General features: G+C 61.4%; 47 protein-coding genes and 2 pseudogenes (1 of these 49 only partly in view). 21 read left to right on the forward strand and 28 right to left on the reverse strand.

Annotated elements, in window-relative coordinates:
* Nucleotides 1-184: 184 nt before the first annotated feature.
* Nucleotides 185-1,429, reverse strand: coding sequence for a putative porin (locus ACIOAU_RS02405; RefSeq protein ID WP_150571510.1), 1,245 nt, complete (start codon nt 1,427-1,429; stop codon nt 185-187).
* 240 nt (nt 1,430-1,669) lie between these two features.
* Here ACIOAU_RS02405 and ACIOAU_RS02410 point away from each other — a divergent pair, with 240 nt between their 5' ends.
* Complete coding sequence (locus tag ACIOAU_RS02410) at nt 1,670-2,797, forward strand: GNAT family N-acetyltransferase (protein WP_150571511.1); 1,128 nt, start codon at nt 1,670-1,672, stop codon at nt 2,795-2,797.
* 51 nt (nt 2,798-2,848) lie between these two features.
* On the opposite strand, the gene ACIOAU_RS02415 is transcribed toward ACIOAU_RS02410, so the two are convergent.
* The 4 genes from ACIOAU_RS02415 to ACIOAU_RS02430 form a co-directional block, all read right to left on the reverse strand.
* Nucleotides 2,849-4,681 (reverse strand): ABC transporter ATP-binding protein, encoded by a 1,833-nt coding sequence (locus ACIOAU_RS02415; protein ID WP_401180158.1) that lies wholly within the window; start codon nt 4,679-4,681, stop codon nt 2,849-2,851.
* 62 nt (nt 4,682-4,743) lie between these two features.
* Entirely contained in the window at nt 4,744-5,301 is a 558-nt protein-coding gene (locus tag ACIOAU_RS02420) for a peptidylprolyl isomerase (RefSeq protein WP_101317577.1), read from the reverse strand.
* Entirely contained in the window at nt 5,295-6,107 is an 813-nt protein-coding gene (locus ACIOAU_RS02425) for an alpha/beta fold hydrolase (protein WP_401179723.1), read from the reverse strand. Before ACIOAU_RS02425 ends, ACIOAU_RS02420 begins: the two co-directional genes overlap by 7 nt.
* A 13-nt stretch (nt 6,108-6,120) precedes the next feature.
* Nucleotides 6,121-7,044 carry a LysR family transcriptional regulator gene (locus ACIOAU_RS02430; protein WP_103436513.1) on the reverse strand — a complete coding sequence of 308 codons (924 nt, stop codon included), beginning with the start codon at nt 7,042-7,044 and terminating at the stop codon, nt 6,121-6,123.
* 48 nt (nt 7,045-7,092) lie between these two features.
* Between ACIOAU_RS02430 and ACIOAU_RS02435 the strand changes: the two genes are divergently transcribed.
* The 3 genes from ACIOAU_RS02435 (at nt 7,093) to ACIOAU_RS02445 (ending at nt 9,089) form a co-directional block, all read left to right on the forward strand.
* The gene (locus ACIOAU_RS02435) at nt 7,093-7,407 is read left to right on the forward strand and encodes a 3-phosphoglycerate kinase (protein WP_101317583.1); all 315 of its coding nucleotides are present in this window, start codon (nt 7,093-7,095) and stop codon (nt 7,405-7,407) included.
* A 109-nt stretch (nt 7,408-7,516) separates the two neighbouring features.
* Nucleotides 7,517-8,116 (forward strand): FMN-dependent NADH-azoreductase, encoded by a 600-nt coding sequence (locus ACIOAU_RS02440; protein ID WP_101317585.1) that lies wholly within the window; start codon nt 7,517-7,519, stop codon nt 8,114-8,116.
* A gap of 91 nt (nt 8,117-8,207) precedes the next feature.
* Nucleotides 8,208-9,089: a carboxylate/amino acid/amine transporter gene (locus ACIOAU_RS02445; RefSeq protein ID WP_401179728.1), complete on the forward strand. Its 882-nt coding sequence runs from the start codon at nt 8,208-8,210 to the stop codon at nt 9,087-9,089.
* On the opposite strand, the gene ACIOAU_RS02450 is transcribed toward ACIOAU_RS02445, so the two are convergent.
* Complete coding sequence (locus ACIOAU_RS02450; RefSeq protein ID WP_401179731.1) at nt 9,079-9,873, reverse strand: SDR family NAD(P)-dependent oxidoreductase; 795 nt, start codon at nt 9,871-9,873, stop codon at nt 9,079-9,081. The two genes, ACIOAU_RS02445 and ACIOAU_RS02450, sit on opposite strands and share 11 nt — an antisense overlap.
* A gap of 148 nt (nt 9,874-10,021) precedes the next feature.
* On the opposite strand from ACIOAU_RS02450, the gene ACIOAU_RS02455 reads away from it, so the two are divergent.
* Nucleotides 10,022-10,594 carry a TetR/AcrR family transcriptional regulator gene (locus tag ACIOAU_RS02455; RefSeq protein ID WP_401179734.1) on the forward strand — a complete coding sequence of 191 codons (573 nt, stop codon included), beginning with the start codon at nt 10,022-10,024 and terminating at the stop codon, nt 10,592-10,594.
* Between the two features lie 47 nt (nt 10,595-10,641).
* Here the strand turns inward: ACIOAU_RS02455 and ACIOAU_RS02460 are convergent, their stop codons facing one another.
* Nucleotides 10,642-11,436, reverse strand: coding sequence for a substrate-binding domain-containing protein (locus ACIOAU_RS02460; RefSeq protein WP_401179737.1), 795 nt, complete (start codon nt 11,434-11,436; stop codon nt 10,642-10,644).
* Between the two features lie 490 nt (nt 11,437-11,926).
* Here ACIOAU_RS02460 and ACIOAU_RS02465 point away from each other — a divergent pair, with 490 nt between their 5' ends.
* Nucleotides 11,927-13,228, forward strand: coding sequence for an MFS transporter (locus tag ACIOAU_RS02465; protein ID WP_401179740.1), 1,302 nt, complete (start codon nt 11,927-11,929; stop codon nt 13,226-13,228).
* Nucleotides 13,229-13,510: 282 nt separating this feature from the next.
* Entirely contained in the window at nt 13,511-13,954 is a 444-nt protein-coding gene (locus tag ACIOAU_RS02470) for a GFA family protein (protein ID WP_188035587.1), read from the forward strand.
* Between the two features lie 98 nt (nt 13,955-14,052).
* On the opposite strand, the gene ACIOAU_RS02475 is transcribed toward ACIOAU_RS02470, so the two are convergent.
* Complete coding sequence (locus tag ACIOAU_RS02475) at nt 14,053-15,708, reverse strand: ABC transporter substrate-binding protein (RefSeq protein WP_401179743.1); 1,656 nt, start codon at nt 15,706-15,708, stop codon at nt 14,053-14,055.
* 313 nt (nt 15,709-16,021) lie between these two features.
* Between ACIOAU_RS02475 and ACIOAU_RS02480 the strand changes: the two genes are divergently transcribed.
* The gene (locus tag ACIOAU_RS02480; RefSeq protein ID WP_150571571.1) at nt 16,022-16,525 is read left to right on the forward strand and encodes a DinB family protein; all 504 of its coding nucleotides are present in this window, start codon (nt 16,022-16,024) and stop codon (nt 16,523-16,525) included.
* 554 nt (nt 16,526-17,079) lie between these two features.
* On the opposite strand, the gene ACIOAU_RS02485 is transcribed toward ACIOAU_RS02480, so the two are convergent.
* The 5 genes and pseudogenes from ACIOAU_RS02485 to ACIOAU_RS02505 all read right to left on the reverse strand — a co-directional run bounded on the left by ACIOAU_RS02485 (nt 17,080) and on the right by ACIOAU_RS02505 (nt 21,403).
* Nucleotides 17,080-17,508 (reverse strand): N-acetyltransferase, encoded by a 429-nt coding sequence (locus ACIOAU_RS02485; RefSeq protein ID WP_150571569.1) that lies wholly within the window; start codon nt 17,506-17,508, stop codon nt 17,080-17,082.
* A 53-nt stretch (nt 17,509-17,561) separates the two neighbouring features.
* A pseudogene (gene tnpC / locus ACIOAU_RS02490) lies at nt 17,562-19,093 on the reverse strand (IS66 family transposase).
* A gap of 63 nt (nt 19,094-19,156) precedes the next feature.
* Nucleotides 19,157-19,324, reverse strand: coding sequence for a transposase (locus tag ACIOAU_RS02495; protein ID WP_224786397.1), 168 nt, complete (start codon nt 19,322-19,324; stop codon nt 19,157-19,159).
* Between the two features lie 4 nt (nt 19,325-19,328).
* Nucleotides 19,329-19,613: pseudogene (locus ACIOAU_RS02500) on the reverse strand (transposase); the annotation flags it as partial.
* A 488-nt stretch (nt 19,614-20,101) separates the two neighbouring features.
* Complete coding sequence (locus ACIOAU_RS02505; protein ID WP_401179747.1) at nt 20,102-21,403, reverse strand: mechanosensitive ion channel family protein; 1,302 nt, start codon at nt 21,401-21,403, stop codon at nt 20,102-20,104.
* 105 nt (nt 21,404-21,508) lie between these two features.
* On the opposite strand from ACIOAU_RS02505, the gene ACIOAU_RS02510 reads away from it, so the two are divergent.
* On the forward strand, nt 21,509-22,870 hold the full coding sequence (locus ACIOAU_RS02510; protein ID WP_101317619.1) for a DEAD/DEAH box helicase: 1,362 nt from the start codon (nt 21,509-21,511) through the stop codon (nt 22,868-22,870).
* Nucleotides 22,871-22,960: 90 nt separating this feature from the next.
* Here ACIOAU_RS02510 and ACIOAU_RS02515 read toward each other — a convergent pair whose 3' ends face one another.
* Entirely contained in the window at nt 22,961-23,233 is a 273-nt protein-coding gene (locus ACIOAU_RS02515) for a hypothetical protein (protein ID WP_101317621.1), read from the reverse strand.
* A gap of 141 nt (nt 23,234-23,374) precedes the next feature.
* On the opposite strand from ACIOAU_RS02515, the gene ACIOAU_RS02520 reads away from it, so the two are divergent.
* The 3 genes from ACIOAU_RS02520 (at nt 23,375) to ACIOAU_RS02530 (ending at nt 25,147) form a co-directional block, all read left to right on the forward strand.
* The gene (locus tag ACIOAU_RS02520; RefSeq protein ID WP_259075260.1) at nt 23,375-23,779 is read left to right on the forward strand and encodes a transcriptional regulator; all 405 of its coding nucleotides are present in this window, start codon (nt 23,375-23,377) and stop codon (nt 23,777-23,779) included.
* Nucleotides 23,780-23,875: 96 nt separating this feature from the next.
* Nucleotides 23,876-24,802 (forward strand): DMT family transporter, encoded by a 927-nt coding sequence (locus tag ACIOAU_RS02525; protein WP_101317625.1) that lies wholly within the window; start codon nt 23,876-23,878, stop codon nt 24,800-24,802.
* A gap of 216 nt (nt 24,803-25,018) precedes the next feature.
* Complete coding sequence (locus tag ACIOAU_RS02530; protein WP_256585700.1) at nt 25,019-25,147, forward strand: PA1414 family protein; 129 nt, start codon at nt 25,019-25,021, stop codon at nt 25,145-25,147.
* A gap of 64 nt (nt 25,148-25,211) precedes the next feature.
* Here ACIOAU_RS02530 and ACIOAU_RS02535 read toward each other — a convergent pair whose 3' ends face one another.
* Both ACIOAU_RS02535 and speB read right to left on the reverse strand, forming a co-directional pair.
* Complete coding sequence (locus tag ACIOAU_RS02535; protein ID WP_150572169.1) at nt 25,212-26,591, reverse strand: sodium:solute symporter; 1,380 nt, start codon at nt 26,589-26,591, stop codon at nt 25,212-25,214.
* A 144-nt stretch (nt 26,592-26,735) separates the two neighbouring features.
* Entirely contained in the window at nt 26,736-27,686 is a 951-nt protein-coding gene (gene speB, locus ACIOAU_RS02540; RefSeq protein WP_101317629.1) for an agmatinase, read from the reverse strand.
* A gap of 235 nt (nt 27,687-27,921) precedes the next feature.
* On the opposite strand from speB, the gene ACIOAU_RS02545 reads away from it, so the two are divergent.
* The 3 genes from ACIOAU_RS02545 to ACIOAU_RS02555 all read left to right on the forward strand — a co-directional run bounded on the left by ACIOAU_RS02545 (nt 27,922) and on the right by ACIOAU_RS02555 (nt 31,198).
* A complete protein-coding gene (locus tag ACIOAU_RS02545) occupies nt 27,922-28,815 on the forward strand; it encodes a LysR family transcriptional regulator (RefSeq protein WP_101317631.1) in 894 nt (297 codons plus the stop codon).
* Between the two features lie 136 nt (nt 28,816-28,951).
* The gene (locus ACIOAU_RS02550; RefSeq protein ID WP_150572170.1) at nt 28,952-30,517 is read left to right on the forward strand and encodes a PAS domain-containing methyl-accepting chemotaxis protein; all 1,566 of its coding nucleotides are present in this window, start codon (nt 28,952-28,954) and stop codon (nt 30,515-30,517) included.
* Between the two features lie 84 nt (nt 30,518-30,601).
* The gene (locus ACIOAU_RS02555; RefSeq protein ID WP_188035592.1) at nt 30,602-31,198 is read left to right on the forward strand and encodes a tRNA-uridine aminocarboxypropyltransferase; all 597 of its coding nucleotides are present in this window, start codon (nt 30,602-30,604) and stop codon (nt 31,196-31,198) included.
* 1 nt (nt 31,199) lies between these two features.
* On the opposite strand, the gene ACIOAU_RS02560 is transcribed toward ACIOAU_RS02555, so the two are convergent.
* From ACIOAU_RS02560 to ACIOAU_RS02570, 3 genes are all read right to left on the reverse strand, one after another.
* A complete protein-coding gene (locus ACIOAU_RS02560; RefSeq protein WP_220633262.1) occupies nt 31,200-32,546 on the reverse strand; it encodes an HlyD family type I secretion periplasmic adaptor subunit in 1,347 nt (448 codons plus the stop codon).
* A 21-nt stretch (nt 32,547-32,567) separates the two neighbouring features.
* Nucleotides 32,568-34,703, reverse strand: a complete 2,136-nt coding sequence (locus ACIOAU_RS02565; protein ID WP_401180161.1) for a type I secretion system permease/ATPase — start codon at nt 34,701-34,703, stop codon at nt 32,568-32,570.
* Between the two features lie 72 nt (nt 34,704-34,775).
* Complete coding sequence (locus ACIOAU_RS02570; protein ID WP_101317641.1) at nt 34,776-36,149, reverse strand: TolC family outer membrane protein; 1,374 nt, start codon at nt 36,147-36,149, stop codon at nt 34,776-34,778.
* Between the two features lie 479 nt (nt 36,150-36,628).
* Between ACIOAU_RS02570 and ACIOAU_RS02575 the strand changes: the two genes are divergently transcribed.
* Complete coding sequence (locus ACIOAU_RS02575) at nt 36,629-43,582, forward strand: retention module-containing protein (RefSeq protein ID WP_401179758.1); 6,954 nt, start codon at nt 36,629-36,631, stop codon at nt 43,580-43,582.
* A 227-nt stretch (nt 43,583-43,809) separates the two neighbouring features.
* Here ACIOAU_RS02575 and ACIOAU_RS02580 read toward each other — a convergent pair whose 3' ends face one another.
* Both ACIOAU_RS02580 and ACIOAU_RS02585 read right to left on the reverse strand, forming a co-directional pair.
* Nucleotides 43,810-44,172 carry a YbaN family protein gene (locus tag ACIOAU_RS02580; RefSeq protein ID WP_101317648.1) on the reverse strand — a complete coding sequence of 121 codons (363 nt, stop codon included), beginning with the start codon at nt 44,170-44,172 and terminating at the stop codon, nt 43,810-43,812.
* Nucleotides 44,173-44,180: 8 nt separating this feature from the next.
* Nucleotides 44,181-44,768 carry a YecA family protein gene (locus tag ACIOAU_RS02585; protein WP_101317650.1) on the reverse strand — a complete coding sequence of 196 codons (588 nt, stop codon included), beginning with the start codon at nt 44,766-44,768 and terminating at the stop codon, nt 44,181-44,183.
* Between the two features lie 246 nt (nt 44,769-45,014).
* On the opposite strand from ACIOAU_RS02585, the gene recQ reads away from it, so the two are divergent.
* Complete coding sequence (gene recQ / locus ACIOAU_RS02590) at nt 45,015-47,153, forward strand: DNA helicase RecQ (protein ID WP_401179763.1); 2,139 nt, start codon at nt 45,015-45,017, stop codon at nt 47,151-47,153.
* Nucleotides 47,154-47,301: 148 nt separating this feature from the next.
* The gene (locus tag ACIOAU_RS02595) at nt 47,302-47,739 is read left to right on the forward strand and encodes a MarR family transcriptional regulator (RefSeq protein WP_101317654.1); all 438 of its coding nucleotides are present in this window, start codon (nt 47,302-47,304) and stop codon (nt 47,737-47,739) included.
* 46 nt (nt 47,740-47,785) lie between these two features.
* Here the strand turns inward: ACIOAU_RS02595 and ACIOAU_RS02600 are convergent, their stop codons facing one another.
* Entirely contained in the window at nt 47,786-49,972 is a 2,187-nt protein-coding gene (locus ACIOAU_RS02600; protein ID WP_150572175.1) for a patatin-like phospholipase family protein, read from the reverse strand.
* Between the two features lie 67 nt (nt 49,973-50,039).
* On the opposite strand from ACIOAU_RS02600, the gene ACIOAU_RS02605 reads away from it, so the two are divergent.
* A complete protein-coding gene (locus tag ACIOAU_RS02605) occupies nt 50,040-50,321 on the forward strand; it encodes a SelT/SelW/SelH family protein (protein WP_103436586.1) in 282 nt (93 codons plus the stop codon).
* On the opposite strand, the gene ACIOAU_RS02610 is transcribed toward ACIOAU_RS02605, so the two are convergent.
* Nucleotides 50,322-51,224 (reverse strand): DMT family transporter, encoded by a 903-nt coding sequence (locus ACIOAU_RS02610; RefSeq protein ID WP_401179768.1) that lies wholly within the window; start codon nt 51,222-51,224, stop codon nt 50,322-50,324.
* A gap of 158 nt (nt 51,225-51,382) precedes the next feature.
* Nucleotides 51,383-51,694: a DUF962 domain-containing protein gene (locus tag ACIOAU_RS02615; RefSeq protein ID WP_101317662.1), complete on the reverse strand. Its 312-nt coding sequence runs from the start codon at nt 51,692-51,694 to the stop codon at nt 51,383-51,385.
* 154 nt (nt 51,695-51,848) lie between these two features.
* Here ACIOAU_RS02615 and ACIOAU_RS02620 point away from each other — a divergent pair, with 154 nt between their 5' ends.
* Nucleotides 51,849-52,904, forward strand: coding sequence for an AraC family transcriptional regulator (locus ACIOAU_RS02620; protein ID WP_101317664.1), 1,056 nt, complete (start codon nt 51,849-51,851; stop codon nt 52,902-52,904).
* Here the strand turns inward: ACIOAU_RS02620 and ACIOAU_RS02625 are convergent.
* Complete coding sequence (locus tag ACIOAU_RS02625) at nt 52,861-54,315, reverse strand: TrkH family potassium uptake protein (RefSeq protein ID WP_150569813.1); 1,455 nt, start codon at nt 54,313-54,315, stop codon at nt 52,861-52,863. The genes ACIOAU_RS02620 and ACIOAU_RS02625 overlap by 44 nt on opposite strands.
* Nucleotides 54,316-54,463: 148 nt before the next feature.
* On the opposite strand from ACIOAU_RS02625, the gene ACIOAU_RS02630 reads away from it, so the two are divergent.
* Entirely contained in the window at nt 54,464-55,018 is a 555-nt protein-coding gene (locus tag ACIOAU_RS02630; RefSeq protein WP_401179773.1) for an NAD(P)H nitroreductase, read from the forward strand.
* Between the two features lie 54 nt (nt 55,019-55,072).
* On the opposite strand, the gene ACIOAU_RS02635 is transcribed toward ACIOAU_RS02630, so the two are convergent.
* From ACIOAU_RS02635 to ACIOAU_RS02645, 3 genes are all read right to left on the reverse strand, one after another.
* Nucleotides 55,073-56,407, reverse strand: coding sequence for a sensor histidine kinase (locus ACIOAU_RS02635; RefSeq protein ID WP_401179776.1), 1,335 nt, complete (start codon nt 56,405-56,407; stop codon nt 55,073-55,075).
* A 66-nt stretch (nt 56,408-56,473) separates the two neighbouring features.
* Nucleotides 56,474-56,890 (reverse strand): Spy/CpxP family protein refolding chaperone, encoded by a 417-nt coding sequence (locus ACIOAU_RS02640; protein ID WP_101317672.1) that lies wholly within the window; start codon nt 56,888-56,890, stop codon nt 56,474-56,476.
* Between the two features lie 173 nt (nt 56,891-57,063).
* Nucleotides 57,064-57,523 carry the 3' portion of a response regulator transcription factor gene (locus ACIOAU_RS02645; protein WP_101317674.1) on the reverse strand. It continues 218 nt past the right edge of the window, so only the last 460 of its 678 coding nucleotides appear in the window; its start codon lies beyond the right edge, outside the window; its stop codon occupies nt 57,064-57,066.

Genomic DNA, 57,523 nt, shown 5'->3' on the forward strand with positions numbered 1-57,523 from the left:
GATCGTGCGCAGAGTTGGTGGGTATTCGCATTGGGATTGTGTTTGGCTGTAGCGGCCCCGGTGAGGGCTGCGCCCTCATTTCGCGACACAAGGCCGCTCCTACAAGAGACCGCGGTGTAGGAGCGGCCTTGCCGGGGCGCCGGACCGGTCGGAAAGGGCCGCAAAGCGGCCCCAGATTACTCGGTTAGAACTTGGCTTCCAGATCCACCTGCAGAGTGTCGACATCGGCATTGCTGTTCGGCAGTTGCGACAGGTCGGTCTTGGCCATCAGGTAAGCAGCGCCCACCGAGAAGTTCTTGTCGATTTCGTAACCGACCTTGAACTTGTGCCCACGCGAACCGGTGTAGCCGTTGCCGAAGTCAGAGTCGGTGAACAGGCTGACCACAGCGTTGCGTTGCACGTCGCGGTAGTTGTAATCCAGGCTCCAGGCGCCCAGCTTGGTCTTCAGACCCGCCAACCAGGCCTGATCTTCGCCATCGGTGCTGTCGGTGTTCTTCACGTACTGACCATAGGCCGAGAGTGGCAGCGCGAGGCCGGTCAGGTCGATCTGGCCAAAGCCTTCAACGAGGTTGAACTCGTTGGTGGTGTTGCCGAACGAGCGCAGGATGGTCGCTTCCTTGTCGTTATCGTAACCGTAGATGCTGGCGCCAACGGTGACCTTGAGCGTGTCTGCCGGAGCGAAGCGTGCACCCAACTGGCCGTGGTAGACCTGCGCATCATGCTTGTACTGCACACCGTCGCCGTCGACGTTGTCCTTGAGGGTGTACTGACCGGCGCTGGCAAACACTTCGGCGCCGCCCAGGTCGGTCTTGTAGGTAGCCGCCACGCCTTCGGGGTTGATGTCGCTGTCCCAGATGATGTCGCCCATGCTCACCCATGGCTGAGCCATTTTACCGCCGATCAAATGCAGGCCGGGCAGGGCAGTCGGGTGCCAGTCGAGGTAAGCCAGGTCGACCCACAGCGACTTCTTGTCGAAGTAGTTATCCAGGCTCTGGTTGGTCGAACGGCGGTCGGCGCTGCTGCCGGTGGCGATACGCACGCCTGCATCGACCTGTGGGTTGATCTCGCTGTAGAAGCCGACGCGAGCACGCACGCGCTGACGGTCCTGGTTGCCGCTGGAGGCGTTCGGGTCGTCGACATTGACGTCTTCGTAACGCAGGCGCACATCACCTTTGACCTGGGTCTTGGCCGCCCAGGCGACTTTCTGTTCGAAGGAGCTCATGCGTTCGGCCTGGGCTTTCTGCGTGGCTTTTTCCTTGGTTTCCTGAGACAGGTCGGCCTGCAGCTCGTTGTACTGTGCCTGGTTGATCGAACCATTGGCGCGGAGCATCTCGAGCAGCTTGGCGTCGACTGCAGCACTGGCTGGAGTACTCAGAGCCAGCATCAGACCGGTCAGGCTCACTCCAGTTAGTGTAGAAACAAGACGCATAAAGTTCTCCCGTGTTGAGCAATATGGGGAGGCTTGGACGCCCACCCCCGAGTTGGCAATTCTGCGCAAAGCGCCTGAATAGACAGGTCGCCGCGGTTTCGAAAACAGGCGCAAGTATTGCGGGGGGCAATGACAGAATAATGTCTATTTAGTGGCACTGCGGTTAAACAGTCCGCCTGGATTTGTCAGTGGCGCCATCCTTGCCGGATACTGGCGGCCACCTCGACGAGCGCTTATATCGTGATCAGCTTGTACAGCCTTGCCCACATCCGCGACCTGCCAGCCGCTAGCTGGGATGCACTGGTGCCCGCTGGCCAGCCGTTTTTGCGGCATGCCTTTCTCAGTGCCATGGAAGACAGCGGCAGTGTGGTACGGGCCACCGGCTGGGCCGCCGAGCACTTGGTGCTGGAGCGCGACGGCGAGGTGCGCGCGCTGTTGCCGGCCTATCGCAAGTGGCATTCGTTTGGCGAGTATGTGTTCGATCACGGCTGGGCGGATGCCTGTGCCCGGGCCGGTATCGCCTACTACCCCAAGCTGCTCGGCGCGGTGCCGTTCAGCCCGGTCAGTGGCCCACGCGTGCTGATGCAGGATTCAGCCGACGGCTTGCTGTTGTTGCAGGCGTTGCCTGAATACCTGAACAAGGGCGGGTTGTCCGGCGCGCATATCAACTTCACCGACACCGCGCTGGACCAGACCATCGCCGGCTTGCCGGGATGGCTGGAGCGCCTCGGTTGTCAGTTTCACTGGCGCAACCGCGGCTATCGAGATTTCCAGGACTTTCTCGACACGCTCAGCTCGCGCAAGCGCAAGCAGATGCGCAAGGAGCGTGAGCAGGTGGTTGGCCACGGTATCGACTTCCAGTGGTACCGCGGTGATCAGCTAAGTGAGCTGCAGTGGGACTTTGTCTACCTGTGCTACGCCAACACCTACACCATCCGCGGGCGGGCGCCGTATCTGACCCGTGAGTTCTTCAGCCTGCTGGCCGAGCGCATGCCCGAGGCCATCCGCGTGGTGATCGCGCGTCAGGCCGGCCGCGATGTGGCCATGGCCTTGAGCCTGGTCGGCGGCGACAGCCTGTTCGGGCGGTACTGGGGCTGCCTGGATGAGTTCGACCGGCTGCACTTCGAGACCTGTTTTTATCAGGGCATGGACTTCGCTATCGCTGAAGGGCTGCAACGTTTTGATGCTGGCGCGCAGGGCGAGCACAAGCTGATTCGCGGCTTCGAGCCAGTCATCACTCGCTCGTGGCATTACCTGCTGCATCCAGGCTTGCGGGAGGCGGTCGCGGAGTTTTTGCAGCAGGAGGGGGAGGGCGTCAGAGCTTACGCCGAAGAGGCGCGGGGCATGCTGCCTTATCGTCAGGAGTAAGGGTCAGCAAGGTGTACGCCGAGCCTGTGCAGGCCCGGCGCGACAAGGCTGTCAGTCGACCCCGACGAAGCCGCCCGTCTGGTGTTGCCACAAGCGTGCATACAAGCCCTGATGGGCAAGCAGTTCGGCGTGGGTGCCGGTCTCGACCACATGGCCCTGGTCAAGTACGACCAGTCGATCCATGCGCGCGATGGTCGACAGTCGGTGGGCAATGGCGATCACCGTCTTGCCCTGCATCAGCGTCTCCAGGCTCTCCTGAATAGCCGCTTCCACCTCTGAGTCGAGTGCCGAGGTGGCTTCGTCCATGATCAGGATCGGCGCGTTCTTCAGCAGTACTCGGGCAATCGCGATGCGCTGGCGCTGGCCACCCGAGAGCTTGACCCCGCGCTCGCCCACATGCGCATCGAAGCCAGTGCGGCCCTGCGAGTCGGACAACTGGCCGATGAAGTCATCGGCCCTGGCCCCGCGCACAGCGGCCCAGACTTCCTCGTCGGTCGCGTCGGGCCTGCCGTACAGCAGGTTGTCGCGGATCGAGCGGTGCAGTAAGGAGGTGTCCTGGGTGATCATGCCGATCTGTGCGCGCAGGCTGGCCTGGTTGACCTCGGCGATGTTCTGCCCGTCGATCAGGATGCGCCCGCTTTCAACGTCGTACAGACGCAGCAGCAGGTTGACCAGAGTCGACTTGCCGGCGCCGGACGGGCCGATCAGACCGATCTTCTCACCCGGACGAATATCCAGGTTCAGGCCATCGATGACCTTGCGACCCTTGCCATAGTTGAAGCCGACGTTGTCGAAGCGCACCGCGCCGCGCGTCACTTCAAGCGCTGGTGCCTGCGCCTGATCGGTGACCGTGACCGGCTGGGCAATGGTCTGCAGGCCGTCCTGAACCATGCCGATGTTCTCGAAGATGCCGTTGACCACCCACATGATCCAGCCCGACATGTTGATGATGCGGATCGCCAGGCCGGTCGCGAGGGCAATGGCACCCACGGTAATCAGCGAGTTGCTCCACAGCCACAGCGCCAGGCCGGTGGTGGTGACTACCAGCAAACCGTTGAGCGTGGTGATGACCACATCCATGCTGGTGATCACGCGCGAGGCCAGCTGGGTTTTCTCGGTCTGCTCGCTGATCGCTTCACGGGCATACTGCTGCTCGTAGTCGGTATGGGCAAACAGCTTGAGGGTAGTGATGTTGGTGTAGCCGTCGACGATCCGACCCATCAGCTTGGAGCGCGCATCCGAAGACACCACCGCTCGCGCCTTGACCCGTGGCACGAAGTAGCAAAGTGCGCCGATGTAGCAGGCGATCCACACCAGCAGCGGTACCATCAGGCGCCAGTCGGCCTCGGCGAACAGCACCAGCGCACTGATCGCGTAGATCAGCACGTGCCACAGCGCATCCACCGCCTGCACCGCCGAGTCGCGCAGCGAGTTGCCGGTCTGCATGATGCGCTGGGCGATGCGCCCGGCGAAGTCGTTCTGGAAGAAGTTCATGCTCTGCTTGAGCACGTAGTTGTGGTTTTGCCAGCGGATCATGCTGGTCATGCCCGGGCTGATGGTCTGGTGCACCAGCAGGTCATGCAGGCCGAAGAACAGCGGCCTGATCAGCAGCACCACCACCAGCATCCACAGCAGCTCGGCGCCGTGCAGGCTGAAGAAGTTCGGGTCCGGGGTGCCCTGGGCGAGGTCGATGATCCGGCTCAGGTAGCCGAACATCGCCACCTCGATCAGCGCTGCGACCAGGCCGACGATCAGCAGGGCAACGAAGCTCGGCCAGACCTGACGCAGGTAGTACAGGTAGAAGGCCCACACCGTACTTGGTGGAGCCTCGCTCGGAGCATCACGGAAGATATCGATGAGCTTTTCGAAACGGCGGTACAGCATGGGCATTGCAACTCCTGTTCTACCCGACCGCAGGCAGTATCACGTCCCTGTGAAACCAGCGGTCAGTCGATGCGTTTGGCGGACTTGATGAACACCGGGTCAGCCGGGACATCACGCATGCCTTTTTTCACGGTGGTCTGCGAATTGACGATCTGATCGACCACTTCCATACCCTTGGTGACCTTGCCGAACACTGCATAGCCAGCGTCACGGCCCGGGTCGAGGAAGGCGTTGTCATTCACGTTGATGAAGAACTGGCTGGTGGCCGAGTTAGGGTTGGACGTGCGCGCCATCGACAAAGTGCCGCGGGTGTTGCGCAGGCCATTGCTGGCTTCGTTCTTGATCGGGTCTTTGGTGTCTTTCTGCACCATCTGCTCGGTGAAGCCACCGCCCTGCACCATGAAGCCCGGAATGACCCGGTGGAAGATGGTGTTGTTGTAGAAGCCGCTGTCCACGTACTGCAGGAAGTTCTTGGTGCTGATCGGTGCTTTTTCGGCGTTCAGCTCGATTTCGACCGGACCGAAGCTGGTGTCGAGCAGCACGTGCGGGGTCTTGTCCGAAGCCAGGACGCTAGTGGCAAAAGCAACCGAACAGGCAGCGAGCAGAATTTTTTTCAGCATGGGCTCAAAGATCCTTGAGAGGTGGAAACGCTAGTGAGGAACTGCAGCAGGGTCTGGTTGAAGACCTCGGCTTGATCAAGCGGCGTAGCGTGCCGCGAATCTTCGATTACCGCCAGCCTGGCGTGCGGGATCCGTTCGACGTAACGCTGTTTTAGTTGTACCGGGGTGTAATCGTGGTCGGCGGCGATCACCAGTGTCGGACACTGGATCTGGCCGATGCGTTCCGCCACGCCCCAGTCGACGATGGCGTCGAAGCTCTTCAGGTAGGCGCGCTTGTCGTTGCGCGCCCAGCGCTGGATCATCTTCTCCCGCAGATCAGCCTGCTCGGGTTTGGGGAACAGGCGCGCGGCCAGGCCCTTGCCCACCGTCTCGACACTCAGGGCGCGGGCCAGGGCCCAGCGCTTGGCCCACCAGAGCCAATCGCTGCGGGTGCGCCGTTTGACCTCGGGGGCGCTGTTGACGATACACAGGCTGCGCAACCAGCGCGGGTGATCGACGGCGAACTGAAAGCCGATCATGCCCCCCATCGACAAGCCAACCAGATGCACCGGGCCGGTCTGCAGGTGTTCGAGCAGGGCCAGCAGGTCTTCGCTGAAGGTTGCGATCTGGTAGCCGTCGGTGGGTTTGTCCGAGCGGCCATGGCCGCGGCTGTCGAGCAGGATCACCCGGTAGTGCTGACTCAGCAGCGGCACCTGCAGCTCCCAGTCGAGGCTGCTCGAACCGAGGCCATGCAGCAGCACCAGCGGTTCGCCCTGACCGTATTGCTGGTAGTGCAGGGTGCAGCCTTCATGTTCGAAATAGGCCATGGGCGCGGGTTTCTCAGGCTTGTGGAGGGGCGGCGAAAGGCACGTCCAGTGGCGCGGTGTCGAAGCTGCGCAGCAGATCGATTAGGATCTGCGTGGCCGGGCCGAGGGCTTTCTCTTTGCTCGAGTAAAGGTAGAACAGTGGGTGGCGACTGCCACCTTGATCCAGTTGCAATGGCTTGAGCAGCCCCTCGCGCAGCTCGCGCTCGATCATGTGCCGCGGCAGCCAGGCAAAGCCCAGACCGCTGCCGACAAAGGTCGCGGCGGTGCCCAGGCTACCGACTGTCCAGCGCTGCTCGGCGCCGAGCCAGCCGACATCTTTCGGTTGAGCGCGGCCGGAGTCGCGGATCACCACCTGCAACTGGCTTTCCAGATCCTGGAAGGTGATCTCGCGGCCCAGTCGGTGCAGGCTGTGTTCCGGGTGGGCGACGGCGATGAACTCGACCGAACTCAGCTCGGTGCCCAGGTAACCGCCGATGCTGAAGCTGCTGATGGCAAGGTCGGCGATGCCTTCGTGGAGCACTTCTTCGACCCCGGACAACACCTCTTCGCGCAGGCGCACGCGGCAGCCGCGGCTTTGCGGCATGAACGCGCTCAGTGCGCGCACCAGGCGGGCGCTGGGGTACGCTGCATCGACTACCAGGCGCACCTCGGCTTCCCAGCCTTGTTCCATATGGTGGGCCAGGTCTTCCAGCTGACTGGCCTGCTTGACCAGGTGCCGCGAGCGGCGCAGCAGCACGTTGCCGGCTTCGGTCAGCACGGCCTTGCGCCCGTCGATGCGCAGCAGCGGCACGCCGAGTTGCTCCTGCATGCGCGCCACGGTGTAGCTGACCGACGATTGCGAACGGTGCAGGGCGTCGGCTGCCTGGGCAAACCCGCCGTGGTCGACCACTGCCTGCAGGGTTCGCCACTGATCAAGGGTTACGCGCGGCGCTTTCATCTTCGGCTCCTGTTGTCCTAAGCTGCGCTCTTTCAAGGAGAGCGCCCTGTGAAGAAATATTGTCTGGCTGTCTTGCTGTGCCTGCCATTGAGCGCAATGGCTTACCCGATCGATGTGACCAAGGACATCAGCGGGGTGAAGATCGACTACACCGCCTATGACACTGATCAGGACATCGGCAGCATTACCGTGAACAACTACGGCGAAGTGGCCGCGGCGTGCAAGGTCAGCTTTCGCAACGGCCCGGAAGCGCCTCGCGTGCGGCGCGTCGTGGTGCCGGCAAACAAAAGCGTGGACGTGACCGCGAAGTTCAACCGGCAGATCATCAAGCTGCGCATCGCGCTGAGCTGTCAGCCGCAATAAAACGGATAAATCGATAGATTGGCTCTACTTTTTACGCTTTTTTATCGATAGGTCAACCTCTAATCTCGCCTCCATTGAATCGCACCCCGTTTATGCCAATGGAGGCAGCATGTCCCACGTATTGATCATCGAAAGCAGCGCCCGCCAGCAAGATTCCGTGTCGCGCCAGCTGACCCGCGACTTCATCCAGCAGTGGCAAGCGGCGCATCCTGGCGACCAGATCAATCTGCGCGACGTTGCCGCCAACCCGCTGCCGCACCTTGACGCCGACCTGCTCGGCGGCTGGATGAAGCCTGCGGAGCAACGGTCCATGCCTGAGCAGGAGGCTTTCGAGCGCTCCAACCAGCTGACTGACGAACTGCTCGCCGCCGACGTGCTGGTGATGGCGGCGCCGATGTACAACTTCACCATTCCCAGCACCCTCAAGGCCTGGCTGGACCATGTGCTGCGCGCAGGTATCACTTTCAAGTACACCCCGACCGGACCGCAGGGCTTGCTGCAAGGCAAGCGCGCCATCGTTCTGACTGCCCGTGGCGGCATTCATGCCGGTGCCGGCAGCGATCATCAGGAACCGTACCTGCGTCAGGCCATGGCCTTCATCGGCATTCACGACGTGGAGTTCATCCACGCCGAAGGGCTGAACATGAGTGGTGATTTTCACGAGAAGGGCGTCAACCAGGCCAAGGCCAGGCTGGCCGCGCTGGCGTGAGTCACTGAGGCTTGATGTTGCCCGCTGCAGATCTGTTGCCCAGGGTGGCGCAACCGGCTAAGGTCGCCGCCTTGATTTGCGAGAGAGCACCATGGGCTACCTGATTATCGTCGCGCTGATCCAGGCGTTTTCCTTCAGCCTGATCGGCGAGTACCTGGCCGGCAACGTCGACAGCTACTTCGCCGTGCTGGCGCGGGTGCTATTGGCCGGGCTGGTGTTTCTGCCGCTGACCCGCTGGCGCCAGGTCGAACCGCGCTTTTTGCGCTCGATGCTGCTGATCGGTGCCCTGCAATACGGCGTCACCTACGTCTGCCTGTACCTGAGCTTCCGCGTGCTGACTGTGCCCGAGGTGCTGCTGTTCACCATCCTCACGCCGTTGCACGTGACCTTGATCGAAGACGCCCTGAACCGACGCTTCAACCCTTGGGCGCTGGTGGCTGCACTGGTGGCAGTGGCAGGTGCGGCGGTGATCCGCATGGACAGCATCAGTGGCGAATTCTTCATCGGCTTCCTGCTGCTGCAACTGGCCAACTTCACCTATGCCGCAGGTCAGGTGCTGTATCGCCACCTGATCGCCCGCAACCCTAGCGACTTACCTCACTACAGACGCTTCGGCTACTTCTACCTCGGTGCGCTGCTGGTGGTGCTGCCCGCGTTTCTGCTGTTCGGCAATGCCCAGCGCCTGCCGAGCACCGATGTGCAGTGGCTGGTGCTGTTGTTCCTGGGGCTGGTGCCGACGGCGCTGGGGCTGTACTGGTGGAACAAGGGCGCCTGCCTGGTTTCTGGCGCAACGCTTGCGGTGATGAACAACCTGCATGTGCCAGTGGGCTTGCTGCTCAACCTGCTGATCTGGAACCAGCACGAGCCGCTTGGGCGCTTGCTGATAGGTGGCTTGATCATTCTGGCCTCGGTCTGGCTCAGCCGGCTGGGCAGCAATCACGCTGCGCCAGCCGTTGGCGGGGTCAGGCGATAGCCTGACCTTGATAGCGCTCGGCGACGACGGACTGGCGAATCTCTGCCAGCAAGCCTTGCCGGGCAAGCTGCAGCGCATCCCAGCGTGCAGCGTCCTGCAGGGGCGGGATGGTCACCGGCTCGCGGCGGTCGAAGCCGACCAGGGCAGCGTCGACCAGCTCGCCCACGGCCATCACCTCAGTCAGGGTATTGATGTCGATACCGGCACGATCCCAGATTTCCGTGCGTGTCGCCGCAGGCAGAACCGCCTGGACATAGACGCCCTTGGGCGCCAGTTCAAGGCTCAGCCCCTGTGACAGGAACAACACGAACGCCTTGGTCGCGCCGTACACGCTCATGCCGAATTCCGGCGCCAGGCCCACCACAGAACCGATATTGATGATTGCGCCGCTGCCGGCCTGCGCCAGCCGTGGCGCGATCGCGCTGGCCAGTCGAACCAGGGCGGTGGTGTTCAACGCGACCAGGTTGGCCACGCTGTCCGTTGATTGCTCGATAAAGCTGCCGGATTGCGCGGCGCCGGCGTTGTTGACGAGCAGGGTGATGCTGCTGTCATCGCGCAAGCGGGCTTCGACGGTCGCCAGGTCGCTGCTTTGCGTCAAGTCAGCCTGAATCACATCGATGGCCACGGCATATTGCTGGCTCAGCGTTGCGGCGAGGGCATCCAGGCGGGTCTTGTCACGGGCTACCAACACCAGATCATGGCCGCGCTGGGCGAAGCGCTCGGCGTAGGTTGCGCCGATGCCAGAAGAAGCGCCGGTGATCAGTACGGTTTCAGCATTGTTCATGGACGAGTACTCAAGGTGAGTGGCTGTTGGAACAGTCAGATGGGGAAGCGGTTTATGATGTCGATCGCAATCAAAACTGTCAACGGTTTTGATTATGGTCGACATCAGAGTATGCTGGGCCATCGTTACGAAGTCCCCGAGGCGCCCCATGAAGATCACCAAGACGCAATCACTCGCTAATCGCGCGCATATCGTCGAGACGGCTTCGCAGCTGTTTCGTGAACGCGGCTACGACGGTGTGGGTGTGGCCGAGCTGATGGCCACTGCCGGGTTCACGCAAGGGGGGTTCTACAAGCACTTTGGCTCAAAGGCCGACCTGATGGCCGAAGCGGCAGCGCTCAGCCTGGAGAGGTCTGCCGCCGGTGCGTGCACTATTGGCCTGGAGGAGTTCGTCAATCGCTACGTCTCCCGCGCCCACCGAGATGGCAGAGACACAGGTTGCACCGTTGCAGCCTTGGGTGGCGATGCTGCTCGTCAGTCCGATGAGGTCAAGGCGACCTTCGCCAGCGGCATCGAAAAGACCCTTGCAGCCCTTGAAGAGAAGTACCGGGCGGGGGCAGGGGCGACGCCCGAGCAGGCGCGCGCGAAGGTCGTGAGCCTGTTTACTCATGCCGTGGGTGCCGTCATGTTGTCGCGGGCGTGCCCGGATGACTCAGCGCTGGCAGATGAAATACTGCAAGCGTGCCGGGCCGAGCTGCTGGATGCGCTGGCTGCCGACTGAGCAAGGCTTGCGCGGCTGCGCAAACCTTGCGGTCATTTTCTCGGTGATCAGCTGGCGTGGTGCGGCAGCGGTGACAAGCCACTGCTCTTGATCGCCGCATCTGCCTGAGGCGAAGCGAGGTATTCAAGCAGTGCCTTGGCCGCTGCCTGATGCTGGCTTTTGCTGACCATGGCGCCGGAATACATGGTCATCTTCTGTGCCTCGGCCGGGATCAAGCCAACGATGTTGATGCCCGGTACCGGCTTGAGTTCGCTGAGCTGCTGAAAGCCGATCTGCGCCTGCCCGCGAGCGATCACTGCACCGACCGGTTCGGCCGGGATCATGTGGGCTTTGGCATCGAACTCCGACCCCAGCTGCATACGTGGGAACAACGTCCTGGACAGATAAACACCGCTGGCGCTGTCCGAATAGGCGACCGATTTGCTCTCCACCAGCACCTTGCGCAGGTTCTGCATCGTGCTGATGTCCGGCTTCGGCTCGCCTCGACGCACGGCCATGGCAATGAACGATTTGCCCAGGTCGACGCGGCTGGCCTTGTCTGCCTGGCCGTCAGCGACCAGCGTGTCCAGCGCCGAGCCGACCATCAGGACCACGTCAGCATCCTCACCCTTGGCCAGCCTGTTGGGGATCGCCTGCGGGGTGTCGCCCATCGACGGCGCCGCCAGAACATTCAGTTTGACCCCGAACTTTTTCTGGTAAGCCGGCGCCACTTCGCGAATCGCACCCATGATGCCGCCCGAGCTGAGCACGGTAAGGGTGTTCGCGTCGCCAGGTACGGCTTCAGTTGCCGAGCACGTGAAGGTGGCCAGCAACAGTGCCGCGCAGGACATCGTTCGAAGCATGGGAATGTTCTCCGGAGCAAAAGAATCCAGATTACTGAGGCGCAGCCCCCGGTTCAGTTAACGGGCCGTGAAGGATGTTTCATGTTCTGAGCAAGCGGCGTGAACGACTATTGCCTATGTCGGTACAGCAGGGCAGACGCTGCGGCATCGGGCACTGGCTTGCGAGGTGATAAATCGCGGGCAAAAGAAAGCCCGCTGCTAGGCGGGCAAGTTCAATCACACGTAGGGATAGCTAGAGATTGCGCCCCTTGCCGTGAAAATTAAGTGAAAGTGAAGTCAACACGCCGTCAGATTTCACACACCAGTCCGATGCCAGCTGTAGCGTTCAAATGGCTGCAGATTCAGCCTCTGAAGTAGGGTTTGGATATAGCGATTGATAACAAAGACGCATCAATCCATGAAAATTAAACACTAACTGTTTCAAAATGTGTCCCGCATACTCTAGTTTAGAGCGTAACAAGCATTTCAAGAATATCGCTGGAGATCCGTCATGCATGCTTCATCCCCCGCTGCGGGCACTGCCCGTTCCCGCGCCGCAGCCGTGTTCCGCGTCACCTCGGGTAATTTTCTCGAGCAGTTCGACTTCTTCCTGTTCGGCTTCTACGCCACTCAGATTGCGACCGCATTCTTTCCTGCGGCGAGTGAATTCGCTTCCCTGATGATGACCTTTGCGGTGTTCGGCGCGGGCTTCCTCATGCGCCCGCTGGGCGCCATTGTGCTCGGTGCCTACATCGATGACGTGGGCCGGCGCAAAGGTTTGATCGTGACCCTGTCGATCATGGCCAGCGGTACGCTGTTGATCGTGCTGGTGCCCGGATACGCCAGCATTGGCCTGTGGGCACCGGCCCTGGTCTTGCTCGGACGGCTGCTGCAGGGCTTCTCGGCTGGCGCCGAATTGGGCGGGGTGTCGGTCTACCTGTCGGAAATGGCCACGCCTGGGCGCAAGGGCTTCTACACCAGCTGGCAGTCCGGCAGCCAGCAAGTGGCGATCATCGTTGCCGCAGCACTGGGCTACGGCTTGAACCAGTGGTTGGCGCCTGAGCAGATCAGTGAATGGGGCTGGCGCGTACCGTTTGCCGTGGGTTGCATGATCATCCCGTTCATCTTCCTGCTGCGGCGCAGCCTGCAGGAAACCGAAGAGTTCGCCAATCGCGCCCATCGTCCGACCATGAAGCAGGTGGTGGCAACACTGGCCAGCAACTGGGGTGTTGTCATCGGCGGCATGTTGATGGTGGCAATGACCACCAGCGCGTTCTACCTGATCACCGTGTATGCACCGACCTTCGGCAAGACCGTACTCAACCTGACCACCACCGACGCCTTGCTGGTGACGCTGCTGGTCGGCGTATCGAACTTCTTCTGGTTGCCCATCGGCGGCATGCTCAGCGACCGCTTCGGGCGCAAGCCGATGATGATAGCGATGACCGTGCTGACGCTGTTCACCGCTTACCCGGCGCTGTCGTACCTGGCTCAGGCAGCGAGCTTCTCGCACATGCTTGAAGTGCTGCTGTGGTTCTCGTTCCTCTATGCGCTCTACAACGGTGCAATGATCCCGGCGCTGACCGAGATCATGCCGGTCGAGGTGAAAGTGGCCGGGTTCTCGCTGGCTTACAGCCTGGCCACGGCGTTGTTTGGCGGCTTCACCCCAGCCATGTCGACCTGGCTGATCCACCTCACCGGTGACAAGGCTGCGCCGGCGTACTGGGTAACCTTCGCTGCTGGCTGCGCGTTGTGTACCACGCTGGTGTTGTACCGCCGGGTCAAGACCGCTCAGCCACACGCGGCGGTTTGATCGGGTTGTGATGACGCCTGGCGGCTCAGCTGCCAGGCATCAGCCCGCGCGTGGCGCTGCAGGTTACCGGGTGGCGGCAGGGTGCCTATGATACGCCGAACTGACGGCGCCTGGCCTGACGAGAATCGCTGGCAAAAGAAAGCCCGCTGCTAGGCGGGCTAAGGTCTATCACGTAGGGATGGGTATAGACTGCCAAGTCGCTCGTGAAAACTAAGTGAAAGGCTGGTCAACGGCGTGTCAGACCTGCGCCCCTTTTGCCTCGGATGCCTCTGGAGAATCGCCATGGCTGATGCAAGCAACGATGATCGTCCCGTGTACCAGGCCGCCTGCCATTGCGGCACTGTGCAGTTTTCAGTGCGCTTGACCGATGGTGTGCGTACTGCGCGCCGGTGCAACTGCTCGCTCTGCCGTATGCGCGGTGCCGTTGCGGTATCAGCCAACCTGGACGATATCACCGTCACCCAAGGGCAAGAGGCGCTCACGCTTTATCAGTTCCACACGCGTGAAGCCAAGCACTACTTCTGCTCCAAGTGTGGCATCTACACCTTCCATCAGCGCCGTTCTGCGCCTGATCAGTACGGGGTCAATGTGGCCTGTATTGAAGGCATGAGCCCGTTTGATTTCCCTGAGGTGACTGTCAGTGATGGCCGCACTCACCCTAAAGACCGCTTAGATGGGGGCTCGCGAGTGGCAGGCTGGCTGCGCTACGAGAGCAATCCTGAGTGATTATCCAGCTTGTCTACTCGGCTTCCGAAACTGGCGGATGATCGATGCGATCAGCGTGGACAGCTCGCTGCCCTGCTCGGGCTGCGTCTGCAGCAGCTTCAAGCCTGCGCAGCGATACTGGCTTTGCTTTGGAACATGGCGGTGTCAGCCTTGAAAATCAAATCGTCGAGGTCTTCACCATCTTCCGGATACCACGCCACCCCTAGGCTGGCGCTAACCTTGATTTGGCTGTTTGCCCATGGAATGGGCAAGGCGACGGCTTCGCAGATTTCCCCGGTGACGCGCTGGATATCGTTTCGGTGATGCGCGCCGTCGAGCAGCACGACAAATTCATCACCGCCCATGCGCGCCGCTATTTCAAACTCGCAAATATTGGATTTTATTGCCGAGGCTGCGTGGATCAGCATGGCATCGCCCGCCTGGTGGCCATAACGATCATTGATCTGCTTGAAGTGATTCAAGTCGATATAGCACAAGGCCAGATGCTCTCCACGCTTTCTTGCGTCGAGCAGCCTCTGACTAGCGAAGGGAATAAAACTATTTCGATTTGGTAAGCCAGTCAGGCTGTCATAGAAAGCCAGCTTGTGTACTTCCTCTTGGGCGAGTTTGCGCAACTTTATCTCGTTGCGTAGATGGCGCTGGGCATTCAACAGAATCAGAGCGAACATCAGGACAAGCGCAGAGCCGATGCTGACCAGAACAATGGTCTTGCGCAGTCGCTCGACGAGTTGCGGCGGGTTGGGGTCGTAGATGAAGTTTTCCAATCCGGCAATACTGTCGACCATGCCCAGTTCGAGGAAAGTCTCAGCCATACGTTGCCAGCGCCCTGGGTTCATATGACCGATCTCGATCAGGTCAGATACCACCAGCGGACGCATGGCCTCAGCTTCGAATTGCAAGTGCGCGCGACTTTTCTCCACCGAATACTGATTGAGCAGCAGGTCTATGATTTGCTCTGGGTTATCCATCGCGTAGCGCCAGCCGCGCAGCGTGGCGCGGCGGAAGGCCTCGACGCGCTGCGGATGCTCGTCAATCTCGGCCTGGCTGGTGAACAGGATGTCGCTGTAGAAGTCGATCCCGTAAGTAACGGGCGAGATGATGTTGTATGCCACGCCCCGTTCTTGCAGGTAGAAGGGCTCGTTGGTCAGGTATGAGTTGAACGCCGTCACTTTACCGCTGGCCAGATCCCCAATTTGAAAACTGCTGGGTATCAGCTGTAGTTTTTCGAGGGATATACCTTCGCTACGGAACATCGCCAGAAAATCGGCATCTGTCTGCGCATTCATCAGCATCAACGGCTTGCCGATCAGGTCGTGCACAGTGCGAACGCCTTGGTCTGTACGAGCCACGAGCACGGAAGGTGAGTGCTGAAAAATCACCGCCAGAGCTACCAAGGGCTTTCCATGCAGGCGTGCGTAGAGCAATTCACTATTGGCTTCGCCGTACTGGGCACGCCCAGAGAGCACTTCTTCGACCGGTGTGACATTGGGGCCGCCTTCGTGCAAGCGCACGTCCAGCCCTTCTTCCTGGTAATAGCCCTGAGCGATGGCGGCGTAGTAGCCCGCGAACTGGAACTGATGTTTCCAACGTAGCTGTACATCAATCACTTGCGCAGCACTATTCTCTTGAGTGACAGGGCTCGCCCACGCAGCCTGAGCCGAGAGCAGCACAAAACACAGCAGTCGACGCAGCCGAACCAGCAGAACTCTCTCCGGCCGGTCGAGCGCGTTAGAACAGCAACGGAGGCTGGGCATCGTGAAGGTCCGTTAATCGCGCTCGTGGTTGAGCGTGCAAGGCGTTGCAGGGCATGGGTCGGCATTGTGACATCGCGCATGCAGGGCCAGCAATCGCCAGCCACGATAACCAAAGCGGCCGTTATCCTCGCTTCGGCGTGGCTGGAGCGTGCTTCCGTACAACAGGCAACTACTGGCCAAAAGGGGTCGGTCGGGCCCGACAGCTTTCGACCCCAAGCGGCTGTTCGCCCAGGCCGGCTAAGGGTTAATAGCTGCCACCTACACACCACTGCTACCCTTTCGCTGAATTTGGATCGACGCGTAAGGAGGGAAAATGTTGAAGGATGCCTACCGCTATAAAGTGTGGGCCGATGAGCGCACCTTGGCCGCTTTGGCAGACTTTGAAGGAAAGGGCCAGGCCACGCCAGCGTTCGAATTCATGCGCCAACAGCTCAACCATATGGTCATAGTCGAGGAATTGTTCAAAGCTCGCCTGCTGGGCGAGCAAGCGCCGCATCCTGCAACTAATACCGCGGTCATTCCTGATCTGCACGCCCTCACACAGCGCCTGACCGCATGCGATGCGTGGGCCACCGATTACCTGGCGCGCATTACCCCGACGGAGCTTTGCAGCACTGTAAGTTTTGTGTTTTCGGATGGGCAGCATGGGGCGTTGACGCGCCAGGAAATCCTCTTCCACCTCATCAACCACGGCACCTATCACCGGGGCGCGATTGGCCATGCGCTTGATCTGGTCGGAGGCAAACGTCCGGCTGATACCTACACCGTGTTCATTCATGGCGCCGAACCGCAGCGTCGCCAGTCGGCATCTGGATAGACGCGACATCTAGTGTTTCGAGATCTTCTGCTGGTGTCAGCGAAAGCCAGAGGGGAGCATGACTCGCGGCAACCGACGCCGAGTTTGAGCTGATCAACTACTACTTTCAGTCGTCCAGCGAAGGAGAAGGTCTCGAGATCGAAACACACTGAATCTGACCGCTTCGGCATTAAATCCAATGTCCGCAATCTACCCATAGCGGCCATTCGCGGAAGACAGTTACCGACCAGAGGCGGACGCTCAAGACTGGTTCCTTTCGGCCAATTGCTGCCATTCGGCCCCGTTTTGGGGGCAGACGAGAATGTTAAAAATGAATCGCCCCGAGTTTCATAGATGCCTTCGAGCCTCAGGGATGTAAGCGTGCGGCGAACTCACCTTGAGTAAGTCAGGCCGATACTTGCCGGCACTGATGCTGCAGCAACTGCTCCCTCTCGCTGGCCGGCTGCGTTGGCAGCCGCGTCAGCAATCCTTTGAGCCAGTAGGCATATAGATCATGCCCAGTGATGTGAGCCAAATGGATCAGACTATCGATCCTCGCCGCCCAACCGAGTTGTTCAGTTGTAACTCCAGCGCATTGTAAGCTCCTGCTGCCCCGTAACTGGATCATGCGACTCAGCAACAGTTGAAAAACCGCAAGCCTGATAAAATGCTATTGCTCGTTCGTTGGCACTATAGACATTCAGTTCAAGAGCCGTACGTAAGCGCTTGGCCTCTTGCAGTAGCTGTCGCCCCAACCCACGCCCTTGGGCGTGAGAACTGACAAACAACGCTTCTAGACGATTCTCATGCAACGACATAAAACCAAGTACCCGACCGTCGCCTTCAATTACAAAATTTTCGGCTTGTGGTAGGTAATGGTCGCGCATGGCACCTAATTGCTCCCGCCAGAACGCTTCAGGAATAAAATCATGTGCCTTGATTGAAGCGTCCAGCCACAGATCGAGGACATGGTTAATGTCGCAAGGTTGATAACGCCGGATCATACTGAATTCCTATTTAATGTTGTATTAGTGTCTGAGCAGCGTACATTGCGCAGCTAAAATGGCGCCCACTTGTGCGGCAGCAACTGCTCTATCTTGCTGTCCCGCTGTGTCGGCAGCCCCGTCAGCACATCTTTGAGATAGGCATACGGATCATGCCCATTCATGCGCGCCGATTGGATCAGGCTCATGATTGCAGCCGCCCGTTTGCCACTGCGCAACGACCCGGCAAACAGCCAGTTCGAGCGTCCGAGTGCCCATGGCCGTATCTGGTTCTCGACCTGGTTATTGTCGATGGGCACGGCCCCATCTTCCAGGTAGCGCGTCAGCGCTACCCAGCGTTTCAGTCTGTAGTCGAGGGCTTTGGCCGTGGCTGATCCATTGGGCACCAGGTCGCGCTGGGCCAACATCCAGTCATGCAGTGCTTTGCTGATCGGTACCGCCCTCTCCTGACGTATTCGCCAACGGTCTTCGTTGCTCATGTCCCGAGCCTGGCGTTCAACCTCGTACAAACCGCCAATTGAGTGCAGCGCCTGTTCGGCCAGCTGGCTTTTGTTAGCGACATGCAGGTCGAAGAACTTGCGGCGAGCATGAGCCATGCAGCCGATTTCAGTGATGCCTTGTTCAAAACCAGCTTTGTAGCCAGCGAAGTCATCGCAGACCAACTTGCCGCTCCAGGGGCCCAGGAAGTTACGCGCATGTTCGCCGGCACGGCTTGGGCTGAAGTCATACACCACTGCTTTCAGTGCCGAGAACGGCGTGCTGCTGTAGGCCCAGACGTAGGCCCGATGGGTTTTCTTCTCGCCTGGCGCAAGCATTTGAACCGGTGTTTCGTCAGCGTGAATCACGCCCTGCTTCAGCACCGCTTTACGCAGAGCATCGACCAGTGGCTGGAGTCGCACACCGGTTTGTCCGACCCACTGGGCCAAGGTCGAGCGAGCGATTGCCAGCCCGGCGCGACCAAAGATTTTCTCCTGCCGGTAGAGCGGCAAGTGATCGGCGAACTTGGCCACCATCACGTGGGCCAACAGGCCTGCGGTTGGAATACCTTTGTCGATGACCTGCGCGGGCACTGGCGCCTGAGTCAGAGTTTCGCACTGACGGGAGGCCCACTTGCCACGCACATGTTGCTCGACCGTGATCACGCCTGGCGTGTAATCCAGCTTTTCGCTGACATCTTCGCCGATGCGCTGAAGTTGGCAGCCACAGGCGCAATGGGTGTTTTCTGGCTCGTGATGAATCACGGTGCGCGGAAACTGCGGCGGCAATGGAGCACGTTTGGCGATTGCCGTGGCTCGGCCTGCGAAGCGGGGAGAAGCTGTTTTAGCTCGGCCTCAATAGCTTCAAGGTCTGTGTCGAGCAAGTCATCCAGCAAGCTGCCTTGCGCTGGGCTAATTTGCTCGCTGCGCTTGGCAAATTTGTGACGTTTGAGCAGGGCGATTTCGAACTTGAACTGTTCGATGAGGAATTCATCGTTCTGGATCTTCCTGCTCATCGCCTCGACTTGGGACTGCAACTGCAACGCCTGTGCCGCCAAGGCACGAAGCTGTTCCGGGGTCATCTGGTCGAGGTTGGGCGAGAAAGTCATGCCGCCGATTGTGCCAGAGCAGGCCCGAAACGACGACAAGCAGGCCGGTCAAATGGCAGGCGATTACAGCATGCTGATCACGCCACCCGCGCCGACTCGCTGCCACGGCAAACCCAGTACCAACGCCTGGAGTTGTTCGCTGTCGAGTTCGACCTCGCAGCCGTGGCGAATACCGGGCCAGTGAAACTTGCCTTGATAGGCGCCGCGCGGCAAGCCAGACGCCCACGCCATCGTGCACCAACACTTTCATCCGGTTAGCCCGGCGGTTGGCGAACAGGTAAGCGCAGTGCGGCTTCGCCGCACCGAACACCGCGATCACCCGAGCTGCGGCTTTTAGCGGAACGAATGCCGGTAGTGAAGTCGCTGCGGGCTGGTCTCGATAGAGCGGCATCCATTTGCGGATGACATTGGCATTGATGGCGTGGCTGATTGCGACACTGGACACGGTTGCGCTAGGTTGCAGGCATTCCTGAACGACCTGGGCTTTGAATGGTTTCGGATAAGAGCTTCGTTTGCGCATGGAAATCCTGGCGATAAGGGTGATCGCGTCCGCTTAAAAATACGCGGACACCATCGCCCTTAATGCTGGAGTTCGGAAGGTGAGTTCGCTGGACGCTTACTCAGGGATACCAGCCCAGTCCCAGTGGGACTGTCCGCTTTCGGCCGATTTCTGCCCTCCTTGAAGGGCAGCTATGGGTCGAAAGCGGTCATCCTCGACCCTCTGGTTTAGACACTTCACAGCCAGTCGTGTAAGGCTGCAATTACTTCTGCTCCATATGCGGATCCATACCTTCCACCAGCGCCGTTCTGCGCCATATTAGTACGGGGTCAATGCGGCTTGTATCGAACGCTCTGACCAAAAATCGCAGGCAAAAGAAAGCCCGCTGCTAGGCGGGCCAAGGTCTATCACGTAGGGATGGCTATAGATTGCCAAGCCGCTCGTGAAAACTAAGTGAAATGTAGGTCAACGCAGCGTCAGACCTGCGATTTAGCGAAAGTCATCGCGCCTTACGCCTCACTCATCGCTTCCAACCGCCGCGGCGCCGGCTCAGGCGCCGCACGCCCGGCCAGGCCAATCCGCATGTCATTACCACTCGGCTGCTGATAAACACTCAGGCCGAACTCCGGCAGCACCGCCAGCAGATAGTCGAACACATCGCCCTGAATCCGCTCGTACTCGGCCCACGCGGTCGTGCGGGTAAAGCAGTAGATTTCCAGCGGCACGCCTTCGGCGGTGGGCTGCATCTGGCGGACCATGCAGGTCATGTTCGGGTGCACGTCGGGGTGGGCTTTCAGGTAGGCCAGGGCAAACGCGCGGAAGGTGCCGATGTTGGTCAGCTTGCGGCGGTTGGCCGAGAGGTCGGCGACCAGGCCCTGGGCTTCGTTCCAGTCCTGCAGCTCTTTGCGCTTGCTTGCCAGGTAGTCGCCCAGCAGGCGTACGCCGGCCAGGCGCTGCTCTTCTTCGAGGGTGAGGAAGCGTACGCCGGCGGCGTCGATGAACACGCTGCGTTTGATCCGGCGGCCGCCGGATTGCTGCATGCCGCGGTAGTTGCGGAACGACTCGCTCATCAGGCGCCAGGTGGGGATGGAGACGATGGTCTTGTCGAAGTTCTGCACCTTGACCGTGTGCAGGGTGATGTCGACCACGTCACCGTCGGCGCCGACCTGAGGCATTTCGATCCAGTCGCCGACATGCAGCATGTCGTTGCTGGTCAGCTGCACGCTGGCGACGAACGACAGCAGGGTGTCCTTGTAGACCAACAGGAGCACCGCCGACATGGCGCCCAGACCCGACAGCAGCAGCAATGGCGAGCGGTCAATCAGGGTGGCGATGATGACGATGATGCTGAATACCCACAGCACCATCTTGGCCAGCTGCACGTAGCCTTTGATCGAGCGGGTGCGGGCGTGTTCGGTGCGCGCATAGATGTCGAGCAGGGCATCGAGCAGGCATGCCAGCGCCAAGGTCATGAACAGCAGGGTGAAGGCCAGCGCGACGTTGCCCAGGAAGTGCTGGGCGGTGGCGCCGAGCTCCGGCACCAGCTTCAGGCCGAACTGGATGATCAGCGACGGCGTGGTTTGCGCGAGGCGATGAAATACCTTGTTGTGGCGCAGGTCGTCGAACCACCTGAGGGCTTGTTGGCGGGCCAGCAGGCGGCTGGCATGCAGCACCAGAAACCGCGCCAGGCGGCCGAGAATCAGCGATACCAGCAGCAGTACACCCAGGCCAATGGCGGCGTGCAAGGTTGGGTGTTGGTCGAGAGTGCCCCAGAGATCAAGGGCGTTGAACCAGAGTCGTTGAATGTCCATAGGCTAAAAAAGCGGTCTGTATTGCGGAACGAGGGTCAATTAGAGCGCGGATCGGGGCAAAGTTGCCAAAAGAAATTCGGTTCTGGCGGCGGAAAACGGTACCCTATGCAACTTGAATTTACGCACTTGCCCGAGGTTACCCCCGTGTTTTCCCAATTCGCCCTGCATGAACGCATCCTTAAAGCCGTGGCCGAGCTGAAATTTGTCGAGCCGACTCCGGTACAGGCGGCGGCCATCCCCTTGGCGTTGCAAGGGCGAGACCTGCGGGTAACGGCACAAACCGGTAGCGGCAAGACCGCTGCGTTCGTCCTGCCGATGCTCAACCGCCTGGCTGACCTGGGCGGCCCGCGCGTCGAGATCCGTGCGCTGATCCTGCTGCCGACCCGTGAGCTGGCTCAGCAGACCCTCAAGCAGGTCGAGCTGTTCTCTCAGTTCACCTACATCAAGTCGGGTTTGGTCACCGGCGGTGAAGACTTCAAGGAACAAGCGGCCATGCTGCGCAAGGTGCCGGACGTGCTGATCGGCACCCCAGGGCGCCTGCTCGAGCAGCTCAACGCCGGCAACCTCGACCTGTCGCATGTGCAGGTGCTGGTACTGGACGAAGCCGACCGCATGCTCGACATGGGTTTTGCCGAAGACATGGAGCGTCTGTGCAAAGAGTGCGAGAACCGCGAGCAGACCCTGCTGTTCTCTGCCACCACCGGCGGCGCCGCGCTGCGCGATATCATCGGCAAGATCCTCAAGGATCCAGAGCACCTGATGCTCAACAGCGTCTCGCAGCTGGCTGAGGGCACCCGTCAGCAGATCATCATGGCTGACCATGACCAGCACAAAGAGAAGATCATCCACTGGCTGCTGGACAACGAAACCTTCCAGAAGGCGATCATCTTCACCAACACCCGCGTAGCTGCCGACCGTGTCTATGGTCACCTGGTGGCCAAGGACATCAAAGCGTTCGTGTTGCACGGTGACAAGGACCAGAAAGACCGCAAACTGGCCATCGAGCGCTTCAAGCAAGGCGGCTCCAAGGTGCTGGTAGCAACCGACGTAGCGGCCCGTGGCCTGGACATCGATGGCCTCGATCTGGTGATCAACTTCGACATGCCGCGCAGCGGTGACGAGTACGTACACCGTATCGGCCGTACCGGCCGTGCGGGTGGGGAAGGTCTGGCGATCTCGCTGATAACCCACAACGACTGGAACTTGATGTCGAGCATCGAGCGCTACCTCAAGCAGCAGTTCCAGCGCCGCCTGATCAAGGAAGTCAAAGGCACCTACAACGGGCCGAAGAAGGTCAAGGCGTCCGGCAAGGCCGTCGGCGTCAAGAAGAAAAAAGTCGACAAGAAGACTGGCGAGAAGAAGGCTGCTGCCAAGCGCAAGCCAACTGCCAAGCCGCGTCCTAACGCGCCATTGGCCAGCGTCGATGGCATGGCTCCGCTGAAAAAGCGCGCGCCCAAGCCAGAGTAAGTCTCTCCGGGGTCGCGTTCGCGGCCCCTGATCTGCGCCCGCCCTTCAGCGGCGGGCTGCAGTTGATCTAGCCGCAGGCGTTGCGCCTGATCACTCCGCTTTCTTCTCCGCAGTTTTCAGCTCCTGCAGACGGTGCTCGATCAGCTGGCACTTGTCCGGCACATCCTTGCTTTCAGTCGCCAGGTCCATGCCCTGCAACTCGTCGTTGATTTCCTTGGCCTTTTGCGGGTTTTGCTCAGTCAGTTGGCTGACCACCTTGGCCAGCTCTTCGCGTTTGGCGGTGGCTTCTTCCGGCGTGCAGGCCCAGCTTGGCAGGGCGATGCACAGACCGACGGCAATGGCACAGCTGCTTAGGATTTTCACGGGTTGACCTCCTTGTTGGCGTTATCCGGTTGAGGGGCCAGCGGCTGGAAAGTTCATGTGGTCAGGCCTTCTGAACGCTTGCCAACACCCGCATGTCCCACCCTGTGTACCTCTTTCCGTCCACAGCAAGGAGCCATCGCCATGAGCCACTACGACTGGGATTTGATCGAACGCCTGTTGCACGAAGTGCAAAACGGCGCTGAACAAAGCTTCACGCCTCGCCCTTACGCCGAACAACACGCCGCCGCGCTGGCTGCCAAAGGCCAGCCCGTGGGTGACCTGGACCAGCTGAAAACCCGCGCCTGCGAATACGAAAAGCTGCTGCTCGATCGCGGCTACATTGCCAGCCGCCCGGAAGAAGAGGGCGGGAACGGTGAAAATTTCGTGCTCACCGAGCGTGGTTCGCGCCTGCTCAGCATGATCGACAGCAGCATCCCCGGCTTCGAGCATCCGCGTCAGGTGTTGGATGAGCAAGCCGATGCGCTGGATCAGGCGACCTTCGATCACGTGTCGTCGAAGGCGCAAATCGCTGGCGGTGCAATTTAGGCTGGCCGGGCCGGGCTTCGGCGTCCGATAATCGCAGTCTGATCCACTTATCTGCCGAGCCTTGCCCATGCCTGCAAATCACACCGAGGCCCGCCTATGAGCGCGGCCCGCAAGAACCCTGATGCCTTTGCCCTGCAATTGATGCTCGGTTTGTGCCTGATCTGGGGCAGTCAGCAGGTCATGATCAAATGGGCCGCTGCGGATATCGCGCCAGTGATGCAGGCGGCGTTTCGCTCTGGCATCGCTGCGCTGCTGGTCGGCCTGCTGATCTGCTGGAGGGGCGGCTGGGGGCAGGTGGGTAGCACTTGGCGTGCGGGGTTGCTGGCGGGCGCTTTGTTTGGCCTGGAATTCATGTTCATTGCCGAGGGGCTCAAGCTGACTTCGGCGGCGCATATGTCGGTGTTCCTGTATACCGCGCCGATTTTTACCGCCTTGGGTTTGCACTTCATGCTGCCCAGCGAGCGCCTCAGGTTGCTGCAGTGGCTGGGCATCCTGCTGTCGTTCGCGGGTATTGCGTTAGCGTTTGCGGGAGGCGTGCAGCTGGATCAGATTGATGGGCGAACGCTGCTGGGTGATGCCTTCGGTGTGCTGGCTGGCTTGGCCTGGGGAGCTACTACTGTGGTCGTGCGCGGCTCGCGGTTGTCTGAAGCGCCGGCGACCCTGACCTTGTTCTATCAGTTGATGGTGGGTTTTGTCGGATTGCTGATGATTGCTCTGCTCACTGGGCAGATCGGCATGGTCACGCTTACGCCGCTGGCGATGGGCAGTGTGCTTTTCCAGGGCGTGGTGGTGTCGTTTGTCAGTTACCTGACCTGGTTCTGGTTGTTGCGGAAGTACCTGGCTTCGAACCTTGCGGTGTTCTCTTTCATTACTCCGCTGTTTGGCGTGACCTTTGGCGTGCTATTGCTGGGTGAGCCGTTGAGCGTGAATTTTGTGCTCGGTGCGTTGATGGTTTTAGCCGGAGTAGTGTTGGTCAGCGCTGAGCCTTGGGTGCGTCGGCAGTTGCGCAAGGTGGTTGGTTGAGGCGGTCAATGTCGCAGCAACCCCCCTCCAAACGCCGCTTGCAACAGTGAGAAACAGTTGACCGGCGGTCGGAACAGCCCGCCGCTGCTTGATCCCTGTCAAAATCGGCCTTATGTATAGGATTAGACGCATGCGTAATGCAGGACATAGGACTATGATCTGTATGAAACATCGAATGATCGATTTGCCGTGAGGCTGACCCGTGAAGGGGGCACTATGAAAACACCACTGTTCAACTGGCTCCATGACCTGGCTGTCGCCTTGGGTCTGATACCGCCACCGCTGCAACCGGTGCCGATCCCCACCGACGAAGAGCAGCGCAAACGCCAGCCTCGTCGCCGTTGAAATGAAAAGGCCGCCGCATTTGACTATGCAGCGGCCTTTGTCTTTTCAGCGCAGTGCTGTCTAATCAGGCCAGATTTGCGCTAGCCACCGGCCGCCGCGACAGCAGGCTGACCAGCACAAAGCTCACCAGGCCAACCGCCAGGCTGTAGTAGATCGGCGTATTGGCATCCAGGCCATCCTTGACCATGAACAACAGCGCGGTGGCAAAGCCCAGCGACATGCTGGCGATGGCTCCTGCGGTAGTTGCGCGCTTCCAGAAAATCGCCCCCATCAGCGGGATCAGCATGCCGCCCACCAACAGGTTGTAGGCCAGGGTCAGAGCGCTGATTACATCATTCACTGCCAGGGCGATGGCCAACACCACCAGACCGGTGAGTAGGGTGAACAGGCGGCTGGTGGCCAGGCTCGATTGCTTGCCACCGCGCAGCTTGGGCAGCAGGTCTTCGGTGACCGTGGTCGAGGCCGCCAGCAGGCCGGCACTCGCGGTCGACATCATCGCCGCCAACGCAGCAGCCATCAGCAGGCCGCGAATGCCGTCAGGCAGGGTGGTCTTGATCATGGCGGCGAAGGCGTTGTTGGGGTTGGCCAGGTCCGGCAGCAGCACATGCGCCGCCATGCCGATCAGGGCGCAGGCCAGGCCGTACAACACGCAGTAGATACCCGCAGTGGTACCGGCGCGCTGGCAGACTTTTTCATCCCGCGCGGTGAACACCCGCTGCCAGATATCCTGGCCTATGAGAATGCCGAAGAAGTAAATCAGGAAGTAGGTGAGGATGGTGTCCCAGCCGATGGTGGTCCAGTTGAAGCTGGACGCCGGCAGTTGCGCCACCAGTTGATCCCAACCGCCGACCTTGTACAGGCACACCGGCAGCAGGATGAACATCAGGCCGACGGTCTTGATCACGAACTGGACGATGTCGGTCAGGGTCAGCGACCACATGCCGCCAATGGTCGAGTAGATCACCACCACGCCACCGCCGAGCAGCACCGACAGCCAGAACGGCAGGTCGAGCAGCACTTGCAGCACGGTGCCCATGGCCAGGGTTGAGGTCACTCCGATCATCAAGGCATAGGCCAGCATGATCAGCGCGCTGGCCTGGCGCGCCATCGGGTTGTAACGCCGCTCCAGCACCTGGGTCACGGTGAAGATGCGCAGGCGCAGCAGCGGTTTGGCCAGGAACAGGTTCAGCGCAATGATGCCCAGACCCAGTGCGGCGCACAGCCAGAAGCCGGAGATGCCGTGTACATAGCCCAGGCGGACGGTGCCGACGGTCGATGCGCCGCCGAGGACGGTGGTGGCCATGGTGCCCATGTACAAGGTCGGGCCGAGGTTGCGCCCGGCCACCAGGTAGTCTTCATGGGTTTTCGCGCGGCGCATGCCGTACCAGCCCAGAGCGAGCATGCCGGCGGCATAGATCAATACAACGATGATGTCCAAGGCCATTGGGGGTCTCCCGATTATCATTATTATGGCGAGATCAAGTGCCCGGGCAGCCTCACGGTGCCCGGCGGTATCAGCAAGTACGGGTGGGCCTGTCACTGGCCCATGCAAGCAGCGCGACTGCAATCGAGCGCGCTGTCGACATCCTTAGCGGCGCGCTACTCCTGGCAGTACGCAAAGCATTTCAAACAGCAGGTTGGCGCCCAGCAGCGAGGTGTTGCCGGTGGTGTCGTAAGGTGGGGAGACCTCGACCAGGTCACAGCCGATCAGGTCCAGGCCCTGACAGCCGCGGATGATTTCGATGGCCTGAATGGTGGTCAGGCCGCCAATTTCCGGAGTGCCGGTGCCGGGCGCCCAGGCCGGGTCGATGCCATCGATGTCGAAGGACAGATATACCGGGCCACCCGCGACCTTCTCACGCACTTCAGCCATCAACGGCTCCAGCGACTTGTGCCAGCACTCTTCGGCCTGCACTACGCGAAAGCCCTGGCGGCGGCTCCAGTTGAAGTCATCGGCCGTGTAGCCTTGGGCGCGCAGGCCAATCTGCACGACCCGGTCGCAATCGAGCAGGCCTTCTTCGACGGCGCGGCGGAAGGTGGTGCCGTGGGCGATCTTCTCGCCGAACATGTGGTCGTTGACGTCGGCGTGGGCATCGATGTGCACCAGGCCGATCTTGCCGTGTTTTTTGTGCAGCGCGCGCAGAATCGGCAGGGTGATGGTGTGGTCACCACCCAAGGTCAGCGGGATCACGTTGTGTTCGACGATGGTGTCGTAGGCTTCTTCGATGATGCGCACGGCATCCAGCAGATTGAAGGTGTTGATCGCCACATCGCCGATATCGGCAACCGACAGCGAGTCGAAGGGCGCGGCGCCGGTGGCCATGTTGTAGGGGCGGATCATGACTGATTCGGCGCGGATCTGGCGCGGGCCGAAGCGGGTGCCGGAGCGCAGCGAGGTGCCGATGTCCAGCGGCACGCCGACAAACGCGGCGTCCAGGCCTTCAGGGCTTTGCAGGTGGGGCAAGCGGAGCATGGTGGCGATGCCGCCGAAACGCGGCATTTCGTTGCCGCCCAGTGGTTGGTGCAGAGTCTTGTCCACAGTGGGCCTCATCAGTCGATCGATTGTTATGGTTGTTCGAACCTGGGCCAACATGCTGCAACTGAGCGCAGCGGGCGGCGAGCAGGGTCATTGCGGGCAGTCTGCGCAAGCTGGTGGCCGAGAAGAATCGCTACCGACAAATACTTAGTTCAGGAATCTCTGAACTAAAGGCCGCCGCCAAGGTAGACTCCGCCCATTGCAACTTGCTCATTGCCACTGCGGACCGATCACCACCATGGCCTCGTCACTGCCCGACCCGAAACTGCTGCGGATCTTTGTCAGCGTGGTACGCCACCAAGGCTTTGCAAATGCCCAACGTGAGCTGAACCTGTCGACGTCGGCCATCAGCACCTACATGAGCCAGCTGGAGGCGGGGTTAGGCATCGTGCTCTGCCACCGTGGCCGCGGTGGCTTCAGCCTGACCAGCAAGGGCGAGCTGTTCCACCAGGAGACGCTGCGCCTGCTGGCCGAGCTTGATGGTTTTGAACAGTACGCCGCGGCGCTCAAAGGTGAATTGCGCGGCACGCTCAACCTTGGCGTGCTCGACTCGACCGTAGGCGATCGCGCCTTGCCGCTGGCAGAGGCGATTGGCGCCTACAGCCAGGAGCATCCGGCCGTGCACCTGCACTTGTCGGTGTCCAGTCCATACGAGCTGCAGCTGGGGGTGCAGGACAACCGCCTGGACCTGGCCATCGGTGCGTTTTCTTCGCGCATGAGCGGTCTGGTCTATCAACCGCTGTATCGCGAGCAGCATTGGCTCTACTGCAGCAACCGCCATTCGTTGTTCGCCGAAAGGCGGATTCCAGAGCCCGTCATTACCCAGCAGCGCATGGTTGGGCGAGGCTACTGGAGCCAAGCCGAGCTGGCCCGGCACGGCTTCAAGCATAGCGCGGCAACGGTGGAAAGCATGGAGGCGCAGCTGATCCTGATCCTGTCCGGCGCCTATATCGGTTATTTGCCCGAGCACTATGCACAGGCGTGGGTCGACAAGGGCGATTTGCGCGTATTATCGCCCGCCACATTTGGTTACCAAGCCCCGTTCTCCCTGATCATCCGTCGCGGCCGTAGCCGCGAACCATTGATTCAGACATTCCGTGATTTGCTCAAAAGTCAGCTGAACGTCAGCTGATAAACGCCTGGATGAATGCACTCCGTCAGGAACGGTAAATTTCCTACAAAAGTGCCTGCTGACAGGCTATCGCTCTGCTAAATATTGATTGGCCCCTGATGAATTTCCATCGTTTGCACACGCAAGGATTGCCTTGATGCGCCTGAACTTGCCCGTTACCGAGCATGAAAGAACCTTCCCCAACGAACAGCGGCTTATTTCCACTACCGACCTCAATAGCCGCATTACCTATTGCAACGACGCATTCGTGGCCATCAGCGGTTTTACCTACGATGAACTGGTCGGACAAACCCACAACCTGGTGCGCCATCCAGATATGCCGGCGCCGGTATTTGCGCTGATGTGGGACACCATCAAACAGGGCAAACCGTGGATGGGCGTGGTCAAGAACCGCGCCAAGAACGGTGACTTCTATTGGGTCAGCGCGTATGTCACGGCGGTGTACGAAAACGGCCGCATCAGTGGTTATGAGTCGGTCCGCTCGGTGCCCAGCCGTGAACAGATCAGCCGTGCGGAACGGCTATACGCCCGCCTGCGCAGTGGCCAGCGCGCAGTGTCGTGGTCGACGCGGGTGCTGCACGGGGTTGGCCAGAGCTGGCCAATACTGGCCGCTGCTGCGCTGTCTACTGCAGGCTATCTCTGGCTCGCGCCGCAGGCTGCGATCGCCGTGCTGCTGGCCAGCTTGCTGGGTGCCGGCTATGCGCTGAACCGCCTGCACGCTCGCGCTCTGCAGCGCACCCTGGACGAACACCCGAAAGCCTTCACCGACCCGTTGGTGGCCCTGACCTACAGCGATAACCGCGGCCTGCATGGCCAGCTGGACCTGGCCATCATCAGCGAAGAGGCGCGCTTGCAGACGGCGCTGACCCGCCTGGTCGATGCAGGTGTCGGGGTCAAGGCACGCGCAGCGCAGTCTGCTGGATTGTCCGATGCCCAGGCGCAGATGCTTGACCGCCAGCGCAGCGAAACCGAGCAATCGGCCACCGCCATTGCGCAGATGGCTGCGACTATCCAGGAGGTTTCGCAAAACGTGCAGAGCACTGCCCATGCTGCCGGTGACGCTGACCAACTGGCCCAGCACGGCAGCCAGCTGGCTCAGCAAAGCCTCCAGGCGATGGGCAGCATGAGCGAGGCAGTCAATGACATCGGCCAGGCCGTGCACGCCTTGGCTCAGCAGACGCAGTCGATTGGCAGCGTGGTCGATGTGATCACGTCGATTGCCGAACAGACCAACCTGCTGGCGCTTAACGCGGCTATCGAAGCTGCCCGCGCGGGCGAGCAGGGCCGTGGCTTTGCCGTGGTCGCCGACGAGGTGCGCTCACTGGCCCAGCGTACGCGCACCTCGACCGACGAGATTCACCAGATCATCAGCAGCCTGCGTGCGGGCGCCGAGCGTGCGGTGTCGTCGGCTAGCCGTGGTGAACAGATCTCCCGCGACAGCGTGCACAGTGTCGAAGCGGTGCGTGAGGCGCTGAGCGGCATTGCCCAGGCGGTCAGTCGTATTACCGGCATGAGCCAGCAGATGGCGACTGCTTCGGAACAGCAAAGCCACGTCGCCGAAGATATCAACCAGCAGATCACGCGCATTTCCCACCTGTGCGACGAGAGTGCCGGACAGGCCAGGCAGGGCGCTGAGATCAGCCAGGACCTGGAGCAGATGGCCGAGTACCTGCACAGCCTGGCCGAACGTTTCAACCGCTGACCACCTCCCGAACCCACATGGACGTGGGCGCTGTATGTTCTTCTCGAGTGGCTATGGCACACTGGCGCCCTCCAGGAGAACCCGATGTCCAGACCCCGCTGCGAACGCTGCAAGCGCGCGCAAGACCATTGCTTATGCCCGCTGATCCCCCGCCTCGACAGCCGTACCCGGGTCGTCCTGTTGCAGCACCCCAGTGAAACCGCGCATGCGCTGAATACTGCTCGCCTGGCCGCGCTCGGCCTGGTCAATGCACAGCTGTGGGTGGGGGAAGTGTTTGCCCAGCTGCCGGAGTTGCTGGCAACGCCGGGGTATCGGCCGGTGCTGTTGTTTCCCGGTGACGAGGCGCAGGCACTGACCGCGTATGCGTCACCTGATGAGCAGCCGTTGCTATTGATCGTGCCGGATGGCACCTGGCGCAAGGCGCGCAAGCTGTTGTACCTGAATCCGCTGCTGGCAGCGCTGCCACGGGTGACCCTGGCGCAGGTGACAGCCTCGCGCTATCGCCTGCGCAAGGCGCCGGCGGAGGGCGCCCTGGCCACGATCGAAGCCGTGGTGCAGGCGCTCAACGCGCTGGAGCAGCCGCGGTGTTTCGACGAGCTGCTGCGCCCGTTCGACGCTTTGATCGAAGGCCAGATCCGCGCCATGGGTCGCGACACCTTCGAGCGCAACCACGGTTGCTGAATCAACGTTCGCGCATGGCCTCGGTGCGGGCCTTGAGCACCGGTTTGAGCAAGTAGTCGAGCACGCTTTTCTGCCCGGTGATGATATCCACCGTGGCGACCATCCCTGGAATGATCAGCAATGGCTTGTTGTCGCCGCCCAGGTGATTCTTGTCGGTGCGCACCTGGATCAGGTAGAACGCGTTGCCCTTGTCATCGGTCACGGTATCGGCGCCAATCAGCTCCAGCTTGGCCTTCAGCCCACCATAGATGGTGTAGTCATAGGCGCTGAACTTGACCATCGCGGTCTGCCCCGGGTGCAGGAAGGCGACGTCCTGCGGGCGCACCTTGGCTTCGATCAGCAGGTTGTCCTCGATTGGCACGATCTCGACCAGGTCGCTGCCCGGCTGGACCACGCCGCCGATGGTGTTGACCTTGAGCTGCTTGATGATGCCACGCACCGGTGACACCACCGTGGTGCGCTTGACCCGGTCGTCGATGGCGATGCTGGTGGCGCTGATCTTGGACAGGTCAGTGCGCTTGTCGTTGAGTTCCTTGGCCGCCTCCGAGCGGAAGGTGGCATCGGCTTCCTGGATCTTGCTCTTGATTTCTGCCACTGCCGCATCTGCCCGCGGAATGGCCAGGCTGGTGGCGTTGAGCTGACCGCGGGCTTCGACCGTGCGCTGCTTCAAACGCAAAATTTCCACCGGCGAAATCGCTCCGGTGCCCACCAATGGCGAAGACATGTTCAGTTCTTGCTGGAGCAAGCCCAACGCCGAACGGTACTGATCGACCTTGGAGCGGAACTCGGCCAGTTCCTGGGTCTTCTGCCGCAGTTGTTCGTTGAGCGTCTGCTTCTCGCTGGTCAGCCGCCGTTGCCGGGACTGATACAGCGCCAGCTCGTCCTCGGCCACCTGTGGCGCCTTGCTGCGAATCTCTTCCGGTACGGTGAACGGACGCCCTTCAGCCTCCGCCGAGAGCCGTTCGACCTGCGCCGTCAGTGCGTAGCGGTCGACCTCGCTTTCGCCCTTGTTGGACAGAAAGCGGGTGTCGTCAAGGCGCAGCAGGGTTGCGCCCTTGGCGACCATCTGGCCTTCACGCACGAAAATCTCGGTGACGATGCCGCCCTCAAGGTTCTGTACCACCTGGACCTTGCCCGAGGGGATCGCCTTGCCCTCACCGACAGTCACCTCATCGAGCACCGCCAGGCTCGCCCAGGCCAGCGCAACCAGCAGCAGCGCCGCCGCCAGCCACACCGTCAGGCGCGATAGGCGCGGCGAGTCCTGCAGCGTGGCGCCGGCCAGTTCGGGCATGTAGTCGCGCTCGGCAGTGTTGCCGGCACCTTGGAAATAACTGCGCAAGAAGGCCATCGGACTACTCCTCAAAAGCGTCTACAGCGCGGCGCCAATGCGCCCTTTGCGCAGCGCATCGATGACTGCATCCTTCGGCCCGTCGGCAACGATCTTGCCGTTGTCCAGCACCAGCAGGCGGTCGACCAGGCTCAGCATCGAGGTCCGATGCGTGACCAGCAGTACGGTTTTGCCCGGCACCCAGTCGAGCAGGCGCTGGCGCAGTTGCTCTTCGCTGCTGTTGTCCATGTGGCTGGTGGGCTCGTCGAGGATCAGGATCGGTGGCTCCAGCAGCAGCGCCCTGGCCAGCAGCACGGCCTGGCGCTGGCCGCCCGAGAGCAACTGGCCGCGTTCACCCACCGGGCGGTCGAAACCCTGCGGATGCTGGCGCGCCAGTTCGGTCACGCCGGTCAGTTCGGCCACCTCGAGCATGCGTGCGTCGCTGACGTGGCGGGCACCCAGGGTGAGGTTGTCGCGCAGGCTGCCAGCCAGCAGCGGCAGATCGTGGGCGACGTAGCCGATCTGGCTGCGCAGGTCGGCGATGTCCAGCTGGCGCAGGTCGAGGTTGTCCAGCAACACCTGGCCTTCATCAGGATGATAGAAGCCCATCAGCAACCGACCCAAGGTGCTTTTGCCCGAACCGCTGCGGCCGACGATACCGATGCGCTCGCCGGGCTGCAGGGTCAGGTTGACGTCATTCAGCGCCGCAGCCGTCTGGCCAGGGTAGCGGAAGCTGACATTGCTGACGGCCACGCCGCCCTTGAGGCTGGTGTGCTCCAGCGCCTGTTGCTCGGCCTGGCGCTCTTGCGGCAAGGCCATCAGCGCATCGGTGCTGCGCATGGTCAGCTGCGCTTGCTGATAGCGGGTGATCAGCCCCGCTATCTGACCCAGTGGGGCCAGGACCCGGCTGCCGAGCATGTAGGTAGCCACCAGTGCGCCGACACTGAGGTTGCCGGCGATGATGCTGTAGACCCCGGCAACGATCGTTGCCATGCCGCAGAACTGTTGGATGAACAGCGTACCGTTGCTGGCCAGCGAAGACAGGTTACGTGCGTGCGCATCGAGCCGGGCAATCGCGCCGTTGGTCTGCTCCCAATGGTACTGGCGCTCACTTTCAGCGCCGTTGGCCTTGAGCGTTTCCAGCCCACCCAGAGTTTCGATCAACAGGGCCTGGCGCACTGCTCCCAGGCTCAGGCTTTTTTCCACGGTGTCGCGCAGGCGGATCTGGATGATCAAGGCAAAACCAACTGCCAGCGGGAAGGCAATCAGCGGGATCACCACCAGCCAGCCGCCCAGCAGGCCAACCACCACCAGCATCAACGCCACGAATGGCAGGTCGATAATGCTGGTCAAGGTCACCGCCGTGAGAAACTCGCGCAGCCCCTGGAAGTCATGAATGCTCTGGGCGAAGCCGCCGATGGTGGCCGGGCGCGCCTTCATCGACATGCCGGTGATGCGTTCGAACAGGGTTGCCGAAAGGATCAGGTCGGTCTTCTTGCCGGCCTGGTCCAGCAGGTGCGCGCGGACCATGCGCAGAACCATTTCAAAGGCGGTGCCGATGAACAACCCGGCCACCAGCACCCACAAAGTCGAGACTGCCTGGTTGGGCACTACCCGGTCGTAGGTCTGCATGACGAACAGCGGCACCATCAGGCCCAGCAGGTTGATCAGCAGGCTGGCCAGCAAGGCATCGCTGTACAGCCAGCGGGAATGGCGCAAGGTGTCGCGAAACCAGGCATCGACCCTCGGCATCAGCGGGGTGCGCAGGTTTTCCAGAGTGTGCCGCGGGCGGGCAAACAGGGCATGGCCGGCGTAGGCCTGTTCCAGCGCCTCGCGCTCGACCCATTGCTCGCCGCCTTCGGCCTCGGACGGCAGGATCAACGCGCGGCCGTCTTCGCCAAAGCGCTGTAGAACAGCACAGCGGCCGTCTTTGAGCAGCAGCAATACAGGAAGGTTGAGTGTGGAAATTGCGCCCAGCTCACGCTTGAGAATCCGCGCTTGCAGGCCTGCGCGGGCTGCGGCTCTGGGCAATAACTCGGGCCCCAGCCGCTGGCTGGCCAACGGTAGGCCGCTGCACAAGCTGGCACGGCTGGCGGGGCAGCCGTGCAGTTTGCACAGAATCAACAGGCCATCGAGCAACGGATCGTCAACGTCCAGCCGGGGCTGGGCATTTTGCATACTGGTCACGATGGCCTACTCCTGCCGCAATGGAGGGTGTACGGCTACATCCGAAACGTTGCTCGATAACGGTCAACGCATTTCGGGCAACTTCGCTTCGCTGCGTACTTCAGTCTTGGCGATGGCTTCTGCCGGCAGCGCAATGCGCTGTTTGCTGAGCAATTCACCCATGGTCGAAAGTACGCGGTACATCGAGTATTCCTCGGTGTAACGCACTTCGGTGTAACGGCGGTTGGCGTTGTACAGCTCGTTCTCACTGTCGAGTACGTCGAGCAGGGTACGCTGACCAAGACCGAACTGATCCTGATAGGCGGCACGCACGCGCTGGGTGGTTTCAGCGTATTCGCGCGCGGTCGGCGTCTGCTTGCGCGCGTTGTTCATGGCGTTCCACGACAGGCTCAGGTTCTCGTTGAGTTCGCGCAGGGCGTTGTTGCGGATGTCCAGCGCCTGGTTGATCTTGTGCGAGTCCGACTGCAGGCGAGCTTTGTCGCTGCCGCCGCGGAACAGGTTGTAGTTCAGCTCGACGCCTGCCTGCCAATCGTTGTTGCTGTGGCCGCGCTCGCCGCCCAGGTTGTTGTTGGCGCCGGTGGCCAAGATGGCGTCCAGACGCGGGTAGAAGGTCGACTTGGCGACTTCGTACTGCTTCTCGGCGGCATTCACATCGGCCTGAGCCGAACGCAGGTACGGGTTGTTTTCCTGCATGCCGCGGCGTGCGTCTTCCAGCGTGCTCGGCATTTCCACCTTGATGGTCGAAGGGGTTTCCAGCTCGTCCGGCATCAGCCCGACCACGCTGTAGAAGTTGGCTTCGGCGTCAGCCAGATCGACTTCGGCGGTGTCCAGGTTGTTTTCAGCCAGGGCACGACGTGCGCGCGACTGATCGAGGTCAGCACTGCTGCCGACACCGCGCTCGGTGCGCAGGCCGATCTGGTCGTTGACGCGCAGGTGCGCTTGCATGTTGTTCTTGGCCAGGGTCACCAGTTCGCGACGCTTGAGCACTTCGAGGTAGACCTCGATGGTACGCAGGGCGACGTCCTGGGCGATTGCCTGAGTGTAGTAGGCACGCGAGTTGGAAACCGCTTCGGTACGGCCGACTTCGTTGGAAGTGTTGAAACCGTCGAACAGCATCTGGCGCAGACGCAGCTCGGACTGGGTGTAGTTCATGGTTTCTTTGTTGTGGTTGCGCGTGCCGTCAGCGTTCAGACCACGGGTGTTGAGGTTGTCGGAGCGCTGGCGACCGTAACCTGCAACCAGATCGACGCTTGGGTAGAACCCGCCACGGGCGAATTTCACATCTTCGTCGGCAGACAACCGGCTGTTGCGATAGGAACTGATTTGCGGGTGATGATCCACGGCGTTCTGAACGGCTTCGGTGATCGACATCGCCTGAATGTTGGCACTCGCCATGGCCAACAGGATTGCACTGGTGATGGGGGTAAGAACGCGCATGGGGTACATCTCCATTGTCTCTAAAAGTGTCCAGCATTCGCCAAAAAAATGACGATTATTATGAGGTAGACCGTTTCAAGTTTGTAACAACAGAGCTAAGAACATTTAACGCGCGAGCTAAGAAGATTTGTTCATAAGGTCTATGCGAAAAAAAACTTATGCGGTCTAAAGAATCCGCGACATTGTTCTACTCAACGGGCCTATAAATCAAGCTGTAGTCAGCGGTTTTAGGTCATTGCAACAAGTTCCAGAACTTTTGCAGCTAAGAACTCAGTGAAAACGGGCCGTGTCGGAATTTGGCGACAATTAATTGTCACTCTGTAGTAGCAAAATTCCATCATCTCTATCGGCTTGGCCTGCGCAGTGTAGAGCTGTTTGCTGACTTTTGGCGTTTGATTGACGCCTTTATTCGGCCTGGCGCCACTGTGTTTTTGCTGCATTCAAGCTGCAGGATCCGTTCGGCAGGGGAGACGTAGGGCATGGCTAAATTTATCGGAGTGGTCAGCAAGGTGGTCGGCCAGGTTTTCGCGGTCGACAGCGACGGCAGCCGCCGCCTGTTGGTCGAAGGCGACCGACTCTATGCTGGCGAACAGCTCGAAACCGGTAACGCCGGAGCCATTGCGGTGCGCCTGGACAACGGCGCAGAGCTGACCCTGGGCCGCGACAGCAGCCTGCAGATGTCGCCAGAGCTGCTGGCTAATCAGGCCGCCCATGTGCAGACCGACGACGTCGCCCCCAGCCAGGCGCAGTTGACCGATGTCGAGCGCTTGCAACAAGCCATCGCTGCGGGTGCCGACCCTAGTGAAGAGGCCGAGGCTACCGCGGCTGGGCCCAATCAAGGTGCCCCAGGCGCTTTGGGCGGCGGCCACAGCTTTGTCATGCTGACTGAAGTTGCCGATCGCGTAGACCCTACGGTTGGCTTCCCGACTGCGGGCTTCAACGGTGTACCGCTGTTGGTCAATGGCTACATTGGTGACCTCGATCCGACCAGTTCCGACGATGTGCTGCCGCCCGCGTCCCCACCTCCGGTGAATCCGCCAGACAACCCGGTCACCCTGCAAGGTCTTGATGTCAGCCCCGGCGAACTGATCCTCGACGAGGCCAACCTGCCCGACGGCTCCAACAGCAACCCGGCGGCGCTGACCCAGCAAGGCTCGTTCACCGTTATCGCCGCCGACGGCGTGTTCAATCTCAGCGTAGGTGGCATCAACGTGGTCACCGGCGGGGTGGTTACCGGTATTGGCCAATCCATCACCACCGCCCTTGGCAACACCCTGACCATCACTGGCTACAACCCGGCGACCGGCGTGGTCAATTACAGCTACACCCTTAACGGCACTGAGCAGCACGCCAACGGTGGCGGCAGCAATGTGATCGGCGAGCAGTTCCCGGTGCAGGTCAGCGACAGCGATGGCGATGTAGCCAGCGGCAGCCTCGACGTGATCATTCGTGACGATGTGCCCAAAGCGGTGAATGACAGCAACGCAGTGACAGCGACCGAGCAGCAGCTTGAGTTGACCGGCAACGTACTCAACAACGATGTGCAGGGCGCCGACCGGGTCGTCGGCGGGCCGGTGATTGCCGGTACCTTCAGCGGCACCTACGGCACATTGGTGCTGGCTGCGGACGGTACCTACACCTATACCCTCAACGCCGATGACCCTGATTTCAAAGGGCTCAAAGGTGGCGGCAGTGGCACCGAGAGCTTTACCTACACCATCAGAGACGCCGACGGCGATACCAGCAGCGCGACCCTGACGCTGAACATCAGCAATCTCAACGACCCAGTGACGATCGGCGGGCTGGATGTCGCCGGTGGTGAGCTGATTGTCTATGAAAAGAATCTGGTCAATGGCAGCGCGCCAGACGGCGCTGCGCTGACGCAGAACGGGACCTTTACCGTTGCCGCGCCAGATGGCTTGCAGAGCCTGAGCGTGGGCGGCATCACGGTAGTCAGCGGCGGCGCAGCAGGCGGTTTTCCACAGTCGATCACGACCGCGCTGGGCAACACACTGACCATCACCGGCTACAACCCGGCCACAGGCGTGGTGAGCTACAGCTACACGCTGCTCGACAATGAAGCCCACGTCACCGGCAACGGCAACAACAGCCTGGGCGAAACATTTGTCGTGACAGCCCAGGACAGCGATGGCAGCGCTGCCTCGGCCAACCTTGACGTGAGCATTGTCGACGATGTGCCCAAGGCGGTGGATGACACCAACGCGGTAACGGCCACAGAACAGCAGGTGGAACTCAGCGGCAATGTCCTCAGCAATGACGTACAAGGCGCTGACCGGGTCGTGGGTGGCCCGGTGGTTGCCGGCACCTTCACTGGTACCTACGGCACGCTGGTGCTGGCTGCGGATGGCACCTACACCTACACCCTCAACGTTGACGATGCCGACTTCAAAGGCCTTACCGGCGGTGGCAATGGTATCGAGACCTTCACCTACACCATCAAAGACGCTGACGGTGACACCAGCAGTGCGACCCTGACCCTGAACATCAGCAACCTCAATGACCCGGTAACACTTGGCGGCCTCGACGTGAGCGGAGGCGAGGTTACCGTTTACGAGAAAAACCTGATCGATGGCAGCGCAGCTGACGGCCCGGCCCTGCAACAAGGCGGCACCTTCACGGTGATTGCTGCGGATGGCCTGCAATCTTTGAGCGTCGGCGGCATCAACGTAATCAGTGGCGGCGTAGCCGCAGGCTTCCCGCAGACGATCACTACCGCGCTGGGCAACACCCTCACCATCACCGGCTACAACCCTACGACAGGCGTGGTCAGCTACACCTACACCTTGCTCGACAACGAGACTCACCCCGATGGCAACGGCACCAATGGGTTGCAGGAAAGCTTCACGGTCGTTGCCAAGGACACCGACGGCAGTACCGCCACTGGCAGCCTCGATGTAACCATCGTCGATGATGTGCCGCAGGCGCACTGCGACTTCGCCAGAGTCGAAGCAGGCGGTCAGGTCAGCGGCAACGTGCTGGCCAATGATGTGATTGGCGCCGATGACTTGGCCGATGGCCGCTATGTAGTTGGCGTGCGTGCCGGCTCCGATACCTCCACGCCGGCCTCTGGACAGTTGGGCGTCAATGTCCAGGGCACCTATGGCTACATCACGCTGGATGCCGAAGGTAACGGCGTTTATCACGCCTACCCGAACAGCAATGCACCGGCTGGTGCTACCGATGTGTTTGTCTACACCATCCGCGATGCTGACGGCGATCAGAGCACCACGACCATTACCATCAACGTCAACAACTGCCAGATGATCGCCGGGCAGGATACTGACGTTACAGTTTATGAAAACGCCTTGGACCTGACCAAGGACGGCAACGACCTGGCGCCCGGCACCGTCACCGGCAGCCAACCTGGCTCGACCGGCGAAACAGCCAGTGGGACCTTGGTCGGTTCGGTCACAGGCGGCGTTGGCGCTTTGACCTACAGCCTGGTTGGCAACACCGAAGGGCAATTCGGGCAGATCCAGGTCAACGCCGATGGCTCCTACACCTACACCCTGACCTCGCCGGCGAATTCACCGACCCATCAGAACGACGGGCCGAACATCATCACCGAGACCTTTACCTATCAGGTCAAGGATTCGCTCGGTAATACCACCACCAGCAACATCGTCATTAGCATCGTCGATGACGTGCCACAGGCGCACTGCGATGTTGCTCGCGTGGAAATGGGTGGGCAGGTCAGTGGCAACGTGCTGCTCAACGACGTGATCGGCGCCGACGTCTCCGCCGATGGTAAATACGTAGTCGGTGTACGCGCCGGTTCAGATACATCGACGCCTGCCTCTGGCCAACTCGGCGTCAGTGTCCAGGGTACTTACGGCTACATCACCCTTGATGCTGAGGGTAACGGCGTTTATCACTCCAACCCGAACAGCAATGCTCCAGCAGGCGCGACGGACACCTTCGTCTACACCATCCGCGATGCAGACGGCGATGAGAGCACCGCAACCGTCACCATCAACGTACTCAATTGCCAGATGGTTGCTGCACCAGATCACGATGTCACGGTCCATGAAAACGCTCTGGACCTGACCAAAGACGGTAACGACCTCGCGCCCGGCACCGTCACCGGCAGCCAACCTGGCTCGACCGGCGAAACAGCCAGTGGGACCTTGGTCGGTTCGGTCACAGGCGGCGTTGGGGCTTTGACCTACAGCCTGGTTGGCAACACCGAAGGGCAATTCGGGCAGATCCAGGTCAACGCCGATGGCTCCTACACCTACACCCTGACCTCGCCGGCGAATTCGCCGACCCATCAGAACGACGGGCCGAACATCATCACCGAGAGCTTTACCTATCAGGTCAAGGATTCGCTCGGTAATACCACCACCAGCAACATCGTCATCAGCATCGTCGATGACGTGCCCCAAGCGCACTGCGACGTTGCTCGTGTGGAAATGGGTGGGCAGGTCAGTGGCAATGTACTGCTCAATGATGTGATCGGCGCGGATGTTTCTGCCGACGGCAAGTACGTGGTCGGCGTGCGGGCCGGTTCCGATACTTCGACCCCGGCCTCCGGGCAGCTCGGCGTGAATGTTCAAGGGACTTATGGCTACATCACCTTGGACGCTGAAGGAAACGGCGTTTATCACTCCAACCCGAACAGCAATGCTCCAGCAGGCGCGACGGACACCTTCGTCTATACCATCCGCGATGCAGACGGCGATGAGAGCACCGCAACCGTCACCATCAACGTACTCAATTGCCAGATGGTTGCTGCACCAGATCACGATGTCACCGTCCATGAAAACGCTCTGGACCTGACCAAAGACGGCAACGACCTCGCGCCCGGCACCGTCACCGGCAGCCAACCTGGCTCGACCGGCGAAACAGCCAGTGGGACCTTGGTCGGTTCAATCACAGGCGGCGTTGGGGCTTTGACCTACAGCCTGGTAGGCAACACCGAAGGGCAATTCGGCCAGATCCACGTAAACGGTGACGGCTCATACACCTACACCCTGACCTCGCCTGCGAATTCGCCGACCCATCAGAACGACGGGCCGAACATCATCACCGAGAGCTTTACCTATCAGGTCAAGGATTCGCTCGGTAATACCACCACCAGCAACATCGTCATCAGCATCGTCGACGACGTGCCCCAAGCGCATTGCGACGTTGCCCGAGTGGAAATGGGCGGTCAGGTCAGCGGTAACGTACTGCTCAACGACGTGATCGGCGCGGATGTGTCTGCCGACGGCAAGTACGTGGTCGGCGTGCGTGCTGGGTCTGATACTTCGACGCCTGCCTCTGGCCAACTCGGCGTCAACGTCCAGGGCACTTACGGCTACATCACCCTCGATGCCGAGGGTAACGGGGTTTACCACTCGTACCCCAACAGCAATGCCCCAGAGGGCGCCACGGATACCTTCGTTTACACCATCCGTGATGCCGACGGTGACCAGAGCACCGCGACGGTCAGTATCAACGTGCTCAACTGCCAGATGGTGGCGACACCGGATCACGACGTCACTGTCTACGAAAACGCTCTGGACCTGAACAAGGACTGCCACGACCTGGCTCCGGGCGCTGTGCTCGGCAGCCAGCCGGGATCGGCCGCTGAAACAGCCAGCGGCACCTTGGTTGGCGCCGTGAGCGGCGGCGTAGGCATCCTCACCTACAGCCTGGTCGGCAATGCCGAGGGCCATTTCGGCCAGATCCAGGTCAACGGCGATGGCTCTTACACCTATACCCTGACTTCGCCTGCCAGCACTTCGCCGCAACAGAACGATGGCCCCAATATCGTCACCGAAACCTTCACCTATCAGGTCAAGGACTCACTCGGCAACACCACCACCAGCAACATCGTCGTCAGCATTGTCGATGACGTGCCCCAAGCCCACTGCGACTTCGCCAATGTGGTCGAAGGCAGCAGCGTGACGGGCAACCTGCTGTGGAATGACGTGATCGGCGCCGACGTCTCTGCCGCTGGCCAGTATGTGATCGGGATCCGCGCCGGCAGCGACACCTCGACTTCTGCTGTGGGCCAACTCGGCACAGAGGTGCAAGGCGCTTATGGTTACGCAACGCTGGATGCCAACGGTAATGGCGTTTATCACGCCAACCCCAACAGCGTGTCACCGGCTGGAGCTACCGACACCTTCGTCTACACCATCCGTGACGCCGACGGTGATGAAAGCACTACGACGGTGACCTTCAACGTCCAGGACGCCAGCCAGGCGGGCTGCGTTGATGGAGTTGTTGGCGCTCGCTCGGCGGCCACTGACAAAGCTGCGCCGATCCGGTTCGACGTTGACGAACACAAAGCCACCGGCTCGCTCAAGGAGCTTGCTCGCAGCGCGTTCGCTGCCAACAGCGGCGCCATGACCTCCGCGCTGGTGGTGGCCGGCTATCTGGCGCAGATGGGCAACAGCCACGCCGGCGAGCAGGACGTGTACACGGTGGCCCTGCGCAAGGGTGAGACGCTCACCCTCGACCACGATCGCGCGCCGGGCAACTTGCTCATGGAATGGAAAGGCGCAGCTGGCAGCTATCACCCTGTGGCGGACGGCGGCAGCTTCACCGCCAGCCACGATGGCCTGTACAGCATCCAGCTGACCAGCACGACCGACAGCACTGCCCCGGCGCAGGACAGCTTCAAGCTCAGCCTGCTGATCGATTCGAGCAATGTCCAAGGCCAGAGCCACCCTGGCGGCCAGACAGTTGGCAGCGACCCGGCAACTGGCACTGCAGACATCGTCTACCACGCAGACAGCACTGGCAGCGCGCTGACCGCCGATACGTTGTTGGCGGTGGAGGATGGCAAAGGCGAGGCGGTGCTGGTAAGCAGCCCAGGCAATGACCTGCTCGAAGGCGGTCACGGTATTGATACCGTCAGCTATGCCACAGCCAAGGCAGGCGTAGTGGTCGACCTCAACCTGGTGGGCCAGCAGGATACCGGCGGCGGTGGGCTGGACACCCTGGTCAGGATCGACAACCTGATCGGCTCGGACTACCACGACACCTTGATTGGCAACGCCAGTGACAACGTGATGATTGGCGGTCGGGGTGATGACCTGCTGACCGGGGGTGGCGGCAATGACACCTTCGTCTGGCAGAAGGGTGACACCGGCCACGACACTGTGACTGACTTCACGCCAGGCGCTGATCATCTTGACCTGTCGCAATTGCTTCAGGGCGATGGTGGCGCGGCGGCTTCACTGGATGACTTCCTGCACTTCAAGGTCAGCGCAGCGGGAGGTACGGTGGTGTCGACCATCGAAGTCAGCAGCGTGGCCGGTGCGGCACCGAGTCAGACCATCGACCTGGCCGGCGTCGACCTTGCCCAGCACTATGGCGTAACGGCGGGGGCGGGTGGTCTTATTGCATCCGGGCATGACACCGCAACCATCATCAACGGCATGCTCAACGATCATTCGTTGAAGGTGGATACCGTCTAAGGTTGTTTGACTCATCTTGAGCCCGCTGGGGCCGCTTTGCGGCCCTTTCGCGACACAAGGCCGCTCCTACAGGGACCGCGCTAGTCAGTCATGCGCGGACCCTGTAGGAGCGGCCTTGTGTCGCGAAAGGGCTGCGCAGCAGCCCCGGCTATCTCAATTGGATCAACGATATCTCATAGTTCGCAAGGTAGGTGAGTGCCGGCCTGGCAGTGCCCTGGAGGACGGGCTCAACTGCGGCGCAGGGTCTTCTGCTTGAGAATGTACAGGCTCACCAGCACTGCGCTGGTGAGCATGAACAGTCTTGCCCAAAAGAGTGGCACCAGATAGCAGGACAACCCGATACTGGCCCACATCAGGCCAATGGCGTAGACCTTGCCTTTGAGCGGGATCCCCTCACCACCGAGGTAGTCGCGAATCCACGGTCCCAACTGCGGGTGATTGACCAGCCAGGCGTGGAAGCGCGGCGAGCTGCGGGCGAAGCAGGCGGCCGCCAGCAGCAGAAAGGGGGTGGTTGGCAATACCGGCAGGAAAATCCCCAATACCCCCAGCGCAACGCTGAGCCAGCCAGCGGCCAGCAACAGGTAGCGCATGACAGCTGTCAGTGATGGCGCGGCTTGAGCAGGGCTGGCTTTTCTTCCGGAGCGTGCAGCAGCAGGTACAGCGCGGTCAGGGCTTCCGGAATCTGCACGATCATGTCGTCCTGCAGGTTGGCGTCCTTGGCAATGTCTTCAAACTCTGGCTGCTCATCGAACAGACCCGAACCGACCATGATCGGCAGCAGCATTTCGCTGACTTCTTCTTCGGCGTTCTCGAACCAGGCTTCTTCACGCAGGAACACGCCTTCCATGAAGCCGATGCACCAGCCGCGCAGATCGGAGTCGTCCGGGTCTTCACCCAGGTCGAGGTCGCACGGCAGCTCGAACTCTTCGTCACTGGCCAGTTGACGGCTGATGTGGGCCTTGAGGGCGACCAGCGTGGCTTCGATTTCGACCCGCTGCGCGTCGCTGCTGTACTTGGGCTCTTCGGCAAACAGCGCGTCGATCCATTCGCGGTCAGGAACGGCCTCGGAAGTGATCGAAAGCGCGGTCAGGTAGCCGTGTGCGGCGACGTAATCCAGCGCTTCTTCGTGCAGCTCGTCGGCATCGAGGAAGACTTGCAGGCGGGTCAGTTGCTCGGCGAAGGACATTACGGGGCTACCTTGAAGAATAAACGATAACGAATTCTAGCACCTTGCTGCGATCACGGGGCAAAGGGAACGTCTGTCACCGTAGCGTCCTTTAGCACTCGTCGCTGGGGTATAATCCGCGGTTTTCAGCCGGGCACAGTGTTTGTGCGGCCCTTGGCAAAAGCTGCTTACGCATTCGCGCGTGTGCCGGACGAGTTTATCGTCCAGCCTGTGTTCGGGAATGATACGGCGATTTCGGAGTTTGCAATGCTCGAACAGGCTCAGCGCGTCCTCAAGGACATCTTCGGCTACGACAGTTTCCGGGGGCGCCAGGCAGCGATCATCGAATGTGTGGCCAATGGCGGCGATGCCTTGGTACTGATGCCTACCGGCGGCGGCAAGTCGCTGTGCTTCCAGGTCCCTGGCTTGTTGCGGCCCGGCTTGACTGTGGTGGTATCGCCACTGATCGCCTTGATGGACGACCAGGTTGCCACCCTCGACGAACTCGGCGTGGCCGCGGCAGCCCTGAATTCGACCCTGAGTCCCGAGCAGCAACGCGAGCTGGCCGGGCGCTTGCGCCGCGGCGAGGTGAAGATGCTCTACCTCGCGCCTGAGCGCTTGGTGCAACCACGCATGCTCGAGTTCCTGCAGGGCCTCGACGTATCGCTGTTCGCCATCGACGAAGCGCACTGCGTGTCGCAGTGGGGCCATGACTTCCGGCCTGAGTACCTGCAGTTGGGCCAACTGGCCGAACAGTTTCCGCATGTGCCACGCATCGCCCTGACCGCCACTGCCGACATGCGCACCCGCGAAGAGATCGTCCAGCGTCTGCACCTGCAGGGCGCCGAGCGCTTTCTGTCGAGCTTCGACCGGCCGAATATCTTTTACCGCATCGTGCCCAAGGAAGCGCCGCGCAAACAGCTGATGGCGTTTCTGAGCGAGCGCCGCGGCAACGCCGGGATCGTCTACTGCCTGTCACGCAAAAAGGTTGACGAGACCGCAGCGTTTCTCTGCGAACAGGGCTTTCCGGCACTGTCCTACCATGCCGGCCTCGCCGCCGACACCCGTGCCAGCAACCAGCGCCGCTTCCTCAACGAGGAAGGCCTGATCATGGTTGCGACCATTGCATTTGGCATGGGCATCGACAAACCCAACGTGCGCTTCGTTGCCCACCTCGACTTGCCCAAGTCGCTCGAGGCGTATTACCAGGAGACCGGTCGTGCCGGTCGTGACGGCTTGCCCGCCGACGCCTGGATGGCCTACGGCCTGCAAGACATGGTCATGCTCAAGCAGATGTTGCAGAACTCCGAAGGTGACGAGCGTCACAAGCGGGTCGAGCAGCACAAACTCGACGCCATGCTGGCCCTGTGTGAAGAAACCCGCTGCCGCCGACAGTCGCTGCTGGCCTACTTCGACGAAGTCCTCGAACAGCCCTGCGGTCACTGTGACAACTGCGTCGACAAGGTGCAGACCTGGGACGCAACCGAGCCTGCGCGTCAGGCCCTGTCGGCGGTGTTTCGTACCGGTCAGCGCTACGGCGTTGGTCATCTGGTCGATGTGCTGCTGGGCAAGGACAACGAGAAGATCCGCAGCTTTGGTCACGAGAAGCTCTCGGTCTACGGCGTCGGCAAGTCCCTGAGTGAACATGAGTGGCGCTCGCTGTTCCGCCAACTGGTCGCGCGTGGCCTGGTCGATATCGACCTCGAGGGCTACGGCGGCCTGCGCCTGTCCGACAGCTGCCGGCCATTGCTGCGTGGCGAGGTCAACCTGCAGCTGCGTCGCGACCTCAAACCACAGACCAGCGCCAAGAGCTCCAGCGGTGGCAGCCCGGCCAGCCAGTTGGTGCGTGGCGAAGAGCGCGAGATGTGGGAAGCCTTGCGCACCCTGCGGCGCAAGCTGGCTGAAGAGCACAGCGTACCGCCTTACGTCATCTTCCCCGATTCGACTTTGCTGGAAATGCTCCGCAGTCAGCCTGCAAGCCTTGCCGACATGGGCCAGGTCAGTGGTGTCGGCGCGCGCAAACTGGAGCGCTATGGCCAGGCGTTTCTCGAGGTGCTCAACGGCGGCGAGAGCACGCAGGCGCCAAAGGTGGTGCTTGACCTGCGCCACGAACTGGTAAGCCTGGCGCGGGCGGGCATGACGCCGATGCAGATTGCCGGCCAGCTCAACTGCAGCGAAAAGAATGTCTACAGCCTGTTGGCCGAGGCGCTCGGCCGTCAGGAACTGAGCCTGGACCAGGCGCTGGACTTGCCCGAAGACCTGATGATGGAAGTGCAGGATGCCTTCCTTGATGGCGAAGGCGAGCTACCGCCGGTGGCGGAGATCGCGCCGCAATTCGCCCAGCGCGTGCCGGAGGGTGTGCTGTATTGCATCCGCGCTGCGCTGGCGGCAGAGTTTGAGCTGTAACCAGGCGCGATGCCGCTGAGCGCGGCATCTGGCTGATCCTTGTCATATTTTTTGATGATTATCGGACATTTCCGTGACGCCCAGCCTTGCCTGGAGCGCAAGGCCATGATTAGCTGGCTAATAATTAGTTCTATCCATCGAGTTGTTTATGCCGCTTACCGACAATCAACACCGCTTTGGCATGCAACTGGCCCAGATGTCCCGGGGCTGGCGCGCTGAACTGGATCGCCGACTGGCCGGGCTGAATCTGTCTCAGGCTCGCTGGTTGGTGCTGTTGCACCTCGCTCGCTTCGCCGAAGCTCCGACCCAGCGTGAACTGGCGCAGAGCGTGGGCGTTGAAGGCCCAACGCTGGCGCGCCTGCTCGACAGCCTGGAAACCCAGGGTCTGGTGCGCCGCCAGGCGGTGCTGGAAGATCGTCGTGCCAAAAAGATTCTGCTCTGCCCACCCGCCAAGCCGCTGATTGAGCAAATCGAAACCATCGCCAACCAGCTGCGTACCGAACTGTTCAGCGGGGTAGACGAGGCTGACCTGGATATCTGCATGCGGGTCCACGCAAAGATTCTCGGCAACCTGGAAAAATCCTGAGGCGACGCCAGGGCTGCCATGCAGAGGCAGCCCCGGGCGCGTTCAATCAGAACGTGTGGCCCAGATTGAGATACACCGCTTTCTGCTGCTCGCTGTTGGCCCCATAACTGAGGTTCAACGGCCCTAGCGGCGTCTCCAACCCTAAAAATATGCTCGCGGCGTTGATGTAGCCACTGTCGAAGTCATTGTCGTTGTTCCAGGCCCGGCCGCGTTCGAGCGAGCCGCCGATGTACAGCGGGAAGTCCAGCGGCAGGTAGGCGCGTGGCGTCAGGCGCCGGTAATAGACCATCCGCATCAGGCTGATGTTCTGCCCCGACACCGAATCCTGACGGAAGCCCGACAGCTGCCGGGCGCCACCGAGCACGAAGCTCGAAGTGACCACATCGGCGTCGTTCAGCGTGCGTCCGTAGCGCCCGCCAAGCACCAGCGTGTCGGCGCCGCTGCTGAGTGCCTTGTCCACGTTCAGCTCCCACTGACGATAGTTGCTGTCCGAATCCAGCGACTTGTCGTAGTTGCGCAGAGTCAGGCCGATGTCTTCGCCACTGTGCGGGAAGTACACGTTGTCCAGCGTATCGAACGAGTACTTGAGCTCGTAGAAACCTTCGTTGAAGCTGACCGAGGGCAGGTCCTGATCACCAATGCGAACGTCGGCGTTGCCCCAGGCCTTGCCCACGCCTGCACGCACCTCGCCATAGGTACCGATCTGGCGGCCGAGGTTGATGCCGAAACCATAGCGTTGCAGGCGGTATTCGGCGATCGGGTCATTTTCCAGTGTCGCTTCGATGTTCTGTGAACCCAGATCCAGATACGGCGCGACGAAATACCGCGAACCGATGTCCAGCGGCTGATAGAACTCGCTGTACAGCTCTTGCTGATCGCCGATCTGCGCCCGCGTCAGCCATTCACCGCCCAGCCGATTGATGCCATTGATGCGGTAGCTGGCGCCGAGGTTGAAGGCGCTGTCGCCGCGCATGTCGTCCGACAGGTTGAGGCCCAGGCGTAGGTAGTCGGTACCGCCGCGTTTGCCGCTGGCCTTGATCACCAGGGTGTTGTCGTCGCCCTTGTGCACCACGCGGTACTGCACACCATCAAAGTAATCCAGGCCATACAGGGTGCCCATGTCGGTCTGCAGACGCTCTAGCTCCAATGGCTCGCCAATCGGCTGGCGAACGTAGTAGCGGATCACGTCGTCGCTGACCTTCGAATCATTCTCGACCTTGATTGCGGTAATCACCGGGGTGCGCTGGCGCGGCGAGCGGGCGATGGCGAGCTGAGTATCGCCCTCAGCCTGGCGCAGTGTAGCCAGCCGGGCATCAAGAGCACGGGTGGCGCGGTAGCCGGCCTCGATCATCTCGGCGGTGCGGCCGAAGTCAGTGACGCCGAATGCCGCCAAGGGCGGCTGAATCAGGATGTCATCGCGGTGCAGGTTGGCCAGTTGCTCTTCGGAGTTTCGCCGGGTCATCAGGGTGATCGACTGGTTGAGCACATCCACTACCGTGTTCAGTTGCTTGCGGTCGCGCAACGGAGTACCGATGTCGACCACAATGGCCAGATCGACGCCCATCTCGCGGGCGACATCCAGCGGGATGTTGTCGACCATGCCGCCGTCGACCAGCAAGCGCCCATCCATTTCGACTGGGGCGAACACCGCCGGGATCGACATGCTGGCGCGGATCACCTGCGGCAGGTGGCCACGGCTGAACACCACTTTTTCGCCACTGGCGATATCGGTTGCGACGGCGCGGAAGGGGATCGGCAGTTTGTCGAAGTCGCGGGTATCAGCGGTGTGGGCCAATTTGCTTTCCAGCAGCAGGGCGAGGTTCTGACCCTGGATCACCCCCAGCGGCAGGCCCAGGCTGCCGTCGTCGCGAAAGCTCAGCTTCTGCTTGACCAGAAAATCGCGATCATCCTGCTTGCGCCGGAACGGCACGTCCTTGCGCGGTGGCGCATCGGACAGCGCCTGCTGCCAGTCGAGTGTGGTGGCGAGTTTTTCCAGCTCTTCGACGCTGTAGCCCGAAGCATACAGGCCGCCAATGACCGCCCCCATGCTGGTGCCGGCAATGGCATCGACGCGCACGCCTTGCTCTTCCAACGCCTTGAGCACGCCGATGTGCGCCAGGCCCCTGGCTGCGCCGCCAGACAGCACCAGGCCGACCTTGGGCCGGGTGTTTTCGGCAGCTGTGATCGGCAAACAGGTAAGCAGCAGCATCAGGCACAACAGCAAGCGGTGCATCGTCCAGTCTCAAAGCAGAGGGAAAGGCCGCTAGTATAAGCGGCCAACACTCTGGAGATAGCTGATCATGTCTGCGAGCAAGCCCGAAATAGTCATCAATTATTGCACTCAGTGCCAGTGGCTGCTGCGCGCCGCCTGGCTGGCGCAGGAGCTGCTCAGCACCTTTGCCGACGATCTGGCCCGGGTCGCGCTGGAGCCAGGCACCGGTGGCGTGTTCCGGGTCACCTGCAACGGTGTGCAGATCTGGGAGCGCAAGGCGGATGGCGGCTTCCCCGAGGCCAAGCAGCTCAAACAGCGCGTACGCGACCAGATCGACCCGCAGCGCGACCTCGGCCACAACGATCGCTGATCAGCTGCCCTGGGTTGCAGGCTTGGCGGCGCTGGCCGGCTCGCTGGCGGGCTCGCTGGCCAGGCGGCTGGAGAGGATGATCGCCAGCACGATCAAGGCGCCGCCGGCGAGCATGGTCAGCGAAGGCCGCTCGGCGAACAGCGCCCAGGCCACGGCGATGCCATAGACCGGCTCCATGCCGAACACCACGGCGGCGGTGCGAGCCTTGATCACCGCCAGCGCAGCGACGAACAGGCTGTGCGCAATGCCGGTACAGAACACCCCAAGCAGGCCGATCCAGAGCCAGTCGACAGCGCGAACGTCGGCCAGACCCGGCGCTGCGAACGGCAGCAGGCACAGCGTTACCACCAGATTCTGCCAGAGCGCTGCCTGCGCCGCCGGCAAGCGCGCCCCGCCTGCGCGGTTGGTCAGCGACAGCAGCGAGAACAGCAACCCCGACAGCAATGCCCAGAGCAGGCCACTGGTGGCCTCGCTGGCCAGGTCGAAGGCGGGCGTGACGAGGATCAGGCCGATGCTCACCAGCACGACCAGCATCAGCTCGTTGCGACGGATGCGCTCGCGAAACAACAGCCCTTCAAGGATCACCGTGAACGCCGGGAAGCTGGCAAAGCCCAGGGTGGCGATGGCCACGCCGGCAACCTTGACCGCGATGAAAAAGCTCACCCAATGACCGGCCAGCAACACGCCGCCAAACAGCAGACGGCGCACATCAGCGCCTTTGAGTGGTTGCCAGGTCTGACGCATGAACTGGGCAAACAGACCCAGCGCCAGCACGGCGAAGGCGGCACGGCCAAAAACAATGATGGCCGGGCTGGCCGAGACAGCGAGCTTGCCGAAGACACCGGTCAGGCCAAACAGCAGCGCGCCGATGTGCAGAGCGCCGAGGGCGGTGCGGGGTGTCATGGGAGTCCTCTGTGCGGACCGCTGGCGATAGGTACGAGGCGTGGCGCAGCGGTGGCTGATGACAGGTGCGAGCCAGTTTAAGCGCAAGCGGGGGCGCTGTCTGTGCCCAATTCGCCCATCCCCGTGCCGCGCATCAGCATGTACGCAGCCCTGGCGCCCTACAAGCTGACCTTGCCCAGCAAGACGTCACGGAACATCGCGAAGTCGCCGATCAGGCTGTACCACGGATGATCGAACGTCGCTGGGCGATTCTTCTCGAAGACAAAATGCCCGATCCAGGCAAAGCCATATCCGGCAACCGGGATCAACAACAGCAACAACCATTTGCCGCTGGCAATGGTGTAGGCGAGCAGTGCTATCACCAGGCTGGTGCCGACGAAGTGCAGCCGCCGGCAGGTGGGGTTGCTGTGCTCGCCGAGGTAGAAGGGGTAGAACTCGGCAAAACTGCGAAACTGCGCTGTGCGGTCCATTATTTCGCTCCCTGAGCAACTGCTTATGGCGTGGGTACACGGCGTGGAGCCTGATTAGAGTCTAGAGTCATAGGCAAAGCGGGCCAGTGACAATAAGCGCCAATTGAGTATCCTTGGCATTCACCGCAGGAGCGGTCAGCACAAGAAGCCGGTTATGAGTGAAAGAACCACATCCGCCAGCTGGGCATCCGGCATCGTCAAGGCCCTCGAGCTGGAAGGCCTCGACTGCCAGGCCATGTTCAAGGAACTCGGCCTGGACTTCGCTGCGCTGGATGACCCGGACGCGCGCTTCCCGCAGGATTCGATGACCCGCCTGTGGCAACTGGCGGTCGAGCTGTCGGGTAACCAGGCGATCGGCTTGAACATGGCGCGGGTGGTGCGCCCGGCATCGTTTCATGTGGTCGGTTATGCGCTGATGTCCAGCCGTACCCTGGCCGAGGGCTTCGAACGGCTGGTGCGCTACCAGCGGATCATCGCCGAAAGCTCGGACCTGAGCTTCCGCCTCGGGCCTGAGGGTTACTCGCTGGTGCTGACCGTGCACGGCGATCACCTGCCGCCAACCCGCCACAGTGCCGAAGCCTCGCTGGCGTGCGCGCTGGCGCTGAGCAAATGGTTGAGCGGGCGACCGATCCAGCCGCGGCGCGTGCTTATCCAAGGGCCACAGCCTGACGACATCGAGCCTTACAAGGTAGCCTTTCACTCGCCGCTGGTATTTGGCGCTGCTCACGACGCGTTGGTGTTCGAGCGGGCCGATATGGAAGCGCCATTGCCCACCGCCAATGAAGCCATGGCGGTGTTGCATGACCGCTTTGCCGGCGAATATCTGGCCCGCTTCTCGGAAAGCCGCGTCACCCACCGGGTGCGTCAGGTGTTGTGCCGGATCCTGCCCCAGGGCGAGCCCAAGCGCGAAACCGTGGCGCAGGCGCTGCACATGTCTCAGCGCACCCTGCAGCGGCGTTTGCAGGAGGAGGGCACCAGTTTCCAGACGCTGCTCGACGACACCCGTCGCGAGTTGGCTGAGCAGTACCTGGCCCAATCAGGCATGACCCTGCTCGAAACCGCCTACTTGCTGGGCTTTTCCGACCCGAGCAATTTCTACCGGGCATTCCGCCGTTGGTTCGACGCCACCCCCAGCGAATACCGCTCGCGGCTGGGCGCCGAGGCGGTCAGTGACGCCAGAACGCCGGCATACATAGAACCAGCACGGTGATGATTTCCAGCCGGCCGAGCAGCATGCCGCCGGCCAGGATCCACTTGGCGGCATCCGGTAAAGTGGCGTAGTTGCCCGCTGGGCCAATCACTTCGCCCAGGCCCGGGCCTACGCCGGACACAGTGCCCGCGGCGCCGGTCAGCGCTGTCATCCAGTCCACCCCCAGCAGCGACAGCAGCAGGGCGATTACGCAGATGGTGATGGCGAAGAAGAACGAGAAAGTCAGAATCGAGCGGACGATCTCTTCATCCAGGCGATGGCCGTTGTACTTCTGCTTGATCACCGCGCGCGGGTGGATCAACTGATTGAGGCTGGCCTTGAGCAGGATGTAGGCGACCTGAAAGCGGAAGATCTTGATCCCGCCGGCCGTCGAGCCGGAGCAGCCACCGATAAAGCCCAGATAGAAAAACAGCATCAGCGAGAAGTTGCCCCACAGGCTGTAGTCGCCCAAGGCGAAACCGGTGGTGGTAACGATCGAGGTGACGTTCAGCGCGACGTGGCGCAGGGCATCCAGCCAGTGCAGTTCGGTGGTTGCCCAGTACCAGGTGCCAAGTACCAGCCAGGTGATCACCAGCAGGCCCAGCAAGCCCTGCACCTGTTGATCCTTGAACAGCGCTCGGCGATTGCCGCGCAGCGTCGCCACATACAGCGTGAACGGCATGCTGCCAAAGATCATCACCACTACCGCAACCCAGTGCACGGCCGGGATGTCCCACTTGGCCAGCGACAGGTCCGAGGTGGAAAAACCGCCGGTGGAGATCGCCGACATGGCGTGGTTGATCGCGTCGAACAGGCTCATGCCCGCCCACCAGAACGCCAGGCTGCCGAGGAAGGTAATGCCGACGTACACCAGCACGATCGACTTGGCGACCATGTGCGAGCGCGGCATGACCTTCTCCGAGCGGTCCGAAGACTCGGTCTGGAACAGGCGCATGCCACCAATGCGCAGCAACGGCAAGATCGCCACCGCCATCGCGATAAAGCCGATACCACCCAGCCAGTGCAGCATCGAGCGCCACATGAGAATGCCGGGAGACATGGTGTCCAGCCCGCTCAACACCGTCGCACCGGTGGCGGTAATCCCCGACATGCTCTCGAAAAAGGCGTTGGTATAGCTGATGTGCTGAGTCAACAGGAACGGCAACGCCGCGAACACGCAGACGATCAGCCAACTGCTGACGGTGAGCAGGTACATGTCGCGTGGGCGCAGGTGCACGTGCTCGGGGCGGCCTGGGATGATCAGCGCCAGGCCGGCGATGAAGGTGATCAGGCTTGACCAGAGAAACGACGGCATGTCGCCGGTGCGTTCGAACACCAGCAGGGTGGCCATCGGCACGACCATGCTGACCGCCAGGGTGATCAGGAAGATGCCGATGATGAAACCAATGATTCTTAAGGTCGGCAACGCCATGTGATCTGCTCTGACTCGAATCGGAAAGGGCGCCATTCTACCTGTGGGGCTGGTTAAGTAAACGCCCTTGGCAGATGCAGCGGTGCTGCCATGGCAGGCGTCGATAGTGCAGAATGGCAGCACTTTTTATCTGCCAGGAGGGTAGCCGATGGAGGCTCTCGACGCATTGCTCAACCGTGTATCCGTGCCACGCCTGACCGAGCCGGCGCCCAATGCGGCGCAACGCGAGGGGTTATTCCAGGCGGCGTTGCGTGCGCCGGACCACGGCCAGCTGCGCCCATGGCGCTTTCTGACCATCGAGGGCGAAGGCCGGGCCAAGCTTGGTGAGCTGTTTGCCGAAGCGCTGGCCAATAAAGGCGACGCCAGCCAGGCCGCACTGGACAAGGCGCGCGCCATGCCGCTGCGCGCACCGCTGCTGATCGTGGTTGTCGCGCGTCTGCAGGATCACTTCAAGGTGCCCAAGTCCGAGCAGCGGCTGGCCGCCGGTTGCGCTGCCCACGGCATCCTCATCGCCGCCCATGCACAAGGTATCGGCGCTGTCTGGCGTACCGGCGACATGGCTTTCGACGCCCATGTTCATCAAGGCCTGGGGCTGGAGGCCAACGAGGAGTTGATAGGCTACCTGTACCTCGGAACGCCGCTCAACGAGCCCCGCACCGCGCCTGTGCTGGACACGGCCGACTTCGTCCGCGCCTGGGGCTGAGTCGTGCAAGGGGCGCTCTGCGCCCCGCCGCTTTCGGTGTAAAGGAGCGCTCGATCAACTGCCAACGACGGCCGTGACCGGGAACTCCAGACGAGCAACGAAGCCTCCCTGGGCATGGTTGCTCAGGATCAGGCTGCCACCATGCCGCTCGGCTGCACGCCGTGCTATCGCCAGACCAAGCCCATGACCGGCGGAGTCCTGTCCCGGTGCACGGAAGAACGGCTCGCCGAGTTGAGCAAGATACTCCGGCGCAACCCCTGGACCATGGTCACGCACAGTTATCAGCACCCGCTGCTGCTCAAGCCAGGCGCTGATCTCGATCGGTTTGCCGCTGGGATTGAAGCGCAATGCGTTGCGCACTAGGTTATCCACGGCGCGCTCGACCAGCGTCGGCCAGCCCTGCAAGGTCAGCCCGGGCGCGGCTTCCAGGCGAATCTCCTGCTCCGGCGCACTCAGTTGCGCGTCCTTGCGCACACTGCCCAGCAGAGCGTTGACGTCGATCGGCTCGACCAACGCCTGCTCGGCATCGACTCGGGCCAGGGCAAGAATCTCGCTGATCAGGTCTTCCAGTCGGTCGCATTCGCGGGTCAGGCGCGGCCACAGGGCTTGGCGCTGCTCGGGTTGCGCGCGTTCGGCCAGCGCCAGGGCGATACGCAGGCGCGCCAGCGGTGAGCGCAGCTCGTGCGAGACGTCGCGCAGCAACTGGCGCTGGCTGCCGATCAAACTCTGCAGGCGCGCGCCCATCTTGTTGAAGTCGGTCGCCAGCACGCCGAACTCGTCACGCCGGGCCGCCAGTTGGGCCAGGCTGTTCTGCTGGTAGCTGGTCTGGCCAAGGTCATGCACGGCGCCGCGCAGGCGGCTCAGCGGGCGGGTAATCGACAGCGTCACCAACAGGCTGAACAAGGTCAGCACCACCAGGGCGATGCCGAGCGCGCTGAGTGGCCAGAGCAGGCTTTCGCGGTGCCAGGCATCCAGCTCCGGGTGCGGGATGCGGTAGATCAGCAGGTAGGTCTCGCCGCTGCTGGGGCTGGTGTATTCCTCGGTCAATCGGCGCCACGGCAAGCGCCGCTGGTCATTGTGCTGGCGCGCTTCAAAATCGGCCGCACGGCGCGGGAAGGTGCCCGGCACCACCGCATCGCCGGCGTCGTTGAGTACCTGCACATCGACCTTGTAGCGCTGCTTGCGCCGCTCCAGAAAGCGCTGGGCCGAGGCCACGCCGTCTTGTTCATAGTGCTGTGCCCAGCCGCTGGCCAGGGTATTCAGGCCTGGGTGACGGCTGAGGATCCAGTTGTCCTGGTTGAGCATATGGCCAAGCAGGATCGACAGCCCTGCGACCAGGGCGATGGCTAGCCAGAAACTGGCCAGGATGCGCCAGAACAATGAACGCAAGACGAGACCTCCACAAACGAGAAAAGCCCGGCCCGCTTCTGAGCGGGCCGGGCAGTGGGTTACAGCTTACTGAGCCTTGCCGGCTTTTTCAGCTTTCCAGGCCTGGAATTCCTTCCATTCAGCCTTGCGTGCAGCGCGTTCTTTCTGCTGCGCGTCGAACATCTTCTGTTGCTCGGGCTTGAGCAGGCCGCGGATCTCGCTGTCGGTCTTGTCGTGACGGGCCTTGAGCTCGTCCTGCATGGCTTTTTTATCGGCCGCCGGCAGTTTGTCCAGGTAGCGCTTGGTAATCTCGCGCTGGGCTTTCATGCCGTCGCCCTTGAGCTTGCCGATCTGCTGGCGTTGCTCCGGAGTCAGGTCGAGCTGGGCGTAAGGCGCATTGCCGCGGTGATGCGGGCCGTCGTGACGTGGACCGCCGTCTGGCATGGCCATGGCTACGGTTGGCAGGGCAGCGGCGAACATCAGAGCGATCAGGGTCTTGCGCATGGTGTTTCTCCTCTCATGGGCCGGTTGTTACCGGATGAGCCCAGTTTAGGGAGATCAAGGTCAGGCGCAGTCAGGTCAAGGTAAAGGCAAGGTAAAGAGGTTGCAGGGCGTTGCGGCTCGCTAGAGCGAAAGGCAAGCCGCGTCGCGCGGCTTGCCTGTGTCTGCTGCTGGGCTCAGAGGCTGTAGTAATAGCCACGGCTGCGCAGGGCGACGATGCGCGGGCGGCCGTCGGGGTGGGGCCCAACTTTACGGCGCAGGTTGCTCACGTGCATGTCCAGGCTGCGGTCATACAGCGTCAGTTTGCGGCCAAGGCTGATCTGGGCCAGCTCCTGTTTGTCCAGCGGCTCGCCAGGCTGGCGCAGCAGCGCCTCGAGGATGCGGCTCTCGGACAAGGTCAAGGTCATCTCGCGACCTTCGACGCTGACCACGCCACGGGCCGGGCTGAACGCCAGATCGCCGATTTCGACCTGGCTGCTCGGCGCTGCCGGGTGGCTGCGGCGCAATACGGCGCGCAGGCGGGCGGTCAGCTCGCGGGGGTCGCAGGGTTTGGCCAGGTAATCGTCGGCGCCCAGTTCCAGGCCGAGGATCCGGTCCAATGGCTCGCCGCGTGCCGAGAGCATCAGCACCGGCAGT

This window comes from Pseudomonas sp. NPDC088322, assembly GCF_044740745.1.
Lineage (GTDB): Bacteria > Pseudomonadota > Gammaproteobacteria > Pseudomonadales > Pseudomonadaceae > Aquipseudomonas > Aquipseudomonas shirazensis.

Bases quoted from the DNA above. Each gene is read 5' to 3' on its own strand.
- ACIOAU_RS02405 (WP_150571510.1), bottom strand. From the start codon at position 1,429: ATGCGTCTTGTTTCTACACTAACTGGAGTGAGCCTGACCGGTCTGATG.
- ACIOAU_RS02415 (WP_401180158.1), bottom strand. From the start codon at position 4,681: ATGCTGTACCGCCGTTTCGAAAAGCTCATCGATATCTTCCGTGATGCT.
- ACIOAU_RS02420 (WP_101317577.1), bottom strand. From the start codon at position 5,301: ATGCTGAAAAAAATTCTGCTCGCTGCCTGTTCGGTTGCTTTTGCCACT.
- ACIOAU_RS02425 (WP_401179723.1), bottom strand. From the start codon at position 6,107: ATGGCCTATTTCGAACATGAAGGCTGCACCCTGCACTACCAGCAATAC.
- ACIOAU_RS02430 (WP_103436513.1), bottom strand. From the start codon at position 7,044: ATGAAAGCGCCGCGCGTAACCCTTGATCAGTGGCGAACCCTGCAGGCA.
- ACIOAU_RS02440 (WP_101317585.1), top strand. From the start codon at position 7,517: ATGTCCCACGTATTGATCATCGAAAGCAGCGCCCGCCAGCAAGATTCC.
- ACIOAU_RS02445 (WP_401179728.1), top strand. From the start codon at position 8,208: ATGGGCTACCTGATTATCGTCGCGCTGATCCAGGCGTTTTCCTTCAGC.
- ACIOAU_RS02450 (WP_401179731.1), bottom strand. From the start codon at position 9,873: ATGAACAATGCTGAAACCGTACTGATCACCGGCGCTTCTTCTGGCATC.
- ACIOAU_RS02455 (WP_401179734.1), top strand. From the start codon at position 10,022: ATGAAGATCACCAAGACGCAATCACTCGCTAATCGCGCGCATATCGTC.
- ACIOAU_RS02460 (WP_401179737.1), bottom strand. From the start codon at position 11,436: ATGCTTCGAACGATGTCCTGCGCGGCACTGTTGCTGGCCACCTTCACG.
- ACIOAU_RS02465 (WP_401179740.1), top strand. From the start codon at position 11,927: ATGCATGCTTCATCCCCCGCTGCGGGCACTGCCCGTTCCCGCGCCGCA.
- ACIOAU_RS02470 (WP_188035587.1), top strand. From the start codon at position 13,511: ATGGCTGATGCAAGCAACGATGATCGTCCCGTGTACCAGGCCGCCTGC.
- ACIOAU_RS02475 (WP_401179743.1), bottom strand. From the start codon at position 15,708: ATGCCCAGCCTCCGTTGCTGTTCTAACGCGCTCGACCGGCCGGAGAGA.
- ACIOAU_RS02480 (WP_150571571.1), top strand. From the start codon at position 16,022: ATGTTGAAGGATGCCTACCGCTATAAAGTGTGGGCCGATGAGCGCACC.
- ACIOAU_RS02485 (WP_150571569.1), bottom strand. From the start codon at position 17,508: ATGATCCGGCGTTATCAACCTTGCGACATTAACCATGTCCTCGATCTG.
- ACIOAU_RS02495 (WP_224786397.1), bottom strand. From the start codon at position 19,324: ATGGCGTGGGCGTCTGGCTTGCCGCGCGGCGCCTATCAAGGCAAGTTT.
- ACIOAU_RS02505 (WP_401179747.1), bottom strand. From the start codon at position 21,403: ATGGACATTCAACGACTCTGGTTCAACGCCCTTGATCTCTGGGGCACT.
- ACIOAU_RS02510 (WP_101317619.1), top strand. From the start codon at position 21,509: ATGCAACTTGAATTTACGCACTTGCCCGAGGTTACCCCCGTGTTTTCC.
- ACIOAU_RS02520 (WP_259075260.1), top strand. From the start codon at position 23,375: ATGAGCCACTACGACTGGGATTTGATCGAACGCCTGTTGCACGAAGTG.
- ACIOAU_RS02525 (WP_101317625.1), top strand. From the start codon at position 23,876: ATGAGCGCGGCCCGCAAGAACCCTGATGCCTTTGCCCTGCAATTGATG.
- ACIOAU_RS02530 (WP_256585700.1), top strand. From the start codon at position 25,019: ATGAAAACACCACTGTTCAACTGGCTCCATGACCTGGCTGTCGCCTTG.
- ACIOAU_RS02535 (WP_150572169.1), bottom strand. From the start codon at position 26,591: ATGGCCTTGGACATCATCGTTGTATTGATCTATGCCGCCGGCATGCTC.
- ACIOAU_RS02545 (WP_101317631.1), top strand. From the start codon at position 27,922: ATGGCCTCGTCACTGCCCGACCCGAAACTGCTGCGGATCTTTGTCAGC.
- ACIOAU_RS02550 (WP_150572170.1), top strand. From the start codon at position 28,952: ATGCGCCTGAACTTGCCCGTTACCGAGCATGAAAGAACCTTCCCCAAC.
- ACIOAU_RS02555 (WP_188035592.1), top strand. From the start codon at position 30,602: ATGTCCAGACCCCGCTGCGAACGCTGCAAGCGCGCGCAAGACCATTGC.
- ACIOAU_RS02560 (WP_220633262.1), bottom strand. From the start codon at position 32,546: ATGGCCTTCTTGCGCAGTTATTTCCAAGGTGCCGGCAACACTGCCGAG.
- ACIOAU_RS02565 (WP_401180161.1), bottom strand. From the start codon at position 34,703: ATGCAAAATGCCCAGCCCCGGCTGGACGTTGACGATCCGTTGCTCGAT.
- ACIOAU_RS02570 (WP_101317641.1), bottom strand. From the start codon at position 36,149: ATGCGCGTTCTTACCCCCATCACCAGTGCAATCCTGTTGGCCATGGCG.
- ACIOAU_RS02575 (WP_401179758.1), top strand. From the start codon at position 36,629: ATGGCTAAATTTATCGGAGTGGTCAGCAAGGTGGTCGGCCAGGTTTTC.
- ACIOAU_RS02580 (WP_101317648.1), bottom strand. From the start codon at position 44,172: ATGCGCTACCTGTTGCTGGCCGCTGGCTGGCTCAGCGTTGCGCTGGGG.
- ACIOAU_RS02585 (WP_101317650.1), bottom strand. From the start codon at position 44,768: ATGTCCTTCGCCGAGCAACTGACCCGCCTGCAAGTCTTCCTCGATGCC.
- recQ (WP_401179763.1), top strand. From the start codon at position 45,015: ATGCTCGAACAGGCTCAGCGCGTCCTCAAGGACATCTTCGGCTACGAC.
- ACIOAU_RS02595 (WP_101317654.1), top strand. From the start codon at position 47,302: ATGCCGCTTACCGACAATCAACACCGCTTTGGCATGCAACTGGCCCAG.
- ACIOAU_RS02600 (WP_150572175.1), bottom strand. From the start codon at position 49,972: ATGCACCGCTTGCTGTTGTGCCTGATGCTGCTGCTTACCTGTTTGCCG.
- ACIOAU_RS02605 (WP_103436586.1), top strand. From the start codon at position 50,040: ATGTCTGCGAGCAAGCCCGAAATAGTCATCAATTATTGCACTCAGTGC.
- ACIOAU_RS02610 (WP_401179768.1), bottom strand. From the start codon at position 51,224: ATGACACCCCGCACCGCCCTCGGCGCTCTGCACATCGGCGCGCTGCTG.
- ACIOAU_RS02615 (WP_101317662.1), bottom strand. From the start codon at position 51,694: ATGGACCGCACAGCGCAGTTTCGCAGTTTTGCCGAGTTCTACCCCTTC.
- ACIOAU_RS02620 (WP_101317664.1), top strand. From the start codon at position 51,849: ATGAGTGAAAGAACCACATCCGCCAGCTGGGCATCCGGCATCGTCAAG.
- ACIOAU_RS02625 (WP_150569813.1), bottom strand. From the start codon at position 54,315: ATGGCGTTGCCGACCTTAAGAATCATTGGTTTCATCATCGGCATCTTC.
- ACIOAU_RS02630 (WP_401179773.1), top strand. From the start codon at position 54,464: ATGGAGGCTCTCGACGCATTGCTCAACCGTGTATCCGTGCCACGCCTG.
- ACIOAU_RS02640 (WP_101317672.1), bottom strand. From the start codon at position 56,890: ATGCGCAAGACCCTGATCGCTCTGATGTTCGCCGCTGCCCTGCCAACC.